A 57671-nucleotide genomic window follows, 5' to 3' on the forward strand; every position below is an offset into this window, starting at 1 on the left:
CAAGCTGACGGCCGAGGACATCGAGAGCAGTTGGGCGGGTGTTCGGCCGCTCATCCACGAGGAAGGCAAAGATCCGTCGGAGATCTCGCGCAAGGACGAGGTGTTCGTCTCGCCGTCCGGGCTCCTCACCATCGCGGGCGGCAAGCTCACCGGCTACCGCAAGATGGCGGAGAAGGTCGTTGACATGGTGGCGCGCGATCTCGGCCAAGCCGGTCGGAGCTTCAAACCGTGCAATACGGACAAAATTCCCTATTCGGGCGGCGATTTTGGTGGATCGGACAAGATGCCGGCGTTTGTCGAGGATCGCGCGCAGCGCGGCGTGAAGCTCGGCCTGGCGGAGGAGGACGCGAGGCGCCTCGCCCGGCGCTATGGCACCAACGTGGATGTCGTTTTCAACCTGCTCGCGTCCGGGCGGGATCGCGCAGAGGCGTATGGGCTGAGGCCAGATGTGTATGCGGAATTGGCGTACGGCCTGCGGCACGAGATGGTGGCGACGCCGTCCGACTTCTTCATCCGAAGAACGGGCGCGCTCTACTTCGACATCGACTGGGTGAAGGAGAATCAGGACGCCGTCATCCGGTACATGGCGGCGGCTTGCGGCTGGAGCGAAGAAGAGACCGAGCGGCACGCGCGGGAACTCGAGGCGCGCGTGATGGAGGCAACGGTGGTGGAGGAAGACGTCTCTGCTTCGGGGAGCCTGGTGGGGTCGTGAGACTGGCCTGGTGAATCCCGCCGGGACTCTCGATGCGATAAAAGTGCGGCGCCAAGTCGAGCGAGTTGAGACTTGCGCCGCTTTCCTGCTTTTTCTACAAAAATCGATGCATTTCGCTGCAGGAATCCTCACCCCCGTTGCCGAATCCATCCCGCGCAAGCTTCGATTCGGACATCAGGGGGCGTTCTTGTGGGACTGTGGAAACGACTTGCTTTCGGGCTCCCGGCAGCGCTCGGCATGCTGGCTGTCGGAGTGCCGACCATGGAAGCAGACGCCGTGCAGGCGGCGCCGCTGGCCAATCCATCAACGGAAAACGCGCAGGATCTGGGTCCCGCCAACGCGAGCCAGACCGTCACGGCGTCGGTCATTCTGCACGTGCAGAACCCAACGGCTTTGCAGAACTATATCCAGCAGACGGAGACACCGGGCAGTGCGCAGTATCACAAGTTTTTGACGACCAGCCAATTCGCCGCGCAGTTCGCGCCGTCGTCTCAGACCATTCAGCAGATTGAACAGGAACTTCAGCAGTACGGCCTGCAGGTGGTGAGCGTCAGCGCGGATCACCTGGATCTGCAGGTGCAGGGGACCATTCAGCAGTTTGACAACGCGTTCAACACCGTGATCGACCTGTTCAAGGCGAATGGCCAGGTGTTCCGGGCGCCGAAAAAGCCGCCACAAATTCCGGTGGCGCTCCTCACCAACGTGCTCGCGGTGGTGGGGCTCGATACGGCCAACGCGGCACAGTCGCTCACCGTGAAGACGCCGAATGTGTCAGGGATGCCGTCCCCGAAAGCGGTGCTCCCGCAGGGAGGCAGCACGGCGACGGGCACGCCGGGGAGCTACACCGTCGGCGACACGGCGAATCGCTACGACATCAATCCACTCTATCAAAAGGGCATCACGGGCAAGGGCGAGACGGTCGGCATTGTGACGCTGTCGAGCTTTAACCCGCAGGACGCCTACACCTACTGGAAGGGCATCGGCCTGCACGTCTCGCAGAACCGCATTCAGATGGTGAACGTCGACGGAGGCGGCCAGATGGATGATGGCTCGGTCGAGACGACGCTCGACGTCGAGCAGGCGGGTGGCCTTGCGCCGGACGCCAATGTCGTCGTGTACGACGCGCCCAACACGGATCAGGGCTTTATCGACGCGTTCTACCAGGCGGTCTCCGACAACCAGGTGGACTCGTTGTCCGTGAGCTGGGGGCAGCCGGAGATCGACTATTTGCCTCAGATGAACCAGGGCCAGTCGTATGTCGATGAGCTGCTCGCGTTCACGCAGGCGTTCATGGAGGCGGCGGCACAGGGCATCTCCGTCTATGCGGCCGCCGGAGACTCGGGTGCCTACGACACCGCTCGCGATTTCCCGCCTTCGCAGGGATTCTCTACGCCGCTGACGGTCGACTTCCCGGCGTCGGATCCGTTCGTCACGGCCGCGGGTGGCACGACGGTGCCGTTTTCCGCCACGTTCTCGCTCGGCAAAGTCAACATCACGCAGCAGCAGCCGTGGTCGTGGCAGTACTTGCAGAATCTCGGCTATCAAGGACTGTTCCCCATCGGGACAGGCGGTGGCGTGAGCGTCATCTTTCCGCGCCCGTGGTATCAGAATGGCGTGAGCGGCGTCCAGAACAGCGCGGCGAATCAGGCGTTCACCGACTCGCAGGGCGTGCTGTACGGATCTCCCTTCACCTACAACCTGCCGAGCAATTACGCGGGTCGCAACCTGCCGGACGTCTCGATGGACGCGGATCCGGAGACGGGCTATCTCGTGTACTGGAGCGCGGGGGGCGGCTGGCTCGCGGGCTACGGTGGCACGAGCTTTGTGGCGCCGCAGCTGAACGGCATCACGGCGCTCATCGATCAGTACGTCGGCGGCCGCGTCGGCTTCCTAGATCCGGTCTTCTACCAACTCATGCAGCAGAATGGGTACGGGGCGAATCAGCCGTTCAACGACCTGACGACAGGGAACAACTGGTATTGGTCCGCTGTGTCCGGGTACGATCCGGCCTCCGGAATTGGCACGCCGAACGTCGCCAACCTGGCGCAGGCCATCAAGTCGATGGGCTGAGATGCATCACCTCCGAGGCGCCGCTGGCTTCTCGGCCGGCGGTGCAAAAGGGGCGCGATGAGGTGTTTGCGATTGCTTGGGTATACAAGTATACGGTACAATATCGATCGACTTGGGTCTGCGAGGAGGTGGAGGCGTGATCGCAGGTGTGACCTACGGTGTGGCCAAGAAGACGCTTGGAGAGCAGGCGTACGAGGCCATCCGCGAGGAGATTTTGTCGCTTCGGCTGCATCCGGGGCAGACGGTCTACGAGTCGGATTTCACGCGCATGTTGAACATGAGCCGCACGCCGGTGCGCGAAGCGGTGCGCGCGCTTGCGATGGAGCGGCTGATTGAGGTGCTGCCCCAGCGGGGCATGAAGGTGGCGCTGATTTCGGAGCGGCAGGTGGAAGAGACCCGATTCGTCCGGGAGAGCCTGGAGCTTTCGGTCATCCGCCGCGTCGCGGAGGACGTCGCGCGGGACGCGTCGGTGCGCGCCCGGCTGGAGAGGGAGATGGCGAGATCGCTCCAGGACCAGCGGGAGGCGGCCGAGGCGGGGAATGCGCTTCAATTCATGCATGCGGATGATGCGTTTCACCAGATCTTTCTGCAGCACTTCGACAACGAGACGCTCACGGCCATCGTGGCGCAGATGCGGGGGCATTTGAACCGGGTGCGGATGCTTTCGCTGTTCGAGCCGGAGCGGATGAAGCGGCTCGTCGGTGAGCATGAGCGGGTCGCCGAGGCGGTGCTTTCGGGCGATGCCGATAAGTCTGCGGAGGCGATGCAGCATCACCTGGCGAAGCTGATGGAAGATCTGCCTGGAATCAAAGCTCGCCATCCGGCGTTCTTTGGCCCCTGACCGGCGCGCGGAGGTGCAGCACATGCGGTTACAAGATAAGGTGGCGCTCGTCACGGGCGGCGGGCGGGGTATTGGCGCGGCGATTGCCCGCCGGTTCGCGCAGGAGGGCGCCGACGTCTGCCTCGTCAGCCGGACGCAGGCTGAGATCGAGGCACAGGCGCAGTGGATCGCGTCGCAAACGGGGCGCGCCGCGTTGCCGGTGGTGTGCGATGTGTCGAATCCGGCGGACGTCGAGCGCGCGGTGGCGGCCGCCGAGGAGCGCTTTGGCCGGATCGACATTCTGGTCAACGCCGCGGGCATCTCCGTCGCGGCCCCTTCCACGGATCTCTCCTTCGAGCGATGGAAGGCGTGCCTGAACATCAACCTCGATGGGACGTTTCTGTTCTGCCAGGCGGCTGCGCGCGGGATGATTGCGCGCGGGCAGGGCGGAAAGATCATCAACATCACGTCCATCGTGGCGCACGCAGGGATCCCGGAGCGGGCGACGTATGCGGCGAGCAAGGGCGGCGTGCGGCAGCTCACGCAGGCGCTCGCGGTCGAGTGGGCGAAGCACAACATCCAGGTGAACGCCATCAGTCCGGGCTTCATCATGACGGAGATTGTGCGCGATTACATCCAGCGCGGCATTCACAAGCCCGAGAAGCTCGTCGCGCGCATCCCAGCCGGCCGTATGGGCCAGCCAGACGACATCGCGGGCCCAGCGGTGTTTCTCGCCTCAAGCGATTCCGACTACGTCACGGGCACCATTCTCATCGCCGATGGTGGTTTTCTCGCCAACGGCTACGTGTGAGGTGAAGCTCCTTGACAAACATCCCTGAGGCCGATCTCGACTACCGCGCGTGGCTGCAGGAGAGCTCACTGCCCCACAGCGCACCGGAGGTGGCGCGGCGGATGGCGGTATACGGCCCAGCTGATGATCCGGTGCTTCGCACCGCGGCGGCGGAGTGGGCGCGCGCGGTTCGCGCGGCGTGCGGAGAAAGCCCCGAGCCTCTGGCGGCAGATCCGGGTGGTGCGCCGAGCACACCGTGCATCGTCATGGGGCTTCTGTCGGCGATGCCGCGCGGGCTTCGTGAAGACGCGCAGGCCGCGCTCGCCAGCGCGCTTTCGGACGAGGCGTACGCCATCCTGCCGGTGGACGGGCAGGGTGCCGCGGTCGTGTCGCGGACGCCCGCTGGCGTGCTGTATGGCGTGTTCCACCTGATTCGCCGCCTGCGGCTTTGCGAACCGCTCCACGAGGCTTGCGTCTCCTCACCCAAGAACGCCTGGCGCATGCTGGACCACTGGGACAACGCCGACGGCACGATTGAGCGCGGATACGCGGGGAAATCGCTGTTTTTTCGCGGTGGGCAAATCGATTTTGACGAGGCGCGCGTGCGGGACTACGCGCGGCTTTTGGCATCCATCGGTGTGAACGCCATCGCTATCAACAACGTCAACGTGCACGAGACCGAGACGCGCTTCCTCAAGGAGGCGCATCTGCCGGGTGCCGCACGGCTGGCCAACGTGTTCCGCCCGTACGGCATCCGGATGTTCCTTAGCGTCAACTTCGCGAGCCCCGTCGATCTCGGCGACCTGCCGACCGCAGATCCGCTCGATCCGCGCGTCGAGGACTGGTGGTGCGCGGCGGCGGATCGCATCTATGCACACATCCCGGACTTCGGCGGCTTCCTCGTGAAAGCGGACTCCGAGTTCCGGCCCGGTCCCTTCACCTACGGGCGCGATCACGCCGATGGCGCGAACATGCTCGCCCGAGCGCTGGCGCCTCACGGCGGCGTGGTCATCTGGCGGGCCTTCGTGTACAACTGCCTCATGGACTGGCGAGATCGGCGCGCCGACCGCGCCCGGGCGGCGTACGATCACTTCGTGCCGCTCGACGGCCACTTTTTGGACAACGTCCTGATTCAGATCAAGAACGGACCGATGGACTTTCAGGTGCGCGAGCCGGTCTCGCCGCTCTTCGGCGGGCTTTCCGACACGAACGTGATGCTCGAATTTCAGATCACGCAGGAGTACACCGGCCAGCAGCGGCACGTGTGCTATCTTGCGCCGATGTGGAAAGAGGTGCTCGACTTCGACACGCACGCGCGCGGGCCGGGATCGACGGTGGCCGAGATCGCGAGCGGCAAGCTGTTCGGGCGGCCGCAAGGCGGCGTGGCGGGCGTCGCGAACGTGGGCGACGATGTCAACTGGACGGGGCACTCGCTGGCGCAGGCCAACCTGTACGCGTTCGGCCGCCTCGCCTGGGATCCGTCGCTTGACCCGGCCGAGATCGCGCACGAGTGGGCGAGGCTCACGTACGGCGACGATCCGGATGTCGTCCGCGCGGTGATGGGCATCCTCATGGCCTCCTGGCCGGCGTACGAGGCGTACACGGCGCCGCTCGGCGTGGGCTGGATGGTGAACCCGGGACACCACGACGGGCCGAATCCGGAGGGGTACGAGTACTCGAAGTGGGGCACGTACCATTACGCGGATTGGCAGGGCGTCGGCGTGGATCGGACGATGGCCACGGGCACGGGCTACACCGGCCAGTACCACGAGCCGGTGCGAAGTCTGTACGAACACCTGGAGACGTGCCCGGACGAGCTGCTCCTCTTCTTTCACCACGTGCCGTACACGCACGTGCTGCACTCAGGGAAGACGGTCATCCAGCACATCTACGACGCGCACTTCGACGGCGTCGAGGCGGTAGTCTGGATGATGGAGGCGTGGCGGCGGCTTCAGGGGCGGATCGATCCCGTCCGCTTCGAGCGCGTTCTCGCGCGGCTCGAGGATCAGATGCAGCGCGCCATCGAGTGGCGGGACGTGATCAACACCTATTTTTATCGAAAGTGTGGCATTCCGGACGAACGGGGTCGCCACATCTACCCGTGAGCAGGGATTCGGTTCATCGGCCGAGAAGGATACGGCGAATGTTGGCCGATGGAGGGGTTTCTGTGGCGTCGTCTCCAACGAGGAAGCGGATTGGGTGGGGTGGTGGCGCGGTCTTTTCGGCGGCCGTGCTGTACGTGGTGTACATGGCCTACGCGAGCTTCATCGCGGATCCGGGGGATGTGTCGTTCCTCGCCCATAAGACGGGGCTTCACCGCCATTTGTCACATGGGGCGTGGCTCGTCGCCCTTCACATTCACATAGCGAGCGCGCTCGTGGCCATCCTGGCGGGCGCGCTCAATTTCGCCTGGACGCGGGCGCGCGCGCACCTGGTGCTGCATCGCGCCGTGGGCTATGTATACCTCGCGGGCGTCCTCGGCGTGGACGGGACGAGCGGTTATCTCGCGCCCGAGGCGACGGGCGGCGAGTTGGTCACCGTCGCGTTCAATCTCTTGAACGTGTACTGGTTGGTCACGGCGTTTCTGGTGTACTGGATGGCCCGAAAGCGCCGCCCTGACGCGCACAGGCGCTGGACGGTGCGGAGCTACGTGTTTCTCGACACCAACGCGCTGAACCGCGGATTCACCTGGCTGGGCGTTCACGCCGCGGGGCTCTCATTTGACGCGGCGTATGCCACCGCGGTTTGCCTGAGCATCGTGGTGAACGTTGCGCTGGGCGAGGTCCTGGCGCGAACGCTGTATCCCTGCACCTCCGGGCGGCGCGCATGAGGTCTTGCGCCTGCAAAGCGAAACGGGGCCCGCACTGGGCCCCGTTTGCGCGGTGGGGTGTGGCCACCCGATCACGCGGACGTTTCCGCGTCCAAGTGGTAGTCGGATGGGCTCGTCTCGTCTTCGCCGTTCGACAGGCCCATGGCCCGGAAGATGGCGCTGAGGACGATCACAACGATGATGTTGGCGATGAGCGCCCAGATGCCGGCGTACGCGGTCACACCGCCCACCGCGTAGCTCGTGGACTGGTAGCCGGTGCTCGCCCACATGAGAATGCCGAGCACAATGCCCACCAGCCAGCCGAGGAAGAGCCCGCGGCGGTGGAACCAGCGCGTGAACAGGCCAAACACGACGGGCGGCAGCGTCTGCAGGATGAGGATGCCGCCCACCTGCTGCATGCTGATGGCGTACTGCTGCGGGAACCCGAGGATGAACACGAGCGCCAGCAGGATGATGATGAGCGACACCATCTTCGCCACGCGCGCTTCGTTCGCGTTCGAAGCGTTCGGCGCGAAGAACGCCTTGTAGATATTGCGCGTGAACAGGTTGGCCGACGCGATGGACATAATGGCCGCCGGCACGAGTGCACCGATGCCAATGGCGGCGAAACCAAAGCCTGCGAACCAGGTCGGGAACTCCTTTAGGAACAGGAGCGGAACGGCTTCGCTCGTCGACTTGGTGTGAACGCCCGCGGCGAGCGCCATGTAGCCGAGCAGCGCGATGATGCCGAGCGCAAATGAGTAGGCTGGCAACAGCGCCATGTTGCGCTTCACGACGCGGCGGCTGGAGGCGCTGAACACGCCCGTGACCGCGTGCGGGTAGAGGAACAGCGCAAGTGCGGAACCCAATGCGAGCGTCCCGTACGTCGCATACAACTTCGGCGACAGCGCGATGGACCCAGGCGGATGGTGCTTGGCGAGCGCCGCGGCGGACGCGTGGAAGATGGGTCCGAAGCCGCCCAGCTTGATGGGGATGAGGATGACCGCCACGATGATGGTGATGTAGATCATGAGGTCCTTCACGATGGCGATCATCGCTGGCGCGCGCAGGCCGCTCGTGTAGGCAAACAGTGCCAGAATGATGAAGGCGATGATGAGCGGCCAGCTTCCTGGGATGCCCATGGCCGTGATGACGGCCTGCATGCCGGTGAGCTGCAGCGCGATGTAGGGAATCGTCGCGAAGATGCCCGTGAGCGCGACGACAAAGGAGAGCAACTTGTCGCCGTAGCGCCCCTGCACGAAGTCGGAGGCGGTGACGTAGCCTTTCGCTCGCGCAACGGACCAGAATCTCGGGAGAATCAACAGGAAGATGGGATAGACGACCGTGGTGTACGGCACGGCGTAGAAGCCGAGCGCGCCCTTTCCGTACATGAGTCCCGGCACGGCGATGAAGGTATAGGCGGTGTACAGATCTCCACCGACGAGGAACCACGTGATAAGCGTGCCAAACCGGCGTCCGGCGAGGCCCCATTCCTCCAGATGGGACATATCGCCGCGCCGCCATCTCGCCGCGACAAAGCCGAGAATGGCGACAAAGAGAAAGAAAATAATAAAAATAGAGAACGCAGTCCAGTTGATCTGCATGAACTCACCCCCTTACCCTCAGTCGTCTTTGAGGATGTTGTACAGAAATGCGGTGATGATGGCCGCGATGATGATCCAGAGCATCTGGTACCAGTAGAAGTACGGGATGCCCCACAGCTCCGGTTTGAGCGATCCGTACAGGCCCGGGAACAGCGATCCGATGACGGGCGCGAGGATGAGCAGGTACCACCATCGCTTCGCTTTCGTGGACGGCTTCTGCGTGTCGTTCACCGTGTGCACCTCCCTTCCGATTGGCTGGCGCTTGCCCATGTAAACAACCGATTGTTTTGTCTCTCCGGCTGTCAACGCTTACAGATGGGCAGCTCGTCATCATTTATAAGCTACGACAGGCTTGTCTGTCAAAGACATGCACTGGAAAGGTGGGCAGCAGTGGCACGCCCGGTTCGCTCGAACCATCGGGGGAGGCGCCGGGCGCAGCGCGCGTCACCCGCGATATGTCGGGAGGCGCACTTCCACGGCGGTGCCGGTGGGCTCTTCGGTGCGCCAGATGTGGATCTCGCCACCATGCTGCTGGACGATTCGGTGCACAACCATCAGACCGAGGCCTGTCCCCTTCATTTCTGTGTTGTACATCGGCTCGCCGAGGTGTTCGAGCACGGAGTCTGGAATGCCAGGCCCCGTGTCCCGGATGTGAACGGTGGCTTCCGCCTCAGTGGCGGTGATCCACAGCACCACCCGCCCGTGGGTCTCCGCGGCCGCCTCGATGGCGTTTCGCAGGAGGTGAACCACCATTTGGCGGAGTTGTCCAGGGTAGCCGAGCACCTGAACCCGCGGCAGTGGGCCGAGATCGAGCGGGACGCCTCGTTCGAGGGCGAGCGGATCGCACACTCCGATGGCGGCGCGGGCCATCTCGGCGAGATCGCATGGAATGGGCTTGACGGCCTCGGGCCTGGCGAGGACCATGAGCGAATCGGTCACGTCCTTCATTCGCTCGAGCTCGCCCCAGATAGCCTCGTATGCGCCGGGCGCGAGTTCGTCGAACTGTGGGCGAAACAATTGCACAAAACCCATTACGGTCGTCAAAGGGTTGCGAAACTCGTGCGCGATGCTCGCGGCGAGCTGGCCGGCGGCTTCGAGCCGCCCTTCTCGCAGTCGGGTGGCTTCCTTCCGGAGGCGCGGCGCGAGGTCGCGGGCCTGAAGGATGTAGCCCCCGGCATGGGCGGCGTTCGTGCGGATGGGCGTCAGGCGCAGCGCGACGTCGGCGCGCACGCCGTCGATCTCGAGCGCAAAGTCGTGCTCCTGACCGTCGGCGCCGATGGGCGTGAAGAGATCGTCAAAGCGGGAGAAGTCTTCGGGTGCGACGAGATCGAACACGGAGCGGCCCAGCAGGGATTCGCGGTCGAGCCCGGCGGAGGCGAGAAAGCCGGGAGACGCGAAGGTGATCTCGCCGCTCGACGCGGCGACGAGGACGAGATCGGCCGAGTTTTCCGCGATGACGCGGTACGTCTGGCGCGCCGATTCGCATTCGTCGACGAGCCGCGAGTGAACGCGGGAGATCCAAACGAAGCTGAAAAAGAGCGCCGCGGTGGGCAGCGTGATGGACCAGTCCGCGTTGCGTGCGGACAGCAGCGATGCGAGCGAGGGGGGAATGATGAGCGCGACTGGGTGAAGGCTGCGGAGTGCCGCAGCCGCCATGCCGAGTCGCCGCATGGAACCGTGCAGGCACGTGAGTACGGCGAGGCGCACGAGTTCGAAGAGCATAGCGGCCACGGCGGATCGAAACAGATAGGGGACAAAGAGCGCGCGGTGCAGCGCGACGTAGGCCGGGACGAGCGCGAGTTGATGCGCGCCGAGCGAGATGAGAAGGTGCCTCACGTGTGCAGCCGTGAGCTTGCCCTCGACGGAACGAAGGAAAGCCGCTGTGACGCTGAAGAGGATGGCTGTGGTCGCCGCGGCAAAGCCGAGTTGATTGGCGGCCCAGACGTAGCAGAAAGCGGAGGTGGACCACTGGCGTCCGCCCGGGAGGTGAATCGGAAAAAACTCCAGCACGCACGCGACCGCGATGATCAGCCACAACAGGCTGTGGGTTTGTTGGTACAAGCCCCAGGCCGCGAGGAAGGGCACAGTGAGTCCCGCGGCCAGGAGGGCGTATGGGTAAGCGCGGCGAAAGTTCAGGTTCAACGCTGCATGCGCTCCTTTGTACGACGAGAGGTTGGCCGGATGGGCGGTTGTCGACAAGGTCCCTAAAAGCACAGAAAGAACCGGGACAGAGCCCCGATTCTTCCTCGCTGGTCACGATGTCGAGCGAAACCCATGTGCTTGCATGTCGAAGTGTAGCGCATGGGCGGCGCGTTGGAAAGCGCAACATGTCGAATTGACGGGCGCGATGTCGGTTTGAGGACGAAACAGGTGCTTACCCGGGCCCTCGCTTGCCTACGCCCTGCGCGGCATGCGCCACAGGAGCCTGAGCGCGAGCGCAATGGCGCATCCGAGCAGCGTGTCCATCAAACGCGCCTCCACGATGGCAGGCGCTCCGAGGCCAGTGCGCCCCGTTTCGGCGATGAGGATGGCGAGCGGCGTGATGAAGATGACGGCGAGGCCGTAGTTTCGCGGTATAAGGAGTTCGGCGGCGGTTTGCAGGGCGAAGAGCAACAGCGCCAGTTCGATAGGCCGGGGATGGATGCTCAAGACGGCGCCAGCCAGGATCACACCGAAGGCGCTGCCCAACGCGCGCTGAATGGCGCGGTGCAGCGTGCCCATCACCGTCATGCCGACGAGCGTCGCCGCGCAGCCGACGGCCGTCCAATAACTGCGCGGGCTGCCGATGGCGTGCGCGACCATGGCAGAGGCGAAGAGGCCGACCGCCATTCGCAGGGCGCCCACGAAGGCGGCATCACTCGGGCGCAGATGGTTTTTCAACGTTTGGGCGATCCGTCTCGCGCTCAGCCGACGAAACCGGCTCGCATGTCCATGCGCAGGCTGCGGCCACGCGATGGCGAGGAGAACGGACAACGTCCAGGCCACCGAAGCTCCGGCGAGGACGAGCGCTGCAGACGGGGCGATGGAATGGCCGAGCGGCTGTCCGCTGGCGATGGCGGCCGCCATCACGAAGAAGAAGGGTCCGGGCGGCGCCATGGCGAGGGCGACGGCGACGTAGGTCGCCACGGCTCCGACGCACGCGAGCGCCACCGCGGCCGCGAAGGGACTAGAGCTCGCGACGGCTCCGACGGCGAACGAGGCTGTGAGGCCGAGGCCGACGGCGGCCAACTTTACGGCGAGCCGAAAGGTGGGCAGGTCCGTCGCATAAATGCCGGTGAAGGCCCCGATGGACGCCAGGAGCCCATCCGCTGGGTGGCCGAACAGCGCGCCGAGCGCCACCACGGTAAACAGGCTGAGGCCAGCGGAGAGCGCTCTGCGCCAGGGCCAGGGCGCCTTGCGCAGGAGGAACGCGTGGTACACGCGCGCTTCGCCCGCATACCGAGCGTCCGTCGAAGACCGGGGCGGCGTCTGCCGCTGGATGTGTTGCCGAGCGTCCAATGCCGTCCTCTCCTTTCCAGCCTGGCACATGGCGCCGACTGCGCCATGTGCCTCCGCGCGAAGAATCTCTACTTATGATTTTCGCCGAAGGCTGGAGAAAAGGGCGCATCGTGAAAGCGGTTTGAGGTTGACATTTCGGTGAACAGCCGTCAGGGGCGGCGCATTTCGTAGGGCCGCCCCTTCCAGTGATCGCCCGTGCGGAGCCAGAACCGTCTGGCGGAATCGAGGGTCATGAGCGTGTACAGGAAGCCTGCCAAGGGAAGCAGGGCGGATCGCGCGGGAGATAGGTGATACCAGCGCAGCATCGGCACGAAGGTCGCGGCGAGGATGGCGTATGCGGCTCCGCCGAGGCACAAAGCGGCGAGGCTTCCCGGCGAACCCAGCCCTAGGCCCACCAGGCCGGCGATGGTGGCGATGGGCGGGACGGCGTACAAGAGCAGCATCCCGAGGGCGGTGCCCACGAGGAGCCAGGCGGAGAACCGCAGTTGCACGAACGCGGTGCGCGCGATCATCCGCCAGATCTCGCCGAGCGTTCCGTACGCGCGCACGCTCACCACGTCGTCGCCAAGCCCGAGCCAGAGCCGCCCGCCGCGATGTGCCACGAGCCGCGCCAGCGAACAGTCGTCGATCACGGCGTCGCGAATCGCCTCAAGTCCCGGGGGCGTGGGCAGCAGACGGCGCCGGACGAGCACGCATCCGCCTGCCGCGGCCGCGGTCCTTCGCCGGGGATGAGACACCCACGCGAACGGATACAGCTTCGAGAAGAAGTACACGAACGCTGGTATGAGGAGCTTCTCCCACCCGCTCTCGGCGCGAAGCCGCACCATGAGTGAGACCAGATCCAACCCGTCTCGCTCGGCCCGCGCCACAAGGGCCTGGACGCTGGTTGGGGGGTGCGAGATGTCGGCATCCGTCAACAGCACGTGCGTCGCATCCTCCGGCACGCACCTGAGCCCGTTCTGCATGGCCCACACTTTGCCCGCCCAGCCAGGCGGAAGCGCCTCTGCGCGCACCACGCGCAGCCGGTCCGCAAGGCCAAGTTCCGCAGCAATGCGGGCCGCCACCTCGGCCGTGCCGTCCGTGCTGTGATCGTCCACGAGTATGACGTGGAACTCGCCGGCGTACGCCTGCGAGAGGAGCGCCGGAAGCGTCCTCGGCAGGACATCCGCCTCGTTTCGCGCGGGCACCACGGCCCACACGGTCGGCCACTCGCGCAAAGCCTGCCCGGCGTTTGCCGCTTCCTTCGCTGTGTTCATGGAAAGGTGGGTGCGCCAATAAAAGCCGCGCGCGAGAAACAAGAACAACCACGCCGCGAGGCTCAGGGCTGCCGTCCACGCCAGCGCCATCAAGGGGCAACGCTCCTTCCATCGCGGCATCGCCGCGTTGTCCAATGAAGCCTGTACAATTGCCGTTCGACTCAGTATACTGATTAGAAACTTGCCTGCGGGGATGGATGCCCGTGAGTCAAATTCGCTTTCACCTCGATCGGCTCCTTCACGAGCGTCAGTGGAAGATACCCGATCTGGTGAAACGGTCCGGTGTGAACAAAAACACCCTGTACGCCCTGAAGAAGAACGCCATCGCCCGCGTGGATCTCCGGGTGTTGGAGCGCATCTGCGATGCGCTCTCGTGCAAGCTGTCGGATCTCATGACCTACGAACCAGAGGGGGAGACGCATACGAAGGGCCTGCTCTTCATTCTGTCCGGTCCATCCGGGGCAGGGAAAAACACGCTCATCAACGCGCTCCGGGATCGGTACGATCTCGGCCTCACTTTTATCCCTTCGTTCTCCACAAGGCCTATGCGGGCCGGCGAGACGAACGGAAATCCTTACTACTTTGTGTCGCGCGAAGAGTTCATGCGCATGGCCGAGCGGGGTGAATTCCTTGAGTACGAGACTATTCACGGCAACCTGTACGGCACGCATCTCCTGAGCTATGAGCGCGCCCTGAATGAAGGCCGCGTCATCATCAAGGACATCGACGTGAACGGCGCGCTCAACATGAAGCGCGTGTTTGGCGATCGCGTCATTCTGATCTACGTCCGCCCGACTTGCCTCGATGACCTCGAGGGAAGACTTCACCACCGCGGCGACAAAGAGGAAGACATCCGCGTCCGGATGCAGCGTCTCAAATACGAGGAGTCGCTGTCGGATCAGTTCGATTTCCTCATCTTCAACGATGACGTCGCCACAGCCACGGCGGAACTCGCCCACATCATTCGCACCTGTACGCGAAAGCACGCGTAAAGGCGGGACAGAATGCAGGTGAACGCTCATCCCCGCGTGCGCTTCTCGCTGCGCTACAAGATCATCGCCATCCTCTTTGGCGCCATGCTCGTGGTGCTTGCCCTCGGCGGGACGCTGTTTTACAGCGTCGCTCGGCAGCAGATGCTTAAGAGCGCGGACAAGCAGGCCGAACTCCTCGCACAACAGATTGAGCTCGAGGTCGAGTCGAGCGAGGCAGGGCAAGCCTACATCGACAATCTGCTCGGCAACGAGCTTCGGATAGCCTCCATCGCGATTGAAAAGCAACTCCCGCCCCACTGGCGGGACGTGACCAACGAACAACTGCGCCAGTTATCCGCAGAGCTCGGGGTGAGCGGCATCACGCTTCTCGCCCCCACCGCGGACGACATTGTCGGCGTGCGCTCGTCGGATCCGCGCGAGATTGGCCTTTCCACCCGCGGCATGGGCAAATGGTACATCGCCTTCCGCGATTTGCTCGCCGGCCGGCCCCAGGCGTCCACGTATGGCACCGCGGAGAAAAACTACTGGTCCGGGCCCTTCGCCAACGCCGCCTCCGATCCGTCCAAGGTCGACAAGTGGGGCTACTACTATGATGGCACCACGGACTACATCATCGATCCGTTTTACGTCCAGACGTCCATTCCCGGCTACGAACAGGTGGTCAGCGTCAACAGCACCATCCTCCACGTCCTGGCGACCGAGCCCGACATCCTGTCCATCGCCGTGTTGAATAAGACGTTTGCCGAAAAACCCATCCGTTACTCGTACAAGGGCGTTTCATGGATCGACGTCGCCAATCAGCCCGTTATGTACGGCGCCTATCGCTATGCCGATCACGACCTCGACGTCAAGCTCAAAGACCGCGCTTTGTCCACGGGCCACATGCAGACCGCCCTCGATCGCGTCGGCGGCACGACGGTGATGAAGGCGTTCATCCCGGAGTCGGAGCAGGGCAGCCAATACGTCGTCGAAATTGTGATGAACTACCGCCTCATCACGGCACAACTGGCGGGTCTTCTGCACGACATGGCCATTCTGGGGGGCGCGCTCCTCGTGCTCACTGCGGTGCTCTCGTTCGTAGGCGCGGAACTCATCACGCGCCCGCTCAGGCGGATCACCGAGGCCGTGGACGAGATCGCCGACAGGAATTTCGCCACGCACGTGGACGTGGCGCGTTCGGACGAGATTGGCGTGCTCGCCGCGCACGTCAACGAGATGTCGGAGAAGCTGGTGGAATATTTGCGCGAACTCACGCGCCGGGAGCGCGGCAGGGGCGTCGATTACCTCGTGATGGATACCCAGGCGCTGGTGCACGAGCTCGGCACGCCGCTCGCCGCCATTCGGCAGATGGCGGAGCTCTTGCCGAGGATCGAGCCGAACCTCGGAGAGAAGGCGCGCGAGATCCTCGAGCGGATGCGATCCGCTTCTGAATACGCGAATCGAATCGCACGAGACTTCACGGCGTTCTTGCGCAACGGCATGCTGACCGTGAGGCGCCGCGACGTGGTGCGGCTGGTGTCGGACGCCGTTGGCCTGTGTTCGTCCATGGCCCAGGCCCGCCATGTGAAGCTCTCGTTCCGAAACGAGACCGGACATCGGCACGTGTACCTCGACGTGGATGAAGACAAGCTGTTTGGCGCCGTCGTGAACCTCGTGAGAAACGCCATTGACGCCATTCCGGACGATCGCGCCCGGCGCGAGGTGGACGTGACGGTGAGAATAGAGGCCGAAGAGCTGCACATCGACGTGATCGACAGCGGCGTCGGGATCCCGCGGGACCGCTGGGACCGGATTTTTGTTCCATACAGTTCCACGAAAAAGGGCGGGCTGGGCCTTGGGCTCACGTTCTGCGGCCTCATCGCCATCGCCCACGGCGGCACGGTGGGTGTGGTCCAGTCCAGCCCTCAGGGTACGCACATCCGCATGCGCCTGCCATTGAAACATGAGCCGATTCAGGTGGATGCGTAGATGGTGATGCGCGTCGTGAGCCTGTGCGTCTGGTCGAAAGCGGCGGGAGGCACGTCAAACCACGCGTCCTGGCTGGAGCCCCAGGTGGTGTCCACCAGGATGTACCGGCTTTGGTCCGGGATCCACACCTCATTCCACGCGTGGGACCCTTCCACGCCGCCGGTCACCGCCACGCCCTCGTCGATCCGCACGGTCAGGCCAACGGCGTGCGCCATATCCGCATAGAGAAGCGCGTAGTCCGCACACACGCCCTTCCCGGTCTCCAGCGTGGTGAGCGGGGACTGAGCGTCCCATTTGCCATCGTAGACGTAGTCGTCGTATTTCTTCCAGTCGTAGTGAACGTGGTGAATCTCCCACTCGTACAAGGCGCGCGCCTTGGCGTACGGAGAGGTTATGCCGCGCGTGATGGCAAGGGCTTTTTCCGCCACCGGTTTTGGGACGACGAGAATGCCGGTTTCCTCCCCAGGGCCGGTGGGCACGACGAACAGGGAGATGTCGGCTGCCACGCTCTGTGCTGCGCCTTTGGCGAGAACGGGCATTTCCCGCTCGGCAATGGGGCGAAGCCACGGCGTGTACACGTGATTCGACAGCCAGCGGTAGGCGGGCGACGCCTGGGAGGCTTGCGCAAGGGCTGGCGCGGACACGTATTGCAGCGCGAGAAACAGGCCGGCACCGACCGCGGCCGCGCGGAAGGCGCCGAGCGCGCCGCCGACCACCAATCCTCCGGCGCGGCTCAGGGTACGCACGCGTCCTCGCGGGCGGATCCACCGGGCGCCGAGCGGCGCGAGCAGCGCCCCGATGGCGGACGCGACGATGAGATAGGCCGCGAGGAACACAATCCAGTTGCACAGCCTCGGAGACTGTTGCCAAAACGCGGCAAGATGGGCTAGCCAGCCTGGCACGGACGCGCGCTGGCCATCCTGCAGCACGAAGTTGCGGACGTAACGGCTGATTGCGACGGCGGCTGCGGACGAGGCGGCAATCTCGGCGACAAAGGCCGCTGTCTGCACAAACCTCCGTGATTCGCGCTCGAATCCGCGTCGAAAGCCCGCCAAGGCCGAGAGGGCCACCACTCCCCACAGCACCCAGTCCAGCCAATCCTTCACCGGAACACCTCCAGTTCTTCAGTCTATCCCGTTTCACGCCGTTGGAGTAGTATGAAGAATAGACATTGGCAGGCGCGGAGGGATGCGTGTGGCATGGACGGCGGATCAGATTCCGAATCTCAAGGGGAAGTGGGCCGTCATCACGGGAGCAAACAGCGGCATCGGGTGGCAGGCGGCGCGCTGGCTGGCGAAGCGGGGGGCCCGCGTCACGCTCGCGGTACGCAACCGCGGGCGCGGCGACGACGCCAAGGCCCGCATCCTGGCGGAGGTGCCGAGCGCCGAGATGGACGTGCGCCTGCTGGATTTGGCCGATCTCGACAGCGTCCGGTCGTTCGTCGAGGCGCTCGTGGCGGACGGCCAGCCGCTCGACCTGCTGATCAACAACGCGGGCGTGATGGCCACATCCTACGGCACCACGCGCCAGGGCTACGAGCTGCAGTTTGGCACCAATCACCTCGGACATTTCGCCCTCACGCTGCAACTCCTCCCGATTCTCGCCGGGACGACGGGCGCGCGCGTGGTGACCGTGAGCAGCATGGCGCATCAGATGGCAAAGCGCCTGGATCTCGCGTACGTGCGCAGTGGCGGGCGCTACCGGCGATTCGAGAGCTACGCGCAGAGCAAGCTCGCGAATCTCCTCTTCGCCTACGAGCTTGACCGGCGCCTGAAGCAACGAGGACTCCCCTTGAAGAGCATCGCCTGTCATCCGGGTTTTGCCGCGACGTCGCTCGTCGAAAACGGCATGCTGAAGGGCGCCTGGGCAAGGCCGCTGGCTCGGGTGGTGAACCGATTTGCCCAGCCGAGCGAGATGGGCGCGCTCCCCACGCTGTACGCCGCCACGCATCCGGACCTCGCAGGCGGCGAGTACATCGGCCCCGACCGGGGATCTCGAGGCTATCCCGTCGTCGTGTCCTCGTCTCCCGCTTCACGCGATCTCGCCGCAGCGCGCGAGCTTTGGAGCGCCTCGCTCGAGATGACGGGCATTCCGCGCGACGCCTGGTACGCGCTCGAGGACGCGTGAATCCGCGCCATCGCGCGCTCCCGGGCTTCAGAAAGAGGGGTAGACGTGGCCAAGTTGTACTTTCGCTTTGGGCAGATGAACGCCAGCAAGTCCATCCAACTGTTGACCGTCGCACACAGCTATGAGGAACAGGGCAAGAAGGTGGCGCTGTTTACGCCCGCCATCGACGACCGGTACGGCCGCGGCGTCATCGCGTCCAGGGTGGGCATCGCCAAGCGGGCGGTCGTCGTCGACGAGGACACCGACCTGTTCGAGCGCGTGCGCCAGCAGATGCCCGACTGCGTGCTGGTGGACGAGGTGCAGTTCCTCCGCGAGTGTCACGTGCGGCAGCTGGCGCGCGTGGCGGACGATCTCGACATTCCCGTGATCATGTACGGCCTCCTCAAGGACTACCGCAACCGCCTGTTCGAGGGCAGCGAGGCGGCCATTCTGTGGGCGGACCGGATTGAAGAGATCAAGACCATCTGTGCACACCCAGGATGCGACCGCAAGGCGACCATGATTCTCAAGGTCAAGGATGGGCGCCCGGTGTACGAGGGGGAGCAGATTGAAGTCGGCGGGAACGATCTCTACAAGTCCGTCTGCCGCAAGCACTACTTTCACCCCGACGTGGAGGGCCTGATGCGCGCCACGGGCCCGTGAGGCAAGCGTTCAGCGGCCCAGTGCTCCGCCCCGGCGCCTCGGTGTCACAGTTCGAGCGACAACTGAATGGCAGGTGCTTTTGCCAGGTCTTCTTCTGCCGCACGAAGACAGGCGGTGAGCGTGTACACGGGCATCTTCAATTGACATGCCACGTACACTTCCAGTCGGGCACCACGCGAGCGCTCCCATCCAGGGAGCGTCACGACGGCGTCCGCGTCCATGAGCATGCGGATGTCGCGGCGCATGGCGGCGTACCAATCGTCCTCGGGCGAACCATATTCGGCCGGGTTGATGACCTGAAATCCCCGCGCCCGGAGTGACTGAGCGGCCTCCAGGAAGGCCGGGCGATTCCCGTGCGGGAGCCCCGTCATGGGACCGGACAGATAGATGCGCTTCACGTGATCTCGCCTCCCGAGTATCTTGAGCTCAGGATATGCGAACATATGTTCGATGTCAAGAGGGTGTCGTAGACTCCTTGGCGAACGTTTTTTCTTCATATACAATGAACGTTCGGGTCGCGGCGGAGTGACACTGTTCGCCTCAGGCCGCGATGACGAGGAGGATTTCGCATGGCAGAGCACTACGACGTGATCATCGTGGGCGCGGGGCCCGCCGGACTCTACGCCGCCTACGAGTTGGTGGAGAAGGCGCCGAAGCTCAAGGTGCTGCTCATCGACAAGGGCGTGGAGGCGCGGTTTCGCCACTGCCCCATCATGGAGGGGCGGATCGACAAGTGCCCGCCGCCCAACAAGATCAAGACGTATGCGAGCTGCTGGCCCGCGTGCGGCGTCATCAACGGCGCGGGCGGCGCGGGGAGCTTTTCGGACGGCAAGTTCAACATCACCGCCGAATACGGTGGCTACCTGACGGAGTACCTGCCCGCGAGCGAGGTGCTCGGGCTCATCGAGTATGTGGACGCCATCAACCTTCGGCACGGGGCGCCCGACGCCGTGACGGATCCGTCCACGCCCGCCGTGGCTGCCATCGAGCGGCGGGCCATGGCTGCCGGGCTCAAGTTGCTTCGCGCGCGCGTCCGCCACATCGGCACCGACAAGAACCTGGAGCTCATCCAGTCGCTGTTCGAGCACCTCGGCCGTCACATCGATCTCCGCTTTCGCACCTTCGTCGAGGACATCGTGGTGGAGGGCGATCGCGTCGGCGGCGTGATCCTGCGCGGGGGTGAGGTGGTTCGAAGCCGCTACGTGCTGCTCGCGCCGGGGCGGGACGGGGCGACGTGGCTGTCCGACTTGTTCCGTCGCCACAAGCTCAAGATGACCAACAACCAGGTGGACATCGGCGTGCGCGTGGAGACGTCGAACGTGGTCATGCAGGAGCTGAACGAGCACCTGTACGAGGCCAAGTTCCTGTTCCAGTCGCCGGCGACCGGCCTCATGGTGCGGACGTTTTGCGCCAACCCGTCCGGCCATGTCGTGATTGAAAACCACACGGGCGTCATGGCGGCCAACGGCCACGCGTATCACGATCCGGCGCTCGGGTCGCAGAACACGAACTTTGCGCTTCTGGTCAGCCACCGGTTCACCGAGCCGTTCGACAAGCCGAACGAGTTCGCGAAGAGCATCTGCCGGCACGCGAACGAGCTGTCGAACGGGTCCATCATCCTGCAGAAATACGGCGATCTGCGCAAGGGCCGCCGATCGACCCCTCAGCGCATCCGCGAAGGGTTCGTCGAGCCGACGCTCAAGGAGGCCGTGCCGGGCGATCTCGGCCTCGTGCTGCCGTACAAGACGATGGTCGCGCTGATGGAGATGATCGAGGCGCTCGACAAGGTGGCGCCTGGCGTCGCGAGCGATCACACGCTGTTCTACGGCGTGGAGGCGAAGTTCTACGCCGCGCGCGCCGAGGTGGGGCCGGATCTGCAGGCGAAGATCGACGGGTTGTACTGCGCGGGCGACGGCCCGGGCATCTCGCGCGGAATCTCGCAGGCGGCCTCGTGCGGCGTGCACGTGGCGCGGCAGATCGCGAAGCGCGAGGCGTGATCGACAGGCGGCGCGAGCTTGACGTGCAAGGGAAAGGCCCAGGGCCATCTGAGGTCCCGGGCCTTTTCGCCGTGCGCCGGTGTCATCGCGAGACGTGTACCAGCTTGCCGTCCTGGAAGTACAGCCGCGCGCCGTTCGGATACGTCCAGACGGTCTCGGGCCTGCCGTGGTACGTGGTGGACGAGATGGACGACGGCGGTCCCCACTTCGCCCGCGCCTCCGACTCGGAAATCCCGATCGGCAGGTAGGGATACGCCCCGCCGGAACCCCCGGACGTCCCGCTCCCGGATGTCCCCGTGCCGGACGCGCCGGATGCGCTCGACAACGGCTGCGCTTTCTGCCAATACTGGCCGAACCACGCCTCTGCCTGCGCGCGCACGAGGGGCTGGGTGACGACCATTCCGACCTCCCGGTTGTCGTCGAGCGAGTTGGCGGAGAGGTTTTCGCTGCCGATGAAGACGGCCTCCGTGCCCGCAATCAACTTCGCGTGCACGTAAGGCGACGAAAGGAGCCGGACCTGCACGCCATGGCTCGCGAGCATGCGCGCGTTCGCCATCTCCTCGCTGTCGATGGAGGACGGGAGCAAGAGCTCGAGCTGGCGGCCTTTCGCCTCCATGGCCGCCATGACGTCCGGGGCGTCGTACAGTTCCTCCTCGGCCATGACGACCGGGCCGGGCTGGCGGATCTGATTGGCGAGCGCCTCGGCCGATCCCGGCGACACAATGAGCGCGGGCGGGAGGCTCGGCCGTGGGCGGCCCGACCAGTCCGCCTGGAACAGGGCGTCGAGATCGGCCGGGAGGGTACCGCCGTCGATCTCGACGTTGTCCTCGAGGTTGGCGCCGCCATCGAGGGCCGAATACGTGGCGTTGGCCGAACCGACAATGGCGAGGTGCCCGTCGACCACGAGGTACTTGGCGTGATCGTAGCTCGTCGCGGAGGGCGACCACGTCTTGACCTGCACCTTCGAGCCGCGGAACATCGCGAGTTCCTTCGAGACAGCGTCCGGGAAGTCGTACGGGTGGCTGTCCAGGATGACGCGCACGATCACGCCGCGCGCGGCGGCCTGCTTGAGCGCGTTGGCGACGTTTTCGTCGGTGAGCAGGTAGACGTTGTAATCCACGCGCTGGCGCGCCCGTTCAATCGCGCTCACCCAGGGGGCCGATCCGGCGCCGGGCTCCCCAATCCACGTGAATTGGCTGGCGGACGCCGCGATGGAGGCGACGCCCTTCGAGGGCGCGGCGCCTGTCGCCGTGCCGTGGGCAGGTGTGCTGTTCGCTGCGTTTGGGGCAGAGACGTTTGCCGTGCCGCACGCCGTCAAGAAAAACAGGGCTGGCGCCAGGGCGGAAGCCAGCCTGAGCCAAACCCGATTCCTGTTCACGTGCATCGCTCCTTCAGCGAAATGGTGATCCGATTGTAACAAATCTCTTCCCTGCCATCACGCGGAGGGCGGCGTGGGCGAGGGGAGCGCCTGGGTGGCGGATGGCCTGAGCCGGAGGTCGTCCAGGATGATGCCGGACACGTGGCACGCAAGCGCCCGGTTCACGGCCAGCTCGGTCTTCGCGGTCCACGCGTACACGGCGAGGTGGTGGGCTTTGGCCTCGGCCACAAACAGCGGATCCAGGTGTTCGATGTCGGGGTGGAGGCTCTGCGCGCCGAGGCGCTCCGCGAGCTGAATGGGCTCGAGCAGGCGACCGGTGAAGAGCACGCCGAGGGCGATGTCGCGGTCGAAGCGGCGAACCTCGGCCAACGCGGCGTGATCGAAAGAGGAGATGAGGACGCGATCCCGCGCGTTGTGGCGGTAGATGGCGCCGAGCACGCGGCGGATGAGCTGGCGGGTGTGCGCGACGGGGCTGGTCTTCAGCTCGATGTTCACGCACATGTGCGGCACGGTCGCGAACACCTCGTCGAGCGTGGGGATGAGCGTGCCGCGAAAGCGGGCGTCAAACCACGTTCCGGCGTCGAGCTTGCGCAGATCGGCGAGTCGCATGTCGGCTATCAGGCCGCTGCCGTCCGTCGTCCGGTCGACCGTCGGATCGTGCAGAACCACGACGCCGCCGTCGCCTGTGAGGCGCACGTCGAGCTCAATCATGTCCGCGCCCAACTCCGCCGCCCGCACGAAGGCGGGCAGCGTGTTCTCCGGGCACTCGGCGGACGCGCCGCGGTGGGCAATATAGAGCGTGTCGTCGCGCATCAGGAGTTCTCGAATCATGCGAAGACCTCCTTGTCTTCAAGCGCGGATGTCATCCGAGGTTTTGATCGGCGGCCTCTGCGGCCTGGTGCATGGTGGCTGCGACGGGCTTGCCCTCGTCGAAGATGCCTTGCAGCGCCTGCTGCACCGGCTGCAACGCGGCCAGGTACGCGGGGGACGCCGGCGAAGGATGCTCGTACTGGAGCTCCTCAATGGCGGTCCGGTACTGCGGGTGCTGTGTCAGATACGATTTGTAGACGGGATCGTTCAGATCCGCCTTCTGCACGGGCAGGTAGCCGGTCTCGGTGGACCACTTCACCGACTGCTTGGGCGAGGTCCACCACTGGATGAACGTCCAGGCGGCCTTCTGCTGCGCGGGTGTGGCGTCCTTGAAGATGGCGAGATCGCCACCGCCAGGCGGGACGGCGAGCGTCTTGCCGCGCGGCAGGAGCGCGGTGCCCCACTGGAACTTGCCGCCCACGCCCTTGGTCACCGTGCCCGCGCTGCCGATGGAGTCGATGTCCATGGCCACCTGGCCGTTGATGAAGTCCTGCGTCATGAGGTCCCAGTAGTTCGGCCCCGTCTCCACCTTCGCGTAGCCCTGCTTCACGAGCGACTGCTCCGTTTCCAGGATGGAGAGCGCGGGCGGCTGGTCGAACGTGGCGCGCTTCAAATCGGCCGACAGAATGGAGCCGCCGCCGGACTCCACCGCGTACTCCCACGGCCACCAGTCGACGAGCGGCTCGAAGCCGTAAATCTTGTTCGATCCGGCCCCGCTCGTGAGCTTCTTCGCGTCCGCCGCGAGCTGCGCCCAGTTCGACGGAGGCGAGGCGATGTGCGCCTTCGCGAAGAGTGTCTTGTTGTAGTAGAGCACGGGCACGCTGCGGTTGAACGGCACCGCGTAGTACCGGCCTTGGTACTGCGTCGAGACGAGGATGCCAGGCAGGAAGTTGGACGGCTTGTCGACGCTCGAAGACTGCATCAGATGGGTGAGATCGAGCAATTGCCCGCTCGCCGCGAACACCGGCATCGCGTGCACTTCAATCTGCGCTAAGGTGGGCGGATCGCCCGCCTTGATGGCCGCGAGCAGCTTCTGCTGTTCCTCGCCGCCGCCGGAGTAGCTGCCCTGGTACGTGGCCACGACCTTGATGCCGGGGTGGGTCTGGTTGAACTCCTGCACCATCTGTTGAATGTCCTGGCTGAGCGTCGTGCCGACGCCGTACCAGAAGGTGATGGTCACGGGCTGGCTCGATGCCGCGGCCCGGCTGGCGCCCGTCGCCGCCTGTCCGCCGCCGTTTGCGGCGGGCGCGCCACATCCTGTCGCCACGAGTCCGAGCGCCAGGAGCGCGCCGGATTTCCACAGTCGATCTCGTTTCATGGTTTTCCCTCCCAATGTATGCGCCTCAAGCGGGCGCCGTGTTTATCCCTTCACGGCCGTCTGGGCCACGCCCTGGACGAAGTAGCGCTGGCCGATGAGGAACAGGATGACGACGGGCGCGATGGCGAAGATGTCAAAGGCCATCGCGTAGTTCCACTGCAGGGTTTGACCCGCGTCCTGCGTCAGGAAGTACGACAGGGCGACGGGCACCACGCGCATGTTGGTGGAGTTGGTGGCCACGAGCGGCCAGAACAGGCTGTTGTAGTGGTAGACAAAGTTGAGCAACACGAGCGTCACGATGGTCGGCTTGTTGTTCGGCAGGACGATGCGCGTCAAAATCCACCACTCGCTCGCGCCGTCCACCCGCGCGGCGTCGACGATGTCCCGCGGCAGCGTCAGAAAGCCTTGGCGCATGAGGAAGATGCCGAAGGCCGATCCGGCGTACGGCAGGATGAGCGCGCCGTACGTGTTGATGAGATGCATCGCGGACAGCATGGTGTAGACGGGGACGAACGTCGCCTGCATGGGCACCATCATGGCCACGAGCACCGCGAAGAACAGCCAGCGCTTGCCGCGGAGCGGGATGAAGACGAGCGCGTACGCGGCGAGCGAGGACGTGATCACCTGCAGCGCGACGATGGCGCCGTTGGTAAACACGCTGTTCCACAGGTACAGGAGGAACGGCTGGGCGCGCCACGCAGCGGCGAAGTTGCTCCACGCGGGGTGCGCGGGCCAGAGCGCCGAAGACAAGAGACTGCTCGTTGGCATGAGCGACGTGCGGATCATCCAGTACACGGGCGCCAGGCAGAGCAAGGCCGCGATGGTCAGCAGCGCGTACGAGACGCCCTTCAACAGGGGGTTCGCCCTCACGATTCCTCCACCACCCATCGGCGGCTCAAGCGCATCTGCAGGTACGAGAGGCACGCGAGCACGAGGATCAGAATGACGCTTGCCGCAGAAGACTCCCCGATGTTGAACGCTTGAAAGCCTTTCTCGAAGATGTAGTAGGCAAACGTGGTGGTCGCGCCGTCTGGACCGCCTCCGGTCATGACGTACACCTGATCGAAGGTCTGGAACGTCTGGATGAGGCAGATGACGACGGCGAAAAACAGGCTTGGCCCGAGCGCGCGCAGCGTCACGTGGCGAAACACCTGCCAGCGCCCGCCGCCGTCCACCTGGCACGCTTCCGTCAGGGACGTCGGCACGCTCTGCAGCCCTGCGAGGAAGATGATGGCGTAATAGCCGGTGAACTGCCATGCGGTGAGGATGAGCACCGACAGAAGCGCCGTCCGCCCTTGGCCGAGCCAGTTGACCGGCGACAGGCCGAGGCGCTGCAGGGCCAGATTCACCGGTCCTCCGTCCGTGGCGAAGAGAAGCGAGAAGATGAGGCCCGAACTCACGAGCGGAATCACGTACGGTCCGAAGACGGCCGCTCGGAATATCGCTCGCCCGCGTATGCGCTGGTTCAGGAGCACGGCGAGGAGGAGCGCGGCGGGCAGCGACAGCGCCATCATGCCGACCGCCAGCCACACCGTGTTTGACGCCGCCTGCCAAAAGTCGGGCGCGGCGAGCAGGTGCGCGTAGTTGGCGAATCCGGCGAACACCGGTTGCGGGGTGTACAGCGTCGACTGGTAGAGGCTCAGGTACACCGCGTAGCCCATCGGCACAAAGACAAACGCGAGCAGAAAGAGGAGCGCGGGCGCCATCATCGCGACGCCGGTGAGTTGAAGCGAGAACCGGCCACGCGCAAAGCGCCTTTCCTCTATATGTTGTGCGATCACGGCTTCGGCGGCCTTGGCCACGATGGCCCTCCTTTCCAATGTGCGATGTTCAAGCGGATGGGCTTCACCGCGAGTCTAAGCGTCGTCTGTGAATCATCTGCGAAGGAAGTGTGTCCCTTGTGTGAAGCTCTCGTGAACGCGCGCGATTTGTTATAGTGGGGGAGGAGCGTTCGTGCAGAATCGCATTCATGGCTGACAAGGGGAGCGAACGACGTGATTGAACAATTGCGCAAATATGCAGAACTCATCGTGCGCGTGGGGGTGAATCTGCAGCCGGGCCAACCGCTCGTCATCGGCTTCGGATCGCGCCAGGTGTATCCGGACCAGGTGCCGTTTGCACGGCTGCTCGCGCAGGCCGCCTACGACGCGGGCGCGAGCTACGTGCATATCGATTGGGGCGACGAGTGGTGGCTGCGCGAGGCGGTCAAGCGCGCGGATCTCGCCATTCTGCGCCAGCGCGCCAAGCGGCAAGTCGAGTGGGTGGAGCGCCTCGCGGAGATGGGCGCGGCGTACATCGCCATGCCGGCGAGCGATCCGGCGCTCTTCACGGGCATCCCGCGCGAACGCGTGGAGCAGGCGGAGCGGGCGGTGCGCGAGGCGTTCCGGCCGTTCGACAATGAGCGCACAAACGACAGGTATCGCTGGACGCTCGCCTCGGCGCCGACGCAGGCTTGGGCAGACGCGGTGCACCCGGATCTGCCGCGCGAACGGCGGTTCGAAGCGCTCTGGCGGGATATCCTGCAGGCGTCGCGGGCGACGGGCGAAAATCCCATCGCGGACTGGGAGCAGCACATCGCCAACCTCAAGCGCCGAGCTGCCTGGCTGAACGGCCTCAAGATTCACGCGCTGCACTACCGGGCGCCCGGCACCGATCTGACCATCGAACTCGCGCAGGGTCACTACTTTGAGGCGGCCGGCCATCCCGACGTCCACGGCTTTCGCTTCGTCGCGAATATCCCGACGGAAGAAGTGTTCACGGCGCCGAAGAAGACGGGCGTGAACGGCACGGTTGCGAGCACGATGCCGCTGAATCACGGCGGATCGCTCATCGAAGGCATCCGCTTGCGCTTCGAGAACGGGCGCATCGTGGAGTACGGCGCGGACAAGGGCGAGGAGGCGCTCAAGGCCATCATCGAAGCGGACGAGGGCAGCCATTACCTCGGCGAGGTGGCGCTCGTGCCCGTGGACTCGCCCATCGCGCAGATGAACCGCATCTTCTACAACACGCTGTTTGATGAAAACGCCAGCTGCCATCTGGCCATTGGCCGCGCGTATCCGCTCATCGAGGGCGGCCACCAGCTCGCGCACGAGGACTGGGAGGCGCACGGCTTGAACGACAGCCTCATGCACGTGGACTTCATGATTGGCTCGCCCCATCTCGACATTGACGCGGTGCTTCAGGACGGCCGCACGGTGCCCATCTTCCGCGGTGGGCGGTGGGCGAGCGAGGCGTAAGGCCGCTTACAGCGGGGAGGGGGACGAGGGATGGTAAAGCCTCACTGGGATGCGACGACGTACGAGTTTGCTTCACGGCGCACGGTCGTGTTCGCCAGGCGGGGGATGGTGGCGACGACGCAGCCGCTCGCGTCTGAGGCGGGTCTCGAGGTTCTGCGGCGCGGCGGCAACGCCATCGACGCGGTGGTGGCGGCCGCGGCTGCTCTCGCCATCGTGGAGCCGACCTCCAACGGCATCGGCAGCGACGCGTTCGCCATCGTTTGGAAAGACGGTAAGCTGCACGGCCTCAACGCCAGCGGCCACGCGCCCGAGCGGCTGACACGGGAGGAGCTTGAGCGCCGCGGCCTGCGCGAGCTGCCGACGCACGGCTGGCTGCCCGTCACCGTGCCAGGCGCACCGGCCGCGTGGGCGTCCCTCGTCGAGCGATTCGGCCGGCTGCCGCTCAAGGACGTGCTCGCGCCCGCCGCGGCGCTCGCCCGCGAAGGCTTTCCGGTGCAGCCGGTGACCGCGCGCAATTGGCGCCGCGCGATGGAGGCCCATCGAGGCCGGCTGACCGGTCCGGAGCACGAGCCGTTCTTCCGCCTCTTTGCGCCAGGCGGCGAAATTCCCGGCCCCGGGGACCTCTTTCGCAACCCGGACGGCGCGCAGGCGTTGGAAGCGATTGCATCCTCCGGTGGGCGCGCGTTTTACGAGGGCGAGATCGCAGATATCATCGACGGGTTTGCCCGCGAGACGGGAGGGCTTTTGTCCAAGGCCGATCTCGCCGCCTACAAGCCCGAGTGGGTCGATCCGCTCTCCGTGTGCTATCGGGATTTCGAGGTGTGGGAACTGCCGCCGAACGGCCAGGGCATCGTGGCGCTGATGGCGCTCGGCGCGCTCGACGGCCTGGATCTCGGCAGTATGGACGAGGCGGATCGCGCGCACGCGATGCTCGAGGCCATCAAGCTTTCGTTCGAGGTGGCGCTGCGCGAGGTGGCAGATCCCCGCTTCATGCGCGTGTCGCCCGCGTCGCTCGTGTCGAAAGACCACCTCGAGGCGCTTCGCGCGAAGATTGGAGCGGAGGCTCGACTGCCGGCCGTGGAGCGGCCGTACTACGGGGGCACCGTGTATCTCTGCGCCGCGGACGGCGAGGGCAACATGGTGTCGTACATCCAGAGCAACTACATGGGCTTTGGCAGCGGCGTCGTCGTCCCGGGCACGGGCGTTTCGTTGCAGAACCGCGGGCACAATTTTTCCATGGATCCGTCGCACCCGAACGCCCTCGGCCCCCGCAAGCGCCCGTACCACACCATCATCCCCGGCTTCCTCACGCGCGGGGGCGAGCCCGTCGGGCCGTTTGGCGTTATGGGCGGCTTCATGCAGCCTCAGGGCCACGTCCAGGTGCTCGTGCAGATGCTCGATCTCGCCCGCAACCCCCAGTCGGCGCTCGACGCGCCGCGCTGGCAGTGGCTGCAGGGGAAGCGCGTGCTGGCGGAGGCGGCTTTGGGTGAGGGCGTGATCGCCGAGCTGCGGGCGCGCGGCCACGAGGTCGAGGTGACAGACGACGGCACGCCTTTTGGCCGCGGGCAGGTCATCTGGCGCCTGCCAAACGGGGCCTTGGCAGGGGCGACCGAGCCGCGCGCGGACGGATCGATTGCCGCGTGGTGATGCGCAGAGGCGCGCCGGATGGGGAATTGCCTATCTAGGGTCCCAGCCCGCGTCGTCTGTGGAGGGTGCCATCGGGGTAGGACGAGAGTGTCCGAATCGGCGGCGTACAGCGGGGCTGCATCACTCAGGCTTGCGATAGATGTAGCCCCCTTGTCTGCGCCCGACAATCCATTTGCCCGCGGGTCCGAGCTTATTCCGTAATCGGCCCACGAGTGTGGCTACGGATGCCGGATGTGCAATCCCTCGCCAGATGAGGGCGGAGATCTCTTGTCGAGAAATGATTCGGTTTGGGTTGTGAAGAAAGAGCTGCAGAAGAGAAGACTCATTGATGGTGAGATCCACGTGGGCGTCACCGGATTCAGTCGAGATCTTGACAGCTCGCAGATAGGGAAGGTAGGTGACGGACGGTCCCACGGGAATCTCCGGGTAGTCATGCACTGCGGTTTCGGATGGCGGAATGATGAGATGTGTGAGCCAATTCTCTTCTTGTAAACGGCACAAGCAGACCGGTACGGGTGCGAACAAAAAACCTTCCAGGGCTGCGTCTGTAGCTCTTCGCCAGTCCTCCTCGCGCAGCGCTCTGCGTACCATCACATAATGCGGACATGACGGTCGGTCACGCAAGAGCACCTCCCAATCCTCGTCGGACAAATCGGGCACTGCGTCGATGTACAAGCTCGCATTCTCCGACGCCAGCAAAGCTAGGCACCGCTCTGCCCATGGAAGAACGCGGGTTGATGGGTTTGTAAACCTCTCAAATATGAACTGAATGCACCGATCTTTGGTACACAAAACAATTTTCAAACGAGCATCACTCCAACAGTCCCTGAGTTCTCAGGTTGAATCTCTTGTGCATTTTGGCAACACATATCATATGGTCAAGAATCCTCGGTACAGTTGCAAGAGGTTTCCGGATAATTGGCATCGCATTGGCAGCACGTCGGTGGAAAAGGTAGGACACAGAGATGTGCCATCGAAGTGATATCACGACAGTTGGAACGGCTAACTACAATAGAGCTTGTCGGAAAGGGTAGTGCATGAGGTTTTTCAAATCAAGGACAACTGTAAAACTTTGTCGCGGTGCGACAATCGTTGTGAAGCATCAACACGAAACCCGTGTCGGAACGGCGTGAAAAGTTGGTATGAGTTGCATTTCTATAGGTGCATCAGGTCGAACTTCCGTCTCAATATCCGAAGGATAAGGTGGCATCAATCTGATATAACCGAAAATAATTATATGTTTTATAATAATAATAACATACAAGGAAAGGGGTTAAATCGATATGTTCCACGTAGCATCGTCTCTGGGTGTTGGGCCTTGGCTTGCATCGAAAATCGTCGCGTTAATTAACACCATGGGATGGGGGGTCCTTGGTGCTTCGATCATAACGGCCTTGCTTTCTGGAGGCTCTTTGGTCGCTTGGGACGCCGCGGCGGATTATATCGTCGCAACCGTCATGAATTATTTGCGTCAGAACGCTTGGGCGAAGGCTGTAGCGTGGTAAAATCCTCCGTCTCGCTGTCGTAGGTCGTCAAACGGAGAAGGGACGGGTACCGATACGCTTGATGACATGGAATCCAGTGTTGCGGTCGCTTGTACGGCACCAGATGCGACAAGAGTATGCCGGTTTGACAGATCGTGTTCAGAGCATGCTCGGCTTCCCTGCGCCGTGGGCCACCATTGCGGTGGCCTATCTATTGCAAAATACAATATTCCTCATTATGGCGCTGCTCGTCCTGAATATGCGCCAATGGGATGCCTGGCCCGTCACTGCAGGACTGGTGCTCGCCTTTAATCTTTACCTACCTCGGAGCGTGGCGCGGCGAGGCATCGTTGGGTTAGACAGAGAAGCTCTTCGCGAGGTTCTATATCTATCGCCACATCCCATTGAGCGTTTGTGGGTCGCACGTCTTGCAGCAGAGACGGTGAGCTTTTGGATTCACTACGGTGGTCCCGAACTTGTCGCTTGTTTAGTACTTGTGAGCTGGCCTGCCAATCCGTTGCTCGGCGTGGGCCTGGCCGTAATCTTTATCGGTGTCGTCACAGCCATTCATCTATCGACGCTGACTTCGCGAGCGAAACCAGTAGGTTCTCGGATTCAAATTCCTTTTTCGTACTGGCGATATTTGCTAACCCTCGTCGGTCTCACCATGTTGACAGCAGTGGGGACCGACTGGCTGATCGTTCCCATAGCTCGCCATCCCTTGCCGTTTTCGATGTTGGTCATGGACCCGGAACGTACGCTTCGAGCGTTTTCTAACGCTTGGAGGGAGCATCTGCTGAGCTTGAGGCACACGTGTACGGTGTGGGTGTACGGACATGCGGGCCAGGAAGAAATTGTTGGGCTTGTCGGGCTTGCGGCTTGGATCGTCATCCGCTTGTTCAACGCGAAGCGTGAGGCGCGCATCCTTGAGGCTGGTGGTACCGGTGTGGGCGCTGGCTTGCGAGGGATCTATGTGTTTTACCACGCTGTTGCGCGCGCGATTTGGCCGTCAGATCCGTTTGTCCGGAGAGACCTTCTTTGGCTTCAACGAAACCAGGTCTTTACACCCTTGTCGTCCCCCTTGCAATTGATGATGCCGCCGGTGGTGAGTTCAGCGCTGGGCGTGGTCATCAGTCTCTTCGGTGTCACGTCGCCAGCAGGTTTCGTGCTGGGCTGCTGGTTTATTGCGCTCCAATCCTGCTATCAGACAGCGAGTCTGTTCTTTTGGAGTTTTCCTATCGTCTACCCTGGGAGTGAATTGCGCCAGCAAGAGTTGATCCGGTTGTCGCCCACGGAGAGTCTGTGGAGACTGAAAAGGTCGAAGGCCAGACTTCTTGGGCTCCTCGGCCTGCCCTTGGTCATTGAACTGTTATTGATTTTCCTGGTTGCTGGCTTCGTGCAACGGATTGGAGCCTGGAACTTAGCAATAGGTCTGACGGGTTTGATCGCCATTTGCGCACTGGCGTTTTTGGTGTGCTCGTTGCGCATCTTTGCCATGAATCGCTATGACTACGACGATATCTTTGCCGTGGCTCGCGAAAATGTGGGACTGACGTTCATTCGAATTCTTGAACAACTCCCCAAAAGGCTGCTTTACATCGCGTTTTTGAGTTTCTTGTGTTTGACCCTGTTCTTTCAAAACGCGATGTCCAATGAATGGATCAGTCTCTTGGCACTTGCATTGGCTTGCGTGGATGTCGGCGTGATCGCATGGACGTGGATTCTATCCGGCCGAGGCACCCATCTCGGACAAAATGCTCATCGTTCCGAAGATCCGGAGAATCGACGTGATTGGCGGACGTTTAGGCGTGCGCTTCTCTCGCGCTGGGGGCGTCTGGTCCTTGCACTGTGTGGAATTTATGCCTTCGCGGTTGCAGCAGGCGCTTACTTGGAGATTTCCTTCGTACCACCGATCGCGCACAATCCTCACCTCGCTTGGCAGGCGTACTTTATTCACAACGTAGTGTCTTGGGGGATGGCCGCAGGGTTGGGACTTCTCACGTTGGGGTTTGGAAGTCTTGTTTTGCTCGCTTTCAATGGCCTTATCGCAGGTGAGGCCGTTTGCCTCATGTTCCAGGAGAAACATGCGGGCTGGATTTACACAGCGTTTCTTCCCCACGCGGTGTTTGAGATTCCCGCTCAGTTGCTGGCGGCCCTTGTTCCTTACCTTCTCTTCGCGTCGATAGGGACGGGTGGGCGAGGCATGGAGTCGGGTTCGCAGAGATGGGTCGCTCTCAGATGGGCAGCGGCACTATCGTTCGGCGCCATGGCACTTCTCTTCCTCGCTGCTTGGATGGAATCCATCTTTGGGATTTAAGGTGATGAGGTGAGTGATGGAACCCTTGCTGGCATTCGAAAACGTCATCTTTCATTACGACCCTAACAAGCCTGTGCTTGAGGATGTGAGTGTGGAGGTGGGCCCCGGTGAAATCGTCTGGCTCCGAGGACCAAACGGAGCGGGAAAATCGACTTTGCTCCGTATAGCAGCGCAACTGTTGCGGCCACAAGCGGGAAACGTCCGCTTCCGCGGTCAATTGCTTTCACATCGCAGTCGCGGTTACGCGGAGGCCATCGCTTACGTTCCCGCCGAGCCTTATCTGTTCGATTATCTCACGGGCCGGGAAAACGCCGAATTCATCCGCTATCTGTTTTCGATCCCGCGCGACGATATGGACGCTTGGATGCAGCGGGCGGAAAAGGAATTTGGGCTCGTTGGCGCGCTGGACCGTTTCGTGAAAGAGTATTCTCTCGGCATGCGCCACAAATTGTATTGGGCGATGATGTTGGCACGGTCCGTGCTCATCTTCTTGCTCGACGAGCCGTTTTCTCCGCTCGACCACGAGTCGCGAACAGCAATTACCCAAGAGCTTAAGGCGCGGGTCGAACAGGGGGCGGCGGTGATTTTCACCACCCATGTGGACGAGTTAGCTGCAGAGTTTTCCACTCGGGAAGTTTGGCTGCGCGATGGGCGCATTTTCAACGCAGGAGATGTCGGGGACTGAGGAGGTATACGCATGACGTTTCAAAAGGAGGGCATTTCGTTTCTGGCCGGCGCGGTAACGCTCGCGAGTTTGGCTCTCGGTGCAAAGGTGGGAAAGTCGCTCTATCTGGGTCAGCTTATGGTTCCCCACGTGAATCCGACGGTGTTCAAACTTGTCATTACCGCTCTTTTTATTCTGGCGTTTGGGCTGTTCACGTCAAGGTCCAAAGGCTTGGACAAGCCATGGGTACGGCTCATTCGCACTGGAATTACTGGACTAATTGTAATCGACATGATCACGTACATCGTGGTCGGGCTGCGATAAAAGAGTCGCAGCCTCCGCGCATCTGCTATGGCCGGATAGGTGGACGATACCTACCGACGTTGGTGGAGGAGGCGCAAACTGCTGCCCCCTCTTCAACGTAGCCTAGCACTTTGGCAAGCCTGCCGGGCCGAGCGCCGAGGCGACGACGGCAAGCGCTGTTCGAATGCCCGATACGAGCGTCGCAAGCGGCAGGGACGGCGCCTGCTTGTGAAGCGCCTGCTCGGTCATGTACGGCACGTGAATGAAGCCCCCAATGATGCCTGGCGACTCCTCGGCGATGAAGTGCATCAAGCGGTAGAACGTGTCGTTGCACACGAACGTCCCCGCCGTGTTCGAGATGTGCGCGGGTACGCCGGCGCCACACATGGCTTCGACCATGGCGCGAATCGGAAGCGTCGAAAAATAGGCGGCGGGCCCGTCCGGCGCGATGGGTTCGTCGATGGGCTTTTGGCCCGCATTGTCCGGGATGCGCGCGTCCATGATATTGATGGCGATGCGCTCCGGGGTCACGTGCGTGCGGCCGCCCGCTTCGCCCAGGCAGACGACGGCGCGCGGCTTGACCTCTCGGATGGCACTCACGAGCTCCTCGCCGGCCCGACCGTACACCGTGGGCAGGCGCCGCGCGACAATTCGATAGTGGACGCCCACGGTCTCTCCGGCGAGCGATCTCGCCACCTCCCACGAAGGGTTGAGCGCCTCGCCCTGAAACGGCTCGAATCCTGTCACCAATATTGCGTCCATGGGCCTTCCCCCATCGCCGACCGATTTCCGCGGTGTTGCCGCGGTTCCAATGCTAAACTGTTCGCGCTTGCTTCGCGGAAATCCTGTCGGCTCAGGGAGAGCGCGGCGCTTGCAATGACCAAATGACCATATTAGAATTTTGGTCAGAGCGCCACAGCGCGCAGAAAGCGAGGGATGACCATGCGGGATCGCATCGAGGAGGCGGCCAGGCGCGCGTTCTCCGAATTTGGCTACAAGGGCACGACCATGGATCAGATCGCCCGGCTCGCGGGTGTCAGCAAGGGGGCCATTTATCTCCACTTCCCGAGCAAGGAAGCGCTGTTTCAGCACATGCTGCGCGGGGTCATCGCGCAGGTGCGGGACGCGTTCGAGTCGGCCCAGACGGAGGGCGACGACTACTTTCGCAATCTCGATCGCGGCCTGCGCGCGCTGATGCGGTTTCGCGCCGATCACGCCATGCTCTCGAAGCTCGTCCAGGAGGTTCGGCAGTTTGGGACGGCGGAGGCGCGCGCAGGTCTGCAGGAGCTTGAGACCGCCATCCTGGATTATCTCGCGCGCCACCTGAAGCGCGGCGTGGACCTCGGCGTGGTGCGGCCGTGCCGCCTGGACCTCGTGGCGTTCGTCCTGTTGCGCGCGTACACGGCGGTGTTGCGCGACTTTCCGCCTGCGGAAGGTGCGCTCTCGGAAGAGGAGCTGTACGAGCTTTTCACGGGCCTGTTTGTCGATGGCCTGCGCCTGAGGCCCGGCGAGGGCGAGCCCGGGAACGCGCAGACTGAGCAGGAGAGGTGAGTCGGATGGCCAGTGCTTCCGAAGTCGCTGCGCGCGGCAGTGTCTTTCAGGAGTTCGCGAGGCTGCGAAAACCCAAGATGATGGTGCAAGCCGTCGGGATCGCGCTCATCCCGGTGTTGTACGCGGGCGCGTTTCTCTGGGCGTTCTGGAATCCCTACGGCCATCTCGACCGCCTGCCGGTGGCTGTGGTCAACGAGGATGCGGGCGCTTCGTTTCACGGCGAGCGCTTGAACGCGGGGCGAGACCTCGTCGAGAAGCTGAAAAGCGATCACAGCCTCGGCTGGCACTTCGTGACGCAAAGGCAGGCCTCCGCGGGAATGGAGGACGGGGCGTATGCGATGGAAATCGTCATTCCGCGCGACTTTTCGAAGCGCGCCGTCAATAGGGCCGAACATACCGGTGCGCCCGCGCCGGAGATCACGAGCGTCACGAATGACCGGTACAACTATATCGCAGGCGTCATTGGGCGGAATGCGGCGGTGAAGCTTGCGTCGGAGACGGCGCTGGGACTTGCGAAGTCCTACACGGCGTCGCTGGTCGATGCGCTCGAAAGCTCGGGCGCGGGGCTTCACAAGGCGTCCCGGGCCGCGGATGCGCTCGCCTCCGGCGGGCGAGAGCTTGAGGCGAAAGGCGAGTTGCTCGTGAGCGGAGCGTCCCAGTTGGCCGCAGGCGCGAATCGCCTGGAAGGTGGACTTTATCAGGCGTCTCAGGGCGCTGGAGCGCTGGCGCAAGGTGCGTCGCAGGCCGTGTCTGGTGCGGGCCGCCTGAACGCGGGGCTTTCGCGGCTGAACCAAGGCGCCGAGGCGCTCGCGCAGGGCGCTTCATCCTGGGCGAATCAAGCGCGGGCCTTCGGCGAGGCAGGGAGCAAGCTGGGCGAGGCGGCTCAAGGGGTCGGACAGGGCGCGTCCCAGCTGGCCGCGGGCGCAGGCAAGCTGACGATCGGCCTGAGTCAGTTGGATACTGGCGCGTCGCATCTCGCGTCTGGCGCCGAGGCGCTCGCGCAAAACGCGTCCCAGTTTGCACAGGCTGCGAATCAGACCGCGGCGGGATCGCAGCAAGTGGCGTCCGGCGCCAAGCAGTTGGCGGAAGGGCTTCAGCAGTTGGCGAAGGCCAATCCTGCGCTCGCCGAGACACCTGCGTTTCAGTCGCTTCTCGCGACGAGCGCAGAGTTGGCGCAGGGCGCCTCGCAGACCGCATCCGCTAACGAAGAGCTCGCCGCGGGCGCGACAGGGCTGTCGCAGGGGGCCGCGCAGGTCGCATCTGGCGCATCCTCGCTGGCGTCCGGGCTGACGAAGGCGGCATCCGGGGCAAGCCCGCTGCAACAGGGGCTTCAACGGTTGGCGCAGGGCGCAAGCGGCGTGGCGCGAGGAGGCGCACGGTTGGCGACGGCGTCCGGCCAACTCGCCTCGGGTGCCGACCAAATCGCGCAAGGCGCGAAGGGACTTGCGGCGGGCACAGGCCGCGCGCAGCAGGCTTCGTCCTCTCTAAGCGGCGGGTTGGCGCAGCTTCAGGCCGGTGCCGCCAAGCTCGCGGATGGAAACCACGCTCTCGCCGGAGGCGCGTCCTCGCTCGCAGGTGGCGCCGAGAAGCTCGCAAATGGCCTCAGCGCTTATCAGGCGGGCGTGGGCAAGCTCGCCAGCGGTTCCGCCGAACTCGCGTCCAATCTCACAAGCGGCGCGTCCAAGCTGCAGGCGCTCCACGGCGGCGCCGTGCTGACGGCCGTGGCGCACCCGGTTTCCCTGCACCAGGTGGAGCTTGGCGACATTCAGACGTACGGGAACGGCTTTGCGCCGTATTTTCTATCGCTCGGGCTGTACGTCGGCGTGCTGATGATGAGCGTCGTCTTTCCATTTCGCGAGCCTTCCGGCGAACCGAAAAGCGGCCTCAAGTGGTTCTTCTCAAAGTGGCTGCTCGTCGTCGCCATCGCCTGGGCGCAGGCGCTCATCGCCGACGCTGTCGTGCTCGGCCTCGTCGGGGTGCATGCGGCGCATCCTGTCGAGTTTGTGCTGTTTTCGCTCCTCGCGAGCATGACCTTCGCGTCCATCCTGCTTGCGCTGGTGGCGCTGCTCGACAATCCCGGCCGCTTCCTCGGCGTGGTGCTGCTCATTCTGCAGCTGACGTCGACATCGGGAACCTACCCCGTGAGCCTGTCTCCCCGCTTCTTCCAGGCGGTGGGGCCCTGGCTGCCGATGAACGCCACCGTGAGCGGATTCCGGTATCTCGTCGGCGGCGGCGATCCGTCCCTGATGGCGCGCGATCTCGCGGAGCTCGCCATCTACACAGCGGCCTTTATCGTCATCGGCATGGTCATTTTCGCGGGTTTCTTCCGCCGCCTTGGGCGCGCGGAGCCCAAAACGGTGTAAACTGATACGGAGAACTCCATCGAGGCGCTCCCCCGCTCCTGACGGGAGCGCCTCCGTCTGTTGAGACGGCGTCGCGCAGACCGCGAAGGTCGTCGCGCCGTTCGCAGAGCGCCACGCCGAAGGAGGAACGGTCGCATGGAAGGACAACCATCAGCCCGCCATCCCGACTGGGAGACGGAGCAAGCCTACGCTCATCGCGTCGTGGCCGCCATGCGCGCCAAGCTCGCGGAGCTTGAAGGCGTCTTGCGCGGCGTGCGCGGCGAGATCGTCGAATTTCGCCGGCATTTCTGGGACGACGTCACCATCAACCTGAGCACCTTGGACGATCTCGTCGAAACCCACTTCGCCATCCGCCAGCAGGCGGAGGTCCTCGGCGAGCGGGAGCGGCGTCACCAACAGGCGGCGAAGACCAAGCGCACGCTGGAGCGCCAGATTTCGTCGCCGTTTTTCGCGCGAATTGACTTCCAATACGAGGGCGAAAGCGAGGCCGAGCCCATCTACATTGGGATTGCGTCGTTTCGCGACGAGCGGGAGCAGGAATTCCTCGTGCACGACTGGCGCGCGCCCATCTCGAGCGTGTACTACGACGCGCTGCCCGGACCTGCCTCGTTCAAGGCGCCGGCCGGGATGGTGCGGGGCGAGCTCAAGCTCAAGCGCCAATTCGTCATCCGCGGCGGCACCATCCTGGCCATGTTTGACGCAGGGCTAACCATCGGGGACGAGCTCCTGATGTACGCCCTGTCGCGCCGCTCCGACGCACAGATGCACAACATCGTCGCGACCATCCAGCGCCAGCAGAACGTCGTCATCCGCGACGACGAGTCGCCGTCGCTCCTCGTCACCGGCGCGGCCGGCAGCGGCAAGACGTCGGCCGCTCTCCAGCGCGCAGCGTACCTTTTGTACAAGCACCGGGGCGATCTCGACGCGCGCCAGATGCTCTTCTTCTCGCCGAACCCGCTGTTCATGTCGTACATCTCGAACGTGTTGCCCGAGCTCGGCGAGGACAACATCGAACAGGCGACGTTCTACGACTATCTCTGCGCCAGGCTTCAAAACGAGTTCGTCGTCGAGGATCCCTTCGATCAGATGGAGCGCCTGCTCGAAGCGGGCGAGGACAGCCGCATGGCGAGAGCGGTGCGGCACAAGGCGTCGAAGGCGTTTGCGGACGAGCTCGACCGGTACGTCGCCGGCCTCGCGCCGCAGATGCGCTTCCATCCCATTCTGGTCGAAGGGCGCGTCATCGCGACGGCGACCGACGTCAAGGCGGCGTTCGACAGGACGGATTCGGGACTTCGCCTCCCGCTTCGCGTCGATCTCGTCAAGGAGGATCTCCTAAATCGCCTGCGCCAGTTTGAGCGCGACGAGGCGCTTTCCGACTGGGTGCAGAAGGCCGTGGACGGCCTGCCGGACGAGGCGTACCGCCGCGCAGAGCGCACGGCGGCCAAGCGCAAGCGCGAACAGCCTGAGCTGGACGAGCAGGAGGAAGCCCGCCGGCTGCTCGGACGAGAGGTGCTTCGCCGGACACTTCGGCCCGCGCGCCGCTTCGTGGAGACGCTTCGCTTCGTGGACACCGCGGGGATGTACCGCGCCTGGTTTGAACAGGCGGCGTCGAACCCGCCCGAGGGCTTTCAACCGGAAGACTGGGCGCAGATCTGCCGACAGACCGTTCGCGAGATGGACGAGGGCACGCTCTGGTACGAGGACGCGACGCCGTACCTGTATATGAAGGAGCAGATCCTCGGCCGCGCGGTGAGCGCGCCCATCCGGCACGTGTTGGTGGACGAGGTGCAGGATTACTCCGTGCTTCAGTTGCGCCTCATCCGCAGCCTCTTCCCCTACAGCCGCATCACCATGCTTGGCGATCCCGAGCAGCTCGTGTCGCCGCATCGCCCCGGCATCCTCGAGGAGGACGAGATGGCGCGGCTCTTCCCCGGGCTCGTCCGGGTGGCGTTTGGGCAGAGTTACCGCTCGACGAAGCAGATTGTGCTGTTCACGCGCGGCATGGCGCACAAGGGGACAGAGATTCAGCCGTTCGATCGCGACGGCGCGCTGCCGCAACTGGCGGAGGTATCCGGCGAGGCCGAGCAGGCCGGCTTGATCGCCCAGTGGCTTGGAGAATTTGCGGATGCGGGGTATCAGACGACGGCGGTCCTGACCAAGACGCAGGCCGAAGCGGGGCGTTTGACGAGAGCGTTGGAGCGGTGCGGCGTGAAGCTTCGGCGCCTCGACAAGCGCGCGGTGAGCCTTGAGCCGGGCGTCGTGGTGGCGCCGGTGTACCTGGCGAAGGGCGTCGAGTTCGACGGTGTCATCGTCGCAAACGCGTCGCGGGATCAGTACCGAACCGCGTTTGATCGGCAAATGCTGTACACGGCCTGCACGCGCGCGATGCACGAGCTGCGCATGGTATCCGTGGGTGAGGCGAGCCCGTGGATTCTGTCGCAGCCTGCAGACACCTACGAGCGCGTGGACGCGGCGGGGGTGAACGCGACGTGAAGATCTACCTGTTCCGCCATGGGCAGACCGTGTACAACGCGGACGGCGAGCGGTTCTGCGGCACTTCCGACGTGGGACTGACCGCGCTCGGATGGCAACAGGCCCGCCGCGCCGCGCGGCTCATTCGGGGCGTGCGCCCGGCCGCCATCGTCCACTCTGGTCTGCTCCGATCGCTCGAGACTGCCACGGCCATCCGCGAGTCGCTGCCGGGGGCTGCGGACTGCCCGCTCGTCGCCCACGAGGGGTTTCGCGAGGTCGGGTTTGGCGCCTGGGAGGGGCTGACCCGGGCCGAGGTGAATCGGCTGTACCCGGAACTGTACGCCGAGTGGCTCGTCCACCCGGAGGAGGCGCGCATTCCCGGCGGGGACGACTTGTACGAGCGGCAGCAGGAGGCGGTCGACGCCTTTTTGGACGTCGTTGCGCGCTATCGCGACGGCGATCTCGTCATTGTCGCCCACAACACACTCAATCGCCTGCTCATCCTCGGCCTCATGGGTCTCGACGCGCGCCACTACCGCCGCATCGTGCAGGAAAACGCCTGCCTCAACATCCTTGAGTACCGCGAGGAGGAGGGCGTGCGGCTGCACGCGCTTAACCGAGTGCCCGAGCGGGACGAATAGGCGCGGCGCGGAATGGTTTAGCCGCGCGTTGTGGTAAGATACTTTCGGAGATTCGCGACGCTAGGAGGGGAAGACGTGATCGAACTATCCCTGGAGAAAGCGAGAAAATGGTTCACGGAGGAACACGAGCAGCGGCTTGCGCCTTTGGCGGAGTTTGCGCTCGGCGAGTTGAATAACCAGGATCGCGACGCCTTCGGGAAAGGGTGGATCGGCTGGCCGGCGGCGGATCACAGCGCGCTGTACCGCGATGTGGACGCCATTGCGGCGGACTTTCGCGCGAAATCGAACGCGACGGTCGTCATCGGCATCGGCGGATCGTATTTGGGCGCGCAGTCGGCCCTGTCCATGGCGAAGCCCGCGTTCACGGGCGAGGGCGAGCACGAGGTGATTTTCGCGGGCCAGCAGCTTAGCCCGACGTATCACGCGCACCTGCTCCAGTACCTGGATAAGCGGGAGGTCACGCTGGTCGTGGTGTCGAAATCGGGCACGACGCTCGAGCCCTCCGCGGTCTTCCACACGTTCCGCGAATACCTGGAGAAACGGTACGGCGCCGAGGAGGCCAATCGGCGCATCTGCGCCATCACGGACGCCGAGAAGGGCAGTCTGCGCCAGTTCGCGGACGAGCGCAAGTACGTGACCCTGCCCATCCCGGATGACATCGGCGGGCGGTACTCGGTGCTCACCGCGGTGGGGCTTTTGCCGATGGCGCTGGCCGGGATCGACTACAAGCGCGTGATGCAGGGCGCGGCGCGCATGCGCGACGAGCTCTCGAAGTTCAAGGTGGCGGATCACCCGGCGGTGAAGTACGCGCTTGCACGCCACGTGCTGTACCAGCAGGGCTTTGTGGCGGAAGCGCTTGTCACGTACGAGCCGCGCGTCGCGGATTTCGCCGGATGGTGGCAGCAGTTGTTCGGCGAGAGCCAGGGCAAGGACGGCACCGGCCTGTTCCCCACGATGTTGCGGTACACGACGGATCTGCACTCCATGGGGCAATACGTACAGGACGCGCGCAAGATCCTCGTGGAGACGGTGCTCGACGTCCATTTCTCGGACGAACCGGAGCTCGCCGTGCCGCACGGCCTCGACGAGAAGAACGCGTATCTGGACGGCGTCTCGTTCTCGCGGCTGCAGGAGGTGGCCGTGGAGTCCGTAATGGTGGCCCACAGCGAGGCCGGCGTGCCCAACATCCTGATTCGGGCGAAGGGCGATCCGGAGTCGCTCTACGGCGAACTCGTGTACTTCTTTGAAGTCGCCTGCGCGGTTGGAGGGTATCTCATGGGCACCAACCCGTTCGATCAGCCGGGCGTCGAGGCATATAAGAACGAGATGCGATCGCGCCTGAAGGCGTAAGGGACTAGAGGAGAAGGGGCAACGGATGGAACAGAAGCTTGCGCTTGGCATCGATATTGGCGGCACAAACGTGAAGTTGGCCATCGTGCGAAGCGATGGCCGCGTGTTGGCGGACAAGTCCATCCCCACGGCCCCCGAGCAGGGGCCGGAGGCCTTCTCCCGCACGGTCGGCGCGGAGGCTCGCGCCATGGCGGACGAGGCGTCCGTGGAGTGGGACTCCGTCGTGGGCGCGGGTGTGGGCATGGCGGGCTTCCTGGACGTGCAGCGCGGCTGGGTGGAGGAAGCGGTCAACCTGCATTGGCGAGACGTCCCCCTAGCGGATCTGCTCCAGGCGTCGCTAGACAAACCTGTCCGCGTGGACAACGATGCGAATGTCGCGGCGCTCGGCGAGGTGTGGCTCGGCGCGGGGCAGAACGCGCACACCGCCCTCTGCGTGACCCTCGGCACCGGTGTCGGCGGCGGAATCGTCATTGGCGGGCGTATTCACCGCGGCGCTTCGACCATGGCGGGTGAAATCGGTCACATCATGGTGAAAAACGACGGGGAACTGTGCAACTGCGGCCACCGCGGCTGCCTGGAGACCCTCGCCTCAGCCACCGCGCTTGTGCGTCACGCCGTCGCGGCGGGCGTCAGGAGCCCGGACGGCGGAGAGCTCACCGCGAAAGACGTCTTTGCGCTGGCAGCAGAGGGCCATCCGGCCGCGCGCGCGGTGGTGGACGACATGATTCACTGGCTCGCCGTCGGGCTGGCGATTGTCGCCAACATCCTGAACCCGGACGTCATCGTCGTCGCGGGCGGGCTCGTGAACGCGGGAGATCAGCTGATGGAGCCGCTCCGCGAGGCATTTCAGCGAGAGGCGCTGGCCCGCGTCGCGCGCGCGTGCAAACTGGTTCCGGCGAAACTCGGCGATCAGGCGGGCGTCCTGGGCGCCGCACGGCTCGTGTTGCAGGATATCGAAAGCCTGTGAGGCAGGAGGTTTCCCCTGCCTCACGTCTGGGCGAACGTCGCGCGGAGTCAGCGGAGGTAATCCTTGACGCGATCGTACACGGCTTCGGGTGAAAGGCCGTCGGCCGAGATGACGGGGACCTGCTGAATGGCGCTTTGCATGCCCATCAGATTCTTGTCGAGCCCCGTGATCACGACGGCGCCCACCGAAGGCTCCACGTGGGAGGACATGTCAACCACCTGACAGCCCTGGCTCTGAAGATACTCCTTGACTGGCGTCAGACCTGGTTCCACAGCCACGGCTTTCATGAAGCATCCCTCCTTGGGCGTTCGTTCACGGCATAGTGTTTGAGGGCGGTTCGAAAATATGCGGGCGGGGTATTGCCTTGGAAGGAGGTGTCACCCAAGTGGGACACGTGCACATGATCTTCGGCGTCATCCTCATCATTCTGGCCATCCTGGCGACGGCGTGGGAAATTGCGACGCAGCGTGGGCTGCCTCGAGCGCTGCGCGGTGTTGTCATTGGGCTGTTTGACCTGCAGGTGTTGCTCGGCATCATCACGTGGATTGTGCGCAAGCCGAACTGGTCGTTCGTGTTTCACCCCATCATTATGATTGTGGCGGTCATCATCCTGCACGTGATGACGTCGCCGTCGGCGCCGAGGTCTCGCCGGTTGACGGGGTGGGTTGTCGCCACGGTTTTGTTCATCATCGGCGCGGCGATTTACCATCACTGAGCGTCCGTCGTTCGGAAGTTCATGCCATCTCGCGGCCATGCGATCACCTCCAGGCAACAATCACCAGAAGACAATCGGTCCTGCGCTTTGTAGAATCGATAGAGAATGGAGATTGGGCTTGCCGACAAGGGGCTTGACGCATGGCCGACCGACTGCAGTTGCAAATTCGATACCCCGAACAAGGACTTAGCGAGCGCGAGCGACAACTCGTCGTCTGCCTGGTTCAGCGCATCTGCGTGCACCATCTTCAGCGGCGGCGGGATCGCTCGGTGCACATTCGGCCAGCGAATGTGGATTCCATCCATCTTCTCGTGAACCAGGTGATTGAGCTGGATCCGGCGCTTGACGAAGACGAGCGAGGCGAGATCCTGCGGGCACTCGTGGAAGACGTGAATCGCACGCTGGCGCTCTGCGACATCCGCGGTGACGATATTGTGCGCGTGCACCTGGCGTAGCCAGCCAAGCTGGCGCGGAGGGGCGGGCTTGAGTACAATCGGGATGGGGAGTGAGTGTGGTGAAACTTCACATCTCGACGTTTCAGATGCCAGACGGCATGTATGTGGCGACGTGCGCGGAAATCCCGATGTGCCGTGCGCTTCGGCAGAACAAGGGACATGCAGTACAGGACGTGAAGCAGCAGATTCGGCGCTTTCTTGCCGAAAGGCAGGCGCAAAACCGTCCCTTTGCGCCGGAACCGCTGTTGGAAATTGAAATGGAGGCGCCGAATGGCCCTTGACGAGATGGGCATGCTGTGTTATAGTTTAAAGCGTTCGCCGCGTTAAGGCGATGGCGAAGGCACTCTGCGGGGTGGAGCAGTTGGCAGCTCGTCGGGCTCATAACCCGAAGGTCGCAGGTTCGAGTCCTGCCCCCGCAACCAGATGGAGCCGTGGTGTAGAGGCCTAACATGCCTGCCTGTCACGCAGGAGATCGCGGGTTCGAATCCCGTCGGCTCCGCCAACAAGGACCGCTCAAGCGAGCGGTCCTTTTGCGTTGAATGGGAGCGGCCTCGGGCGCCGTGCGCTAGGTGCGCCTCGGCCACCGCGCCGCGTCTCCGAGAATCGCGGTGATGGCGGGGACCATCCAGGGCCGCACCACGAAGGTGTCCAGCAGCACACCGATGGCCGTGACCACGCCGAATTGCAGCAGCACCTGGATGGGCAGCGACGCGAGCATGGCAAACGTGCCTGCCAGGATGAGGCCGGCGGAAGTGATGACGCTTGCCGTGTCGGCGACGCCACGTTCCACGGCGGCGTGAGCCTGTCCCTGGCGCCAGACCTCCCAGATGCGCGACATGACGAAGATGTTGTAATCTTCGCCGAGTGCCACCAGAAAGACGAACGCGTAAAGCGGGATAGCCCCCTGCATGGCGGGCTGATGGAGGACCTCACGAATCACGAGCCAACCAAGGCCCATGGCGGCGCCGTAGGAGAGCACGATGGTCGCGAGGAGATAGAGCGGCGCGACGACCGATCGCAAATAGACGAGCAGGAGGAGCCCAATGGCGACAAGCACAATGGGGATGACCACCCGCGTGTCTCGAGCCGTGATCGCTCGCGTGTCTTCTTGCGCAGCGGTTTCGCCGGCCAGGTAGACGTGCGCCGCTTGCCCGCCCGCTGAAGCGCCCGTGGCCGCAGCTCGCTCGATGGATGGCAGCGCCGCCATGGCGGTTTCGCTATAGGGGTTCGTTCGCAGCTCCACCTGCATCAAAGCCACTTGGGCACGGTCACGGACCGCCACCAGGTTCACCTGATCGACGGTGGGGAGCGATTGCACGGCTCGGACCGCACCTTCGGGGCTCCCGCCCTCAATAAGCACATCGATGGGCGCGAGCGCGCCTGGGCTCTCGTGGGCCGACAGCACGGCGTAGCCTTCGCGCGAAGGCATGTCTGCCGGGAAGGACGAGAGCAAATCGTAGCTGGTTTGCACGTGTGGCAGGGCGAGGCAGCACGCGGCGAGGGCGAGCGAGCCAAGGACGGCCACCGGCGTGCGGCGCCGCACCGCTGTCCGCCCGAGCCAGCGCGAGACGCCCCCTGGCTGCCCTGCGTCTGGCGAATCTGGTTCATAGCGGGGAATTCGTGGCCAAAACGCTGCGCGCCCAAGCGAACCGATGAGCGCCGGCACGAAGGTGATGGCGACAAGGGCCATCACGAATACCGCGACGCTGAAGGGGATCGCGAACTCGTGGAAGGACGGCGATCGCGCCGCCAACAGAGACAGAAGCGAGGCGGACACCGTCAGGCCGCTCATCAGAATGGCAACTGCCGCGCCCTTGTAGCCAGCCCGCAAGGCGTCGATCGGCCGCTCATGACGCCGCAGCTCCTGGCGGTAGCGGGCGATGAGGAACAGGCAGTAATCCGTTCCGGCGCCAAAGAGTAGCACCGTCAGGATGGACAGGGTCTGCGCGTCGAAAGTCAGGCCACCGTAATGAGCCCACGCGCCAAGCAGCGAGCTCACGACGGTGTATGCGATCCCGACGCTCACAAGCGGCACCAAGGCCAGGATGGGCGAGCGGTAAAGAACGATCATGAGTGCCAGCACGAGCAACGTCGTCACGATGAGCAGGGCGAGATCCGCGTGCTGGAACAGATGCGTCGCGTCGACTGCAATGCCTGCTGGCCCCGTCACGTAGGCGTGCAGGCCGGGACGGTCCAGTGCACGATTGAGCGCGTCGCCGCCGACCGCCGCGCGGAGGTCCTGATCGATCTCGTCCACGGCCTGATTCAGCTGGTCCTGCGATGCGTCCGCGCGCAGGAGCACGGGGAAGCTCACCACTTTGCCGTCACTCGAGGCGAAGCGCGCCGCAGGTCCGGACGGGAGCGCATCGAGCGGGGGCACCTGCGTTTGTGCCGTCACGGGATGCGTGCGAAGTTCGCGGACGGTCCGGCGAATGGCAGCCCAATCGGCGGAGGAGATGCCGGTCGGATCGTAGAAGACGAGGATGGCGGGCGTGCCGGACGACGTGGGGAACGCATCCCGCACTCGGGCGGTTGCCACCTGGCTGGGGGCCGAGGCGGGCAGAAGCGTGGAGCGGTTGATCTCCTCTTTGGACGCCGCGGGAAAGACCGCGGCGAGCAAGGTCGCGGCGAGGAGCCATCCGAGGATAACCGCCGCGCGCCAGGTCCCGCTCCACGTTCGGACTTTCGAAGAGAAACGATGCAACATCGTCGACCTCCTTTCAGCGATGTCGTAATTATATATACCAGATAGTTAATTTGTAAATGCGCTTTGCGTGCCGTGCAAAATCCGATACCATCGAAGGCGATGTCGATGAGAAGGTGAGACGATGCGGAACGCGAGGAGCCGGCGGCCTGGGCGCCCGCCGCAGGTTGAGATAGACGAGCCGACGGCTGAAAAAATTCTCCGCGCGGCTGCGGAATGCTTCATGGATCAGGGATTCGCGGCCGTTTCGATGGACGACGTGGCGGAACGAGCTGACGTCACGAAGGCCGTCGTGTATTACTACTATGGTTCCAAGACGGAGTTGTTTCAGCGCGCGATGATGGCGGTCATGCGCGCATCCCGCGAGCGCACGCAGGTCATTCTGCGCGAACATGGGCCCCTGCGCGAGCGGCTGCAGAAGCTCACGCGGACCCGCCTTGCCATTCCAGCGACGCTCGACATGAATCACATCCTTCGGGGCAGTCAACGCGCGCTTCGCCAGGATCAACTGGACGAGATGCACCGGGCGGAAGAGCAACTGGTGGAAGTCATCGCTCAAGCATTGCACGCGGAGATGGCAGAGGGGCGCTTGCGGCCGGTGGACGCCGTGTTCGTGGCGAGATCGTACCTGGCGCTGCTCGGCATGGGACAGGCGGAATTGCGGCGCCGCGGCGGGGGACAAGCCGCCATCGACGAGATTGCGGCAGACATCGTGGATCTGCTCTGGCGCGGCATCGAGCCGCGGTGAAGCGTGGGCGGGATGAGCGCCCATCTTGGCAAAACCGGGCGAACGTCTAGGCTGACGGGCGCGCCGCCACATACCGTATAGCGAACGCTCGCAAGAAGGAGGAGGATGTTCATGTACGGCGTGTTTGGTGGGTACACCCGTTGGGCGGTCGTGTTCCTGATCATCTTCGTGCTGTTCTTCCTGTTTGTCCCGGCTGCGCCGGTTGCGACGGCTTCCTGCTGAGCGGCGAGCCGTCGGGGCGGCGGCTTGGCCGGGCCGCCGCCCACCATTCGGGCCCGCGGTTTGCGAACCGTGGTCCGTCACGGCTGCGTGGACACGAAAAAAGACGGCCATGCCGGCCGCCCGTGCATGCGCGATCACGCCTGTTGAAACGCGGGATCTTCGTACGGGTGCGCGACCCAGCCTGCCGGATCGATGAACAGGCGGACGGCCACCACTTTGCGCTCGTCCGTGAGCGTGAAGAAGTGCGGGTTGCCCTCCGGCACCGAGATGACGTCACCGGCGGCAAGCACCACGTCGAAATAGCCCCCGTCCTTGCCCTTGATGATGAAGATACCGCTCCCCGACACGATGGCGCGGACCTCGTCCTCGGTGTGCGTGTGCACCTGCTCGAACTTCTTCAGGAGTTCGTCCAGGTTCGGCGTCGACTCCGACAGCGAAATGACGTCCCACTTCACATAGCCGCGCTTATGCGAGAGGTCCTGAATTTCCTCCTGCAGCGCCTGGAGAATCTCGTCCTTCTCCGCATCCGAGAGATCGAACTTGCCCTTCAGCGCCTCCGGGAGCCGCCGATCCACATCCCAGTGATCGTAATAGACCTCATTGCGGTTCAGGAATTCGCGTACCTGGTCCTCACCGCGGATCTCTTCGCCCGTGTTGCGAATCCGTACGTATGCCACCACGCCGACCTCCCTGTGTGCATCTCCATGGCCGCGGACATCCGCCGCTTGCGTATATCGTAGAATTCCGCCCGGCATTTGTCCACAGGCAGGCGACTCGGGCAGCAGGGGCCTCATCTCAGCTCAGGCTGAGCCAGGCGCTTGTGCCCAACATCGCGGCGCCGGACGTGGCTTGGTAGATGACTCGGATTTGGCCCACCTCGCCCTTCATCCACGGCGCATACACGAAGGTCATGGACGCCTGATTCGGATAGGCGAGAAACCCGGGTGCCGTGGCGTGCGCTTCGGCGCGAGCGACGGCCTGCGTCCACGTGTCGAACACGGCGTCGCCCTGTTTCGGGATCCACTCGATTTCCTCCAACCGGTACCCCTTCGGCGCATTCGCAATATCAAAGCTCACGGTGTGTTCGCGCTCACTCGGCGGGCGGTCGATCACGACGCCAGGAGCCGGCTGGGTCGCCGCCATCAGGTCCACCGTGCCCTGGGGCCAAAAGACCGAGACGTGATCGACCGTGGGCCCGCGGCTGCCATTCGGTAGCCTCGGGAACACCCATAAAAGCTGGTAGTCAGGCCCCGCTGGATAGAGGTAGATGTAGGAGTCCTGCGTATAGCGGACGCTGCCGGGCGTGCCGAGGACGCCGGCGATGTCATGGTACGTGAGCGTGCGCAGCGCCTGCGCGTAGGATCGCACGTCGAAAATCTGTTCCCCTTTGTTGAGGCCAAACGCCACGTCCTTCGCGCGGTACGTGAAGTAGACGCCGGCGCCCGCATACGCCTGTGAGGACGGCGATCCCCATGCCTTCATCACCTGATCGATGTTCTCCCCGTCCGCAAACGGCACGCCGGGAAGTGAGCCGCGCAGTGCTGCCTGCATCACGCTGCGCACCATCTCGCCCGGATTCGGGGCGCGGCCCGCGTCTGCCCGCTCCGGCTGTGCGACGTCCGCAGAGCCCGCGGCAGTCCCCGCTCCCTGCGGCTCTGCGTTCGTCGCGCTCCTGGCGACATTGGCGGCGGGTTGAGCCGTTCCCGCTTCTGGCAAACCGATTCCATTGGCCGGGCGCTCGGCGCCACACCCCGCCAATCCCAGCGACACGACCACCGCGGCGCCAAGCCCGAGCCGGGGCGCCCAGCGCAGCCGCTCGCCCCTTCTTTCTTCTGCCCTGTGTCTCACATCGCACGCCCCCTTGTGCAGCGAATGAACAGCTGATCATGAGACGATCCTGCCGCGCACGTTGTGACAGATCGCTGCCGCACCCTACCCCTCGCCACCGCTGGCCTGCTGTCCACATGTTTATCCACAATTTCATCCCCAATATCCACAGGCTACTGTGGAAAACCGCGTGTGGCGTGCGATCCCGCTTGTGTATAATGGCGGTTGGATTACCCACAGGGATGTGGATGACTCGGCCCGAGTTCCACGCTGACACGAAACGAGGTGGCCTTTGAGATGGTGAACCATGATTCTTCCCCTCGCGATGCGGTGGTCGCCACCTATCGCCTGCGGGATCGCAAGGACAAGCTCGAGGCAAGAGCCGAGGGCATTGCCGTCGGCCTGACCATCGGGACCTGGACGGACCTTCCCGCCGCGCGCAAGTCGGAAGTGGCGAAGCACTGCGGCCGCGTGGAGGGCATTCGCGTGCTCGAGGAGCGGCCGGAGGGAGACGTCGTCGCCGAGATCGACATCGCGTATCCGGTGGCAAATCTGAATGGCACCTTTGCGTCGCTGCTCGTGACGGTGTTTGGCAAGCTGTCGATGGACGGCGAGATCCGGCTCGAGCGGCTCCAGATGCCGGACTCGCTCGTGCGCCAGTTCCCCGGGCCGAAGTTTGGCGTCGAGGGCGTCAGGCAGCGCCTCGGCGCGTACCATCGCCCGCTCGTCATGAGCATCTTCAAGGCGTGCGCGGGGCTCACGCTGGACGAACTCGTGGAGGCGTTCGGCGAACAGGCCGAGGGTGGCGTCGATCTCGTCAAGGACGACGAGATCTTCTTCACGGAGGCGTACGCCACGCCGGAGGATCGCGTCCGCGCCTATGCGGCGAAGACGGACGAGATCGCCCAGCGGACGGGGCGAAGGACCGCCTACGCCGTCAACCTGACCGGGCCGGTGCACAGCCTGCGTGAGAGGGCCCGCCGGCTCGCGGAGCTCGGCGCTGGCGCGCTGCTTGTCAACGTGGTGGCATACGGCTACGACGTGGTGGCGGATCTCGCCCGAGACCCCGAGGTCCACGTGCCCATCCTCGCGCACCCGGCCGTGTCGGGGGCGCTGTACGGATCGCCCAACTACGGCATCGCGGCGGACATCGTGCTCGGGCAGCTCATGCGGCTCGCGGGCGCGGATATCGGCATCTTCCCGTCCATGTACGGCAGCGTGACGCTCGGCCGCGAGGCCACGGACCGGCTGCTTCAGCACCTGCGGGCGGAAGGGCCGCACAAACCCGTCCTTCCCGCGCCGTCCGCCGGCATCTACCCCGGCCTCGTGCCGCGGCTGTATCAGGACTTCGGCGTCGATCTCGTCCTGAACGCCGGCGGCGGCATTCACGGCCACCCGGGCGGCGCGCGCATGGGCGGTCGCGCGTTCTTCGACGCCATCTGGGCTGTCGAGCACGGCGTGCCGCTTGAGGAGGCCGCGAAGGATCGCCCGGCCCTGCGCCAGGCGCTGGAGAAGTGGGGGATGCCCTCGTGACGGTGCGCGTGATCTGCGACTTTGACGGCACCATCTCCGAGCGGGACATGATTGTGAGCATCATGCGCCACTTTGCGCCCGAGGCAAGCGAGTCCATCATCCAGGCCGTGCGCGCCGGCGAGCGATCCGTCAAAGACGGCGTCGAGGCGATGTTCGCCCTGATCCCGTCGAACCAGTATGGCGCGGTGGCGGCGTACGCCCAGGCGGCGACCGCCGTGCGCCGAGGTTTTCCACAATTCATCCACACCTGTGAACAACTCGGGTGGAAAGTCGCGATCGTCAGCGGCGGATTCGACTTTTTCGTGGAGCCAGTTATCCACAACTTATCCACAGCGTCTGTGGATATCTATTGCAACCGCATCGACGCAAGCGGCTCTCACCTGCGCGTGAGGTGGTCAAAGCCCTGCGACGAGGCGTGCGACGGCGGCTGCGGCCTGTGCAAGCCGCGCGTCATCCGCGAAATCGCGCAGCCGGGCGATCGCGTCATCGCCATCGGCGATGGGGTCACGGATGTCAAAGCTGCGAAGATGGCCGATTTCGTCTTTGCGAGAAGCGATCTCCTGCGCTTGGCGCGGGAGCTGGGCCTGCCCCACCTTCCGTTTGAGACGTTTGACGACATCACAGCGGCGATTCTGGACAAGGGGAGCGAACTGTATGCCCACCTTTCATGAGGCGCAGACGAGCGTGATGGAGCTTGCCCAGTTCGCGGCGAGCCGTGGCTGGTTGCCCGCGACGAGCGGCAATCTCTCGGTGCGGGTGTCGGATCAGCCGCTCACGTTTGCCATCACGCGAAGCGGCGCGGACAAGACCCGGCTTCAGCCCGAGGACGTGCTGCTGCTTGACGCGGACATGCGCGCGCAAGGCGATACGCCGTACAAGCCTTCTGCGGAGACCACGGTGCACGTGGCGCTGTACCAGAAGTTCGAGTGCGGCAGCATTCTCCACGTCCACACGGTCTACAACAACCTGGTGAGCGAGCTGTATGCAGAGCAAGGTTTCGTGGAAATCCGCGGGCACGAGCTCGTCAAGGCGCTCGGCCACTGGGAGGAAGGTGCCGCCGTGCGCATCCCGATTGTGCCCAACTGGGCGGACCTTCATCGGCTCGGCTCAGCGGTGGCCGAGGCGGCGCAGGCCGACGTTCCCGCCGTCTTGGTGCGCGCGCACGGCGTGTACGCGTGGGGGGACACGCCGGACGATGCGCGCCGGCACCTGGAAGCCATCGAGTTTTTGTGCGAATACGTGTACAAGCTCCATCTCGCCCGGGGGCGCGGTGCCGTATAACCGTGAGGCATTCGGCGCACACTAGCCGCGGAAAGCGGGGTGGAGCGCCGTGGGCCCTGAATTTGCGTCATGGTTTCAAGGCCTTGATTCCGAAACCATCATGTGGATGATCATCCTTTCGGTCATGCTCATGCTCGTCGGCGGTGGACTGCTGTATTGGGATCACGTGATGCGCCAACACGACGAACCCGTGCACCCGCTTGATTCTCCTGGAGAGCGGCGCTGAGGCCCATGGGGGCCGTCGGCGCCGCTTTTCCATCTGCACAGCCGGAAGCACCACAGTCTTGATGCCTCATACCAATTCAGGTATTCTGTGATCGAAGCGAAAAAATCAGATAGATTTCCAGATTCGCACGGCGGGGAATGGGTGAAATTTCTTCGGCGCAAGTGCGCGTGGGGGGCCTTATGTCGTTCATGACCAAGTCTGCGCTGGTCTCTGTGACCGTCCTTTTCCTCGCTGCGGGGAGCTGGCTGGGGAAGTTTGCGGCGGACATTCGGGCGGTGCAGCCGTCCTCAGCGGTTCATACCGTTCGCGTGTCGGCCGCACCCGTTGCGTTTCCTTTCCCAGCCGATGCCTACAGCCCGACGGCAGGCTTCCTCTGTCCGACGCCAGGCGTGCAGGTGCCGGGCGGGCCCAAGCCGGGATCGTACGCGTACGGGCGCATCTGGGCGAGCCATCTGCACGCGTATTTGCCTCAGCCAGGCGCTGAACGCTATCGCGAGACGTACGACGAGCAGGCGAGCGGCGACTGGGTTGTCTGGCAGTACGTCACGATGGACATGTCGGACGGCTTGACGCGCGTGGACGCGTATCATGTGAAGACCCAACGGGCGTCTGAAGTGTGGCGCGCGTCGCCCGCGAACGGCGTGCTCTTGAAAATGCAACTGGTCAGCAATCACCTTTGGTATCTCACAGAGACCGTGCAGAGTTCGGTCAAGTCCGAGACCGTCGAAACAGAGCTCCACGACCGAAATCTCGAAACGGGAGCGGATCGCGTCGTCCTGATAAGCGCGGCGCAGGGCCTAGGGGAGGTCGCGACGGACTTCGCCGTCGATGGCTCGACCGTCGCCCTGGTCGAGGAGCGCGCGGGGGACGTCCTGCGCGTCCCGATGAAAATCCCGTTCACGCTTGATCTCGACGATCTCGCCCACCATCGCGCTGTCACCGTGGCGCACGGGGAGAACGAGAATCCCACCACCCTGTGCGCGGCAAACGGCATTTACGCGTGGTCGTCCAATGCGGCGGGTGTCATGGCCTACGTGTCAGCGACCGGCCAGACGCTGCACATCGCCTCGACGCCGTCCTACGTGGCGGTGGGCGGGCACGAGGTGTGGTGGCACGCCATCAATTCGGACGCGTACGGGGGAGAAAACGTGCTCACGGGAGAGCGGCTCCGCTTTCCGTCGAGTGTGAAGCCCGTGGGCATCGTCTTCTCGAACGGCGTCGGCATCGTCAACACGATGCACAACACATACACCTTCTCGCCGAGCGCTTGACGGGACGCGGCCGCTTGGTCCGCAGCGCGAGCGGGCCGAGCTAACGCCCTCGGCCCGTCTTCGCGTCGTGCCGCCGCACGCGGATGTCCACCACGGCCCACGCCGCGGCGATGCCCACGACAAACGCGAGTCCCCATAGCCAGTCAGGTACCACGGTGACCAGCCTCCTTCGGTCTCCCGCTAGCGTGCGCGAAAGGCGGAGGCCCTATGCGCGGCGCGCGAGCCGTCCGTCGGTGCCTCGGCCCGGCCTTAGGTTGGGCGCAGCTGTCTCACACGACCCGCACGCGGTACGCCTTCATCCACTCGTTCACTTCCCACAGGTAGTGGAACATCTGAGCCGTGCCCATGATCTGGCCGAACCACGGCCGGTGCTCCATGGGATGCTTGCTCATCTCCGCCAAGGCGCGAATGGCGTTCGAATCGACAAACGGCAGGATGGGCGAGGACGGATCGTCCAGCACGGCGAGAGCCCGCTGGCGCACAAGGGCCAGATACGCCGGGTGGGGCGTGGAGGGGTACGGGCTCTTCTTGCGGTACAGGGCTTCGCGCGGCAGGAAGTCCTCCATGGCCAGCCGCAGGATGCCCTTCACCTCGCCGCCCGCCGTCTTCAGCTCCCAAGGAATGTTGAACACGTATTCCACCAGCCGGTGATCGCAGAACGGCACGCGCACCTCGAGGCCGGACGCCATGCTCATGCGGTCCTTGCGGTCGAGCAGCGTGGGCATGAAGCGCGTGATGGACAAATAGCCAATCTCCCGCACGCGCGCGGCGCGACCGGTTTCGCCCGGCAGGCGTGGAACCTCGTCGAGTGCCTCGTGGTAGCGTTCCCTGACGTACGACTCGGGGCGGATGCGGTGCTTGAGTTCATCCGACATGATGGCCATGCGCTCGTACAGCCTGAGCGACCATGGGAACGTGTCCGCGGCGAGCGCGTCCTCGCGGTGAAACCACGGATAACCGCCGAACACTTCGTCCGCCGCCTCGCCGGACAGGGCCACGGTGACGTCTTCCTTCACGCGCTTGCAGAACAGGTAAAGCGACGTGTCGATGTCGGCCATGCCGGGGAGATCGCGCGCGAACAGCGGATCGCCGAGATGGTGCTCCAAATCCGGCGTGTCAAAGGCGATGGGGTGATGGATGCTCCCGATGTGCTCGGCGATCATCTTGGCCCACGGGCCGTCGAGGCTCTTCTGGAACGCGTTGGCCTGAAAGTACTTCTCCATGTCGACGAACTCGATGGCGTAGGTGTGCAGGGGATCGCGCCCCATCCGCTGGTAATAGCGCGCCGCAACGGCCGAGACCGCGCTCGAGTCGAGGCCGCCCGACAGGAACGTCCCGAGCGGCACGTCGGAGACCAACTGGCGTTCGACGGTGTCGATGAAGAGGTGGCGCACCGTCTCCACCGTCTTCTCCAGCGAATCGGTGTGTTCGAGGCTCTCGAGCTTCCAGTAGCGGCGGACGGAGATCCCCTCGGGCCGGGCGATGAGCAGATGCCCCGGCTTCAATTCCTCGATGCCTTTGAGCACGCCGAGCCCGGGAGTGCGCGCGGGGCCGATGGCGAAGATCTCGGCGAGCCCTGTCTCATCGAGGACCGGCTCCACGCTCGGGTGCGCGAGGAGCGCCTTGAGCTCGGACCCAAACGCCAATCCATCCCCGATGCGCGTGAAAAACAGGGGTTTCACGCCCAGACGATCTCGCCCGAGCACGAGCTTCTCCTCGGCCTGATCCCAGATGGCAAACGCAAAGATGCCGTTCAGCCGTTCCACGCACGCCTCGCCCCAGGCGATGTACGAGACGAGCAGCACCTCGGTGTCCGAATAGCCATCGAAGCCGTAGCCGCGCGCGGCGAGATCGCGCCTCAGGTCTTCTGTGTTGTACAGCTCGCCGTTGTACACGATGGTGTAGCTGCGTCCGTTCACCGTGCGGGTCATCGGCTGCTTGCCGCCGTCCGGATCGACCACAATCAGCCGGCGATGGGCGAAGAGCGCGTGCGCCGCCGCGAACCAGCCGCTTGCGTCGGGGCCGCGCGACACGAGCGTCTGCCCCATTTGTTTCACGATGTCGATGTCCGGCCGCAGATCGCGCGTCCAGTCGACCCAGCCAGCAATTCCGCACATGGGCAGTTCCTCCTCGCATGACGCCACTTGGCGTAGATCACGAAATCGCCATACCTTATGCGGGCGGGGCGGGATAGGTGCCCAGGAGTCGGCGCGGCGCATCGCTGTTTTGGTATACTGGGGCGAGAAGGGGCTGCGCGAGGAGGCGATGCGGATGGCCGTCGTCAACATGACCGAGGTGCTGGCGAGACAGATATGGAAAGATCCGGAGCTTCAGAAGCTGCTGCCGTGCCACTGCCAGCAATGCCTCGACGACGTCCTGGCGATGGCGCTGAATCACTTGCCTCCGCGCTACGCCACGACGGATGAGGGGCAACTCTACGTTCAGGTGGAATATCTCCGGCCCCAGCTTCGATCCGACATCCTCCGCGAGCTGACCCAGGCAGCGCTCTGGGTGTCGAGCCACCCGCGCCACGCGAGCGCCGAGTCCGACGCTGCGGGCGGCGATTCCGCACCGATGGAAAGCGAGGGCGGATCGCACACATGAACGACCAGATAGCCGACGAGCGGTTCATGCGCCGGGCGCTGGAACTGGCGGAAGAGGCTGCTCGCTGGGGCGAGGTGCCGGTCGGCGCCGTGGTGGTGGAGGACGGGCGCGTCGTCGGCGAGGGGTTCAACCGCCGGGAAACGTGGCGGGATGGGACGGCGCACGCGGAGATGCTGGCCATTGAGGACGCGAGCCGCCGATTGGGCGGCTGGCGCTTGACAAATTGCGTCTTATATGTA

At 64.2% G+C, this 57671-nt stretch carries 53 protein-coding genes and 2 tRNA genes (2 of these 55 cut by a window edge); 36 read left to right on the top strand and 19 right to left on the bottom strand.

The genetic code is table 11. From position 1 onward, the window contains the following. The 6 genes from AMA01_RS06685 to AMA01_RS06710 form a co-directional block, all read left to right on the top strand. Nucleotides 1-712, top strand: partial view of a glycerol-3-phosphate dehydrogenase/oxidase gene (locus AMA01_RS06685; protein WP_067849240.1) — the 3' end only. 983 nt of this gene lie to the left of the window's left edge; only the last 712 of its 1695 coding nucleotides appear in the window; its start codon lies off the left edge, out of view; it ends in the stop codon at nucleotides 710-712. Between the two features lie 189 nt (nucleotides 713-901). Continuing rightward, nucleotides 902-2782, top strand: a complete 1881-nt coding sequence (locus AMA01_RS06690) for a S53 family peptidase (protein WP_067849243.1) — start codon at nucleotides 902-904, stop codon at nucleotides 2780-2782. A gap of 136 nt (nucleotides 2783-2918) precedes the next feature. Further along, a complete protein-coding gene (locus tag AMA01_RS06695) occupies nucleotides 2919-3623 on the top strand; it encodes a GntR family transcriptional regulator (protein ID WP_067849246.1) in 705 nt (234 codons plus the stop codon). Nucleotides 3624-3645: 22 nt separating this feature from the next. Then, the gene (locus AMA01_RS06700) at nucleotides 3646-4413 is read left to right on the top strand and encodes an SDR family NAD(P)-dependent oxidoreductase (protein WP_067849250.1); all 768 of its coding nucleotides are present in this window, start codon (nucleotides 3646-3648) and stop codon (nucleotides 4411-4413) included. A gap of 101 nt (nucleotides 4414-4514) precedes the next feature. Then, nucleotides 4515-6497 (top strand): alpha-glucuronidase, encoded by a 1983-nt coding sequence (locus tag AMA01_RS06705; RefSeq protein ID WP_376738334.1) that lies wholly within the window; start codon nucleotides 4515-4517, stop codon nucleotides 6495-6497. Between the two features lie 62 nt (nucleotides 6498-6559). Then, nucleotides 6560-7222: a DUF2306 domain-containing protein gene (locus AMA01_RS06710; protein WP_067849256.1), complete on the top strand. Its 663-nt coding sequence runs from the start codon at nucleotides 6560-6562 to the stop codon at nucleotides 7220-7222. Between the two features lie 71 nt (nucleotides 7223-7293). On the opposite strand, the gene mctP is transcribed toward AMA01_RS06710, so the two are convergent. The 5 genes from mctP to AMA01_RS06735 all read right to left on the bottom strand — a co-directional run bounded on the left by mctP (nucleotide 7294) and on the right by AMA01_RS06735 (nucleotide 13649). Continuing rightward, nucleotides 7294-8805 carry a monocarboxylate uptake permease MctP gene (mctP, locus tag AMA01_RS06715; protein ID WP_082744038.1) on the bottom strand — a complete coding sequence of 504 codons (1512 nt, stop codon included), beginning with the start codon at nucleotides 8803-8805 and terminating at the stop codon, nucleotides 7294-7296. A gap of 18 nt (nucleotides 8806-8823) precedes the next feature. Further along, complete coding sequence (locus AMA01_RS06720; RefSeq protein WP_008337877.1) at nucleotides 8824-9036, bottom strand: DUF3311 domain-containing protein; 213 nt, start codon at nucleotides 9034-9036, stop codon at nucleotides 8824-8826. Nucleotides 9037-9249: 213 nt separating this feature from the next. Continuing rightward, nucleotides 9250-10947 (bottom strand): two-component system sensor histidine kinase NtrB, encoded by a 1698-nt coding sequence (locus tag AMA01_RS06725; RefSeq protein WP_067849259.1) that lies wholly within the window; start codon nucleotides 10945-10947, stop codon nucleotides 9250-9252. A gap of 252 nt (nucleotides 10948-11199) precedes the next feature. Further along, nucleotides 11200-12303 (bottom strand): FUSC family protein, encoded by a 1104-nt coding sequence (locus tag AMA01_RS06730; RefSeq protein ID WP_067849263.1) that lies wholly within the window; start codon nucleotides 12301-12303, stop codon nucleotides 11200-11202. 149 nt (nucleotides 12304-12452) lie between these two features. Further along, entirely contained in the window at nucleotides 12453-13649 is a 1197-nt protein-coding gene (locus tag AMA01_RS06735; RefSeq protein WP_231862853.1) for a glycosyltransferase, read from the bottom strand. A gap of 107 nt (nucleotides 13650-13756) precedes the next feature. Between AMA01_RS06735 and gmk the strand changes: the two genes are divergently transcribed. Both gmk and AMA01_RS06745 read left to right on the top strand, forming a co-directional pair. Further along, nucleotides 13757-14551, top strand: coding sequence for a guanylate kinase (gene gmk / locus AMA01_RS06740; protein ID WP_231862854.1), 795 nt, complete (start codon nucleotides 13757-13759; stop codon nucleotides 14549-14551). A gap of 12 nt (nucleotides 14552-14563) precedes the next feature. Continuing rightward, complete coding sequence (locus AMA01_RS06745) at nucleotides 14564-16519, top strand: sensor histidine kinase (protein ID WP_067849272.1); 1956 nt, start codon at nucleotides 14564-14566, stop codon at nucleotides 16517-16519. Here AMA01_RS06745 and AMA01_RS06750 read toward each other — a convergent pair. Further along, nucleotides 16504-17625 (bottom strand): transglutaminase domain-containing protein, encoded by a 1122-nt coding sequence (locus AMA01_RS06750; RefSeq protein WP_067849275.1) that lies wholly within the window; start codon nucleotides 17623-17625, stop codon nucleotides 16504-16506. The genes AMA01_RS06745 and AMA01_RS06750 overlap by 16 nt on opposite strands. An 82-nt stretch (nucleotides 17626-17707) precedes the next feature. Here AMA01_RS06750 and AMA01_RS06755 point away from each other — a divergent pair, with 82 nt between their 5' ends. Continuing rightward, nucleotides 17708-18646, top strand: a complete 939-nt coding sequence (locus AMA01_RS06755; protein WP_231862855.1) for an oxidoreductase — start codon at nucleotides 17708-17710, stop codon at nucleotides 18644-18646. Nucleotides 18647-18691: 45 nt separating this feature from the next. Then, entirely contained in the window at nucleotides 18692-19288 is a 597-nt protein-coding gene (locus AMA01_RS06760; RefSeq protein ID WP_067849281.1) for a thymidine kinase, read from the top strand. 44 nt (nucleotides 19289-19332) lie between these two features. Here AMA01_RS06760 and AMA01_RS06765 read toward each other — a convergent pair whose 3' ends face one another. Further along, on the bottom strand, nucleotides 19333-19686 hold the full coding sequence (locus tag AMA01_RS06765) for a DUF4406 domain-containing protein (RefSeq protein ID WP_067849285.1): 354 nt from the start codon (nucleotides 19684-19686) through the stop codon (nucleotides 19333-19335). A 171-nt stretch (nucleotides 19687-19857) separates the two neighbouring features. Between AMA01_RS06765 and AMA01_RS06770 the strand changes: the two genes are divergently transcribed. Beyond that, complete coding sequence (locus AMA01_RS06770) at nucleotides 19858-21285, top strand: NAD(P)/FAD-dependent oxidoreductase (RefSeq protein ID WP_067849287.1); 1428 nt, start codon at nucleotides 19858-19860, stop codon at nucleotides 21283-21285. A gap of 82 nt (nucleotides 21286-21367) precedes the next feature. On the opposite strand, the gene AMA01_RS06775 is transcribed toward AMA01_RS06770, so the two are convergent. From AMA01_RS06775 to AMA01_RS06795, 5 genes are read right to left on the bottom strand one after another with little or no spacing between them, the layout of a single operon-like run. Further along, a complete protein-coding gene (locus AMA01_RS06775) occupies nucleotides 21368-22669 on the bottom strand; it encodes a phospholipase D-like domain-containing protein (RefSeq protein WP_067849291.1) in 1302 nt (433 codons plus the stop codon). Nucleotides 22670-22720: 51 nt separating this feature from the next. Continuing rightward, the gene (locus tag AMA01_RS06780; RefSeq protein WP_067849294.1) at nucleotides 22721-23494 is read right to left on the bottom strand and encodes a glycerophosphodiester phosphodiesterase; all 774 of its coding nucleotides are present in this window, start codon (nucleotides 23492-23494) and stop codon (nucleotides 22721-22723) included. A gap of 31 nt (nucleotides 23495-23525) precedes the next feature. After that, nucleotides 23526-24851 carry an ABC transporter substrate-binding protein gene (locus AMA01_RS06785; protein ID WP_067849297.1) on the bottom strand — a complete coding sequence of 442 codons (1326 nt, stop codon included), beginning with the start codon at nucleotides 24849-24851 and terminating at the stop codon, nucleotides 23526-23528. 42 nt (nucleotides 24852-24893) lie between these two features. Continuing rightward, a complete protein-coding gene (locus tag AMA01_RS06790; RefSeq protein ID WP_067849300.1) occupies nucleotides 24894-25721 on the bottom strand; it encodes a carbohydrate ABC transporter permease in 828 nt (275 codons plus the stop codon). After that, nucleotides 25718-26653, bottom strand: a complete 936-nt coding sequence (locus tag AMA01_RS06795; RefSeq protein ID WP_067849302.1) for a carbohydrate ABC transporter permease — start codon at nucleotides 26651-26653, stop codon at nucleotides 25718-25720. The genes AMA01_RS06790 and AMA01_RS06795 overlap by 4 nt, the downstream gene beginning before the upstream one ends. 192 nt (nucleotides 26654-26845) lie before the next feature. On the opposite strand from AMA01_RS06795, the gene AMA01_RS06800 reads away from it, so the two are divergent. Together AMA01_RS06800 and AMA01_RS06805 are read left to right on the top strand one after the other, a co-directional pair. Next, a complete protein-coding gene (locus tag AMA01_RS06800; RefSeq protein WP_067849305.1) occupies nucleotides 26846-28087 on the top strand; it encodes an aminopeptidase in 1242 nt (413 codons plus the stop codon). Between the two features lie 30 nt (nucleotides 28088-28117). After that, nucleotides 28118-29734: a gamma-glutamyltransferase family protein gene (locus AMA01_RS06805; RefSeq protein WP_067849308.1), complete on the top strand. Its 1617-nt coding sequence runs from the start codon at nucleotides 28118-28120 to the stop codon at nucleotides 29732-29734. Nucleotides 29735-29854: 120 nt separating this feature from the next. Here AMA01_RS06805 and AMA01_RS06810 read toward each other — a convergent pair whose 3' ends face one another. Then, nucleotides 29855-30409, bottom strand: a complete 555-nt coding sequence (locus AMA01_RS06810) for a helix-turn-helix domain-containing protein (protein WP_067849312.1) — start codon at nucleotides 30407-30409, stop codon at nucleotides 29855-29857. Nucleotides 30410-31017: 608 nt separating this feature from the next. Here AMA01_RS06810 and AMA01_RS14265 point away from each other — a divergent pair. The 4 genes from AMA01_RS14265 to AMA01_RS06830 all read left to right on the top strand — a co-directional run bounded on the left by AMA01_RS14265 (nucleotide 31018) and on the right by AMA01_RS06830 (nucleotide 34523). Continuing rightward, nucleotides 31018-31239 (top strand): uberolysin/carnocyclin family circular bacteriocin, encoded by a 222-nt coding sequence (locus AMA01_RS14265; protein ID WP_067849315.1) that lies wholly within the window; start codon nucleotides 31018-31020, stop codon nucleotides 31237-31239. A gap of 124 nt (nucleotides 31240-31363) precedes the next feature. Then, nucleotides 31364-33535 carry a stage II sporulation protein M gene (locus AMA01_RS06820; protein WP_067849318.1) on the top strand — a complete coding sequence of 724 codons (2172 nt, stop codon included), beginning with the start codon at nucleotides 31364-31366 and terminating at the stop codon, nucleotides 33533-33535. Nucleotides 33536-33551: 16 nt separating this feature from the next. Next, a complete protein-coding gene (locus tag AMA01_RS06825; RefSeq protein WP_067849321.1) occupies nucleotides 33552-34220 on the top strand; it encodes an ABC transporter ATP-binding protein in 669 nt (222 codons plus the stop codon). A 12-nt stretch (nucleotides 34221-34232) separates the two neighbouring features. Continuing rightward, the gene (locus AMA01_RS06830; protein WP_067849324.1) at nucleotides 34233-34523 is read left to right on the top strand and encodes a hypothetical protein; all 291 of its coding nucleotides are present in this window, start codon (nucleotides 34233-34235) and stop codon (nucleotides 34521-34523) included. A gap of 102 nt (nucleotides 34524-34625) precedes the next feature. Here the strand turns inward: AMA01_RS06830 and pcp are convergent, their stop codons facing one another. After that, the gene (pcp, locus tag AMA01_RS06835) at nucleotides 34626-35264 is read right to left on the bottom strand and encodes a pyroglutamyl-peptidase I (protein ID WP_067849327.1); all 639 of its coding nucleotides are present in this window, start codon (nucleotides 35262-35264) and stop codon (nucleotides 34626-34628) included. Nucleotides 35265-35444: 180 nt separating this feature from the next. On the opposite strand from pcp, the gene AMA01_RS06840 reads away from it, so the two are divergent. From AMA01_RS06840 to AMA01_RS06865, 6 genes are all read left to right on the top strand, one after another. Continuing rightward, nucleotides 35445-36053: a TetR/AcrR family transcriptional regulator gene (locus AMA01_RS06840; RefSeq protein ID WP_231862856.1), complete on the top strand. Its 609-nt coding sequence runs from the start codon at nucleotides 35445-35447 to the stop codon at nucleotides 36051-36053. A 5-nt stretch (nucleotides 36054-36058) separates the two neighbouring features. Further along, complete coding sequence (locus tag AMA01_RS06845) at nucleotides 36059-38416, top strand: YhgE/Pip family protein (RefSeq protein ID WP_067849333.1); 2358 nt, start codon at nucleotides 36059-36061, stop codon at nucleotides 38414-38416. A 135-nt stretch (nucleotides 38417-38551) separates the two neighbouring features. After that, nucleotides 38552-40909 (top strand): RNA polymerase recycling motor HelD, encoded by a 2358-nt coding sequence (gene helD / locus AMA01_RS06850; RefSeq protein WP_067849336.1) that lies wholly within the window; start codon nucleotides 38552-38554, stop codon nucleotides 40907-40909. Beyond that, complete coding sequence (locus AMA01_RS06855; protein ID WP_067849339.1) at nucleotides 40906-41529, top strand: histidine phosphatase family protein; 624 nt, start codon at nucleotides 40906-40908, stop codon at nucleotides 41527-41529. The genes helD and AMA01_RS06855 overlap by 4 nt, the downstream gene beginning before the upstream one ends. Nucleotides 41530-41604: 75 nt before the next feature. Beyond that, nucleotides 41605-42879, top strand: coding sequence for a glucose-6-phosphate isomerase (locus AMA01_RS06860; protein ID WP_067849341.1), 1275 nt, complete (start codon nucleotides 41605-41607; stop codon nucleotides 42877-42879). Nucleotides 42880-42904: 25 nt separating this feature from the next. Next, nucleotides 42905-43846 carry an ROK family protein gene (locus AMA01_RS06865; RefSeq protein ID WP_067849344.1) on the top strand — a complete coding sequence of 314 codons (942 nt, stop codon included), beginning with the start codon at nucleotides 42905-42907 and terminating at the stop codon, nucleotides 43844-43846. A 47-nt stretch (nucleotides 43847-43893) separates the two neighbouring features. Here the strand turns inward: AMA01_RS06865 and AMA01_RS06870 are convergent, their stop codons facing one another. Beyond that, nucleotides 43894-44133, bottom strand: coding sequence for a YkuS family protein (locus tag AMA01_RS06870; RefSeq protein ID WP_067849347.1), 240 nt, complete (start codon nucleotides 44131-44133; stop codon nucleotides 43894-43896). Between the two features lie 98 nt (nucleotides 44134-44231). On the opposite strand from AMA01_RS06870, the gene AMA01_RS06875 reads away from it, so the two are divergent. From AMA01_RS06875 to AMA01_RS06895, 5 genes are all read left to right on the top strand, one after another. After that, complete coding sequence (locus AMA01_RS06875) at nucleotides 44232-44561, top strand: hypothetical protein (RefSeq protein ID WP_067849349.1); 330 nt, start codon at nucleotides 44232-44234, stop codon at nucleotides 44559-44561. A gap of 140 nt (nucleotides 44562-44701) precedes the next feature. Beyond that, nucleotides 44702-45016 carry a hypothetical protein gene (locus AMA01_RS06880; protein WP_067849351.1) on the top strand — a complete coding sequence of 105 codons (315 nt, stop codon included), beginning with the start codon at nucleotides 44702-44704 and terminating at the stop codon, nucleotides 45014-45016. A gap of 59 nt (nucleotides 45017-45075) precedes the next feature. Continuing rightward, complete coding sequence (locus tag AMA01_RS06885; protein ID WP_231862857.1) at nucleotides 45076-45297, top strand: hypothetical protein; 222 nt, start codon at nucleotides 45076-45078, stop codon at nucleotides 45295-45297. Between the two features lie 65 nt (nucleotides 45298-45362). Continuing rightward, nucleotides 45363-45438: transfer RNA gene (locus AMA01_RS06890), tRNA-Met, on the top strand. A gap of 3 nt (nucleotides 45439-45441) precedes the next feature. After that, nucleotides 45442-45518: transfer RNA gene (locus AMA01_RS06895), tRNA-Asp, on the top strand. A 63-nt stretch (nucleotides 45519-45581) separates the two neighbouring features. Here AMA01_RS06895 and AMA01_RS06900 read toward each other — a convergent pair. Next, complete coding sequence (locus tag AMA01_RS06900; protein ID WP_067849354.1) at nucleotides 45582-47723, bottom strand: MMPL family transporter; 2142 nt, start codon at nucleotides 47721-47723, stop codon at nucleotides 45582-45584. A gap of 121 nt (nucleotides 47724-47844) precedes the next feature. On the opposite strand from AMA01_RS06900, the gene AMA01_RS06905 reads away from it, so the two are divergent. After that, nucleotides 47845-48468 carry a TetR/AcrR family transcriptional regulator gene (locus AMA01_RS06905; RefSeq protein WP_067849355.1) on the top strand — a complete coding sequence of 208 codons (624 nt, stop codon included), beginning with the start codon at nucleotides 47845-47847 and terminating at the stop codon, nucleotides 48466-48468. A 356-nt stretch (nucleotides 48469-48824) separates the two neighbouring features. Here AMA01_RS06905 and AMA01_RS06910 read toward each other — a convergent pair whose 3' ends face one another. After that, the gene (locus AMA01_RS06910; RefSeq protein ID WP_067849358.1) at nucleotides 48825-49367 is read right to left on the bottom strand and encodes a 1,2-dihydroxy-3-keto-5-methylthiopentene dioxygenase; all 543 of its coding nucleotides are present in this window, start codon (nucleotides 49365-49367) and stop codon (nucleotides 48825-48827) included. Nucleotides 49368-49485: 118 nt separating this feature from the next. Beyond that, complete coding sequence (locus tag AMA01_RS06915; RefSeq protein ID WP_067849360.1) at nucleotides 49486-50538, bottom strand: YjgB family protein; 1053 nt, start codon at nucleotides 50536-50538, stop codon at nucleotides 49486-49488. Between the two features lie 276 nt (nucleotides 50539-50814). Between AMA01_RS06915 and AMA01_RS06920 the strand changes: the two genes are divergently transcribed. The 5 genes from AMA01_RS06920 (at nucleotide 50815) to AMA01_RS06935 (ending at nucleotide 54828) form a co-directional block, all read left to right on the top strand. Further along, nucleotides 50815-52050 carry a 2,3-diketo-5-methylthiopentyl-1-phosphate enolase gene (locus AMA01_RS06920; protein WP_067849363.1) on the top strand — a complete coding sequence of 412 codons (1236 nt, stop codon included), beginning with the start codon at nucleotides 50815-50817 and terminating at the stop codon, nucleotides 52048-52050. Then, nucleotides 52047-52721 carry an MtnX-like HAD-IB family phosphatase gene (locus tag AMA01_RS06925; RefSeq protein ID WP_067849366.1) on the top strand — a complete coding sequence of 225 codons (675 nt, stop codon included), beginning with the start codon at nucleotides 52047-52049 and terminating at the stop codon, nucleotides 52719-52721. Before AMA01_RS06920 ends, AMA01_RS06925 begins: the two co-directional genes overlap by 4 nt. Continuing rightward, nucleotides 52705-53331: a methylthioribulose 1-phosphate dehydratase gene (gene mtnB, locus AMA01_RS06930; RefSeq protein ID WP_067849369.1), complete on the top strand. Its 627-nt coding sequence runs from the start codon at nucleotides 52705-52707 to the stop codon at nucleotides 53329-53331. Before AMA01_RS06925 ends, mtnB begins: the two co-directional genes overlap by 17 nt. 49 nt (nucleotides 53332-53380) lie before the next feature. Beyond that, nucleotides 53381-53557, top strand: a complete 177-nt coding sequence (locus AMA01_RS13905; RefSeq protein ID WP_197459978.1) for a hypothetical protein — start codon at nucleotides 53381-53383, stop codon at nucleotides 53555-53557. A 188-nt stretch (nucleotides 53558-53745) separates the two neighbouring features. After that, the gene (locus AMA01_RS06935) at nucleotides 53746-54828 is read left to right on the top strand and encodes a hypothetical protein (protein ID WP_197459979.1); all 1083 of its coding nucleotides are present in this window, start codon (nucleotides 53746-53748) and stop codon (nucleotides 54826-54828) included. Between the two features lie 269 nt (nucleotides 54829-55097). Here AMA01_RS06935 and asnB read toward each other — a convergent pair whose 3' ends face one another. Further along, nucleotides 55098-56945, bottom strand: a complete 1848-nt coding sequence (gene asnB / locus AMA01_RS06940) for an asparagine synthase (glutamine-hydrolyzing) (RefSeq protein ID WP_067849375.1) — start codon at nucleotides 56943-56945, stop codon at nucleotides 55098-55100. A 154-nt stretch (nucleotides 56946-57099) separates the two neighbouring features. Between asnB and AMA01_RS06945 the strand changes: the two genes are divergently transcribed. Together AMA01_RS06945 and tadA are read left to right on the top strand one after the other, a co-directional pair. After that, entirely contained in the window at nucleotides 57100-57432 is a 333-nt protein-coding gene (locus AMA01_RS06945) for a late competence development ComFB family protein (protein WP_067849378.1), read from the top strand. Continuing rightward, nucleotides 57429-57671: the start of a tRNA adenosine(34) deaminase TadA gene (gene tadA, locus AMA01_RS06950; protein ID WP_067849381.1), read on the top strand. Its footprint extends 246 nt past the window's final position; the window shows 243 of its 489 coding nt (coding positions 1-243); it begins with the start codon at nucleotides 57429-57431; its stop codon lies beyond the right edge, outside the window. The genes AMA01_RS06945 and tadA overlap by 4 nt, the downstream gene beginning before the upstream one ends.

It is taken from the genome of Alicyclobacillus mali NBRC 102425 (assembly GCF_001570745.1).
In the GTDB taxonomy this organism is placed as follows: Bacteria; Bacillota; Bacilli; order Alicyclobacillales; family Alicyclobacillaceae; genus Alicyclobacillus; species Alicyclobacillus mali.

Coding starts and splice junctions, on each gene's coding strand:
- mtnB (WP_067849369.1), top strand. CDS start 52,705: ATGCCCACCTTTCATGAGGCGCAGACGAGCGTGATGGAGCTTGCCCAG.
- AMA01_RS06870 (WP_067849347.1), bottom strand. CDS start 44,133: ATGAAAGCCGTGGCTGTGGAACCAGGTCTGACGCCAGTCAAGGAGTAT.
- AMA01_RS06770 (WP_067849287.1), top strand. CDS start 19,858: ATGGCAGAGCACTACGACGTGATCATCGTGGGCGCGGGGCCCGCCGGA.
- AMA01_RS06745 (WP_067849272.1), top strand. CDS start 14,564: ATGCAGGTGAACGCTCATCCCCGCGTGCGCTTCTCGCTGCGCTACAAG.
- AMA01_RS14265 (WP_067849315.1), top strand. CDS start 31,018: ATGTTCCACGTAGCATCGTCTCTGGGTGTTGGGCCTTGGCTTGCATCG.
- AMA01_RS06840 (WP_231862856.1), top strand. CDS start 35,445: ATGCGGGATCGCATCGAGGAGGCGGCCAGGCGCGCGTTCTCCGAATTT.
- gmk (WP_231862854.1), top strand. CDS start 13,757: ATGCCCGTGAGTCAAATTCGCTTTCACCTCGATCGGCTCCTTCACGAG.
- pcp (WP_067849327.1), bottom strand. CDS start 35,264: ATGGACGCAATATTGGTGACAGGATTCGAGCCGTTTCAGGGCGAGGCG.
- AMA01_RS06905 (WP_067849355.1), top strand. CDS start 47,845: ATGCGGAACGCGAGGAGCCGGCGGCCTGGGCGCCCGCCGCAGGTTGAG.
- AMA01_RS06935 (WP_197459979.1), top strand. CDS start 53,746: ATGACCAAGTCTGCGCTGGTCTCTGTGACCGTCCTTTTCCTCGCTGCG.
- AMA01_RS06920 (WP_067849363.1), top strand. CDS start 50,815: ATGGTGAACCATGATTCTTCCCCTCGCGATGCGGTGGTCGCCACCTAT.
- asnB (WP_067849375.1), bottom strand. CDS start 56,945: ATGTGCGGAATTGCTGGCTGGGTCGACTGGACGCGCGATCTGCGGCCG.
- AMA01_RS06825 (WP_067849321.1), top strand. CDS start 33,552: ATGGAACCCTTGCTGGCATTCGAAAACGTCATCTTTCATTACGACCCT.
- mctP (WP_082744038.1), bottom strand. CDS start 8,805: ATGCAGATCAACTGGACTGCGTTCTCTATTTTTATTATTTTCTTTCTC.
- AMA01_RS06945 (WP_067849378.1), top strand. CDS start 57,100: ATGGCCGTCGTCAACATGACCGAGGTGCTGGCGAGACAGATATGGAAA.
- AMA01_RS06900 (WP_067849354.1), bottom strand. CDS start 47,723: ATGTTGCATCGTTTCTCTTCGAAAGTCCGAACGTGGAGCGGGACCTGG.
- AMA01_RS06780 (WP_067849294.1), bottom strand. CDS start 23,494: ATGATTCGAGAACTCCTGATGCGCGACGACACGCTCTATATTGCCCAC.
- AMA01_RS06775 (WP_067849291.1), bottom strand. CDS start 22,669: ATGCACGTGAACAGGAATCGGGTTTGGCTCAGGCTGGCTTCCGCCCTG.
- helD (WP_067849336.1), top strand. CDS start 38,552: ATGGAAGGACAACCATCAGCCCGCCATCCCGACTGGGAGACGGAGCAA.
- AMA01_RS06865 (WP_067849344.1), top strand. CDS start 42,905: ATGGAACAGAAGCTTGCGCTTGGCATCGATATTGGCGGCACAAACGTG.
- AMA01_RS06785 (WP_067849297.1), bottom strand. CDS start 24,851: ATGAAACGAGATCGACTGTGGAAATCCGGCGCGCTCCTGGCGCTCGGA.
- AMA01_RS06805 (WP_067849308.1), top strand. CDS start 28,118: ATGGTAAAGCCTCACTGGGATGCGACGACGTACGAGTTTGCTTCACGG.
- AMA01_RS06755 (WP_231862855.1), top strand. CDS start 17,708: ATGCGTGTGGCATGGACGGCGGATCAGATTCCGAATCTCAAGGGGAAG.
- AMA01_RS06705 (WP_376738334.1), top strand. CDS start 4,515: ATGGCGGTATACGGCCCAGCTGATGATCCGGTGCTTCGCACCGCGGCG.
- AMA01_RS06830 (WP_067849324.1), top strand. CDS start 34,233: ATGACGTTTCAAAAGGAGGGCATTTCGTTTCTGGCCGGCGCGGTAACG.
- AMA01_RS06735 (WP_231862853.1), bottom strand. CDS start 13,649: ATGGCGCTGGCGTGGACGGCAGCCCTGAGCCTCGCGGCGTGGTTGTTC.
- AMA01_RS06700 (WP_067849250.1), top strand. CDS start 3,646: ATGCGGTTACAAGATAAGGTGGCGCTCGTCACGGGCGGCGGGCGGGGT.
- AMA01_RS06845 (WP_067849333.1), top strand. CDS start 36,059: ATGGCCAGTGCTTCCGAAGTCGCTGCGCGCGGCAGTGTCTTTCAGGAG.
- AMA01_RS06880 (WP_067849351.1), top strand. CDS start 44,702: ATGGCCGACCGACTGCAGTTGCAAATTCGATACCCCGAACAAGGACTT.